At 72.3% G+C, this 56,298-nt stretch carries 51 protein-coding genes and 1 riboswitch (2 of these 52 cut by a window edge); of the genes, 33 read left to right on the plus strand and 18 right to left on the minus strand.

What is annotated here, in order from left to right; translation table 11 throughout:
- The 8 genes from ACQP17_RS22260 to ACQP17_RS22295 all read left to right on the plus strand — a co-directional run.
- A protein-coding gene (locus ACQP17_RS22260; protein WP_433857853.1) for an aldehyde dehydrogenase family protein crosses the window boundary here: on the plus strand, positions 1 to 910 show its 3' portion. The gene continues 593 nt to the left of window position 1, outside the view; 910 of the gene's 1,503 nt are visible here — the last part of the coding sequence; its start codon lies beyond the left edge, outside the window; its stop codon occupies positions 908 to 910.
- A gap of 56 nt (positions 911 to 966) precedes the next feature.
- Positions 967 to 2,517, plus strand: a complete 1,551-nt coding sequence (locus ACQP17_RS22265; RefSeq protein WP_433857854.1) for a GMC family oxidoreductase — start codon at positions 967 to 969, stop codon at positions 2,515 to 2,517.
- A complete protein-coding gene (locus ACQP17_RS22270; protein ID WP_433857855.1) occupies positions 2,517 to 3,650 on the plus strand; it encodes a quaternary amine ABC transporter ATP-binding protein in 1,134 nt (377 codons plus the stop codon). The genes ACQP17_RS22265 and ACQP17_RS22270 overlap by 1 nt, the downstream gene beginning before the upstream one ends.
- Positions 3,650 to 3,820 (plus strand): hypothetical protein, encoded by a 171-nt coding sequence (locus tag ACQP17_RS22275; protein ID WP_364874714.1) that lies wholly within the window; start codon positions 3,650 to 3,652, stop codon positions 3,818 to 3,820. The genes ACQP17_RS22270 and ACQP17_RS22275 overlap by 1 nt, the downstream gene beginning before the upstream one ends.
- Positions 3,817 to 5,817, plus strand: a complete 2,001-nt coding sequence (locus ACQP17_RS22280) for an ABC transporter permease (protein ID WP_433857856.1) — start codon at positions 3,817 to 3,819, stop codon at positions 5,815 to 5,817. The genes ACQP17_RS22275 and ACQP17_RS22280 overlap by 4 nt, the downstream gene beginning before the upstream one ends.
- A 2-nt stretch (positions 5,818 to 5,819) precedes the next feature.
- A complete protein-coding gene (locus ACQP17_RS22285; protein ID WP_433857857.1) occupies positions 5,820 to 6,812 on the plus strand; it encodes an ABC transporter substrate-binding protein in 993 nt (330 codons plus the stop codon).
- 207 nt (positions 6,813 to 7,019) lie between these two features.
- Positions 7,020 to 7,244 carry a hypothetical protein gene (locus tag ACQP17_RS22290; RefSeq protein WP_329147494.1) on the plus strand — a complete coding sequence of 75 codons (225 nt, stop codon included), beginning with the start codon at positions 7,020 to 7,022 and terminating at the stop codon, positions 7,242 to 7,244.
- A gap of 210 nt (positions 7,245 to 7,454) precedes the next feature.
- Positions 7,455 to 8,606, plus strand: coding sequence for a trypsin-like serine peptidase (locus ACQP17_RS22295; protein WP_433857858.1), 1,152 nt, complete (start codon positions 7,455 to 7,457; stop codon positions 8,604 to 8,606).
- 39 nt (positions 8,607 to 8,645) lie between these two features.
- Here the strand turns inward: ACQP17_RS22295 and ACQP17_RS22300 are convergent, their stop codons facing one another.
- The 3 genes from ACQP17_RS22300 to ACQP17_RS22310 are packed head-to-tail and all read right to left on the minus strand — an operon-like array spanning position 8,646 to position 10,389.
- Positions 8,646 to 9,428, minus strand: coding sequence for an isocitrate lyase/PEP mutase family protein (locus ACQP17_RS22300; protein ID WP_433857859.1), 783 nt, complete (start codon positions 9,426 to 9,428; stop codon positions 8,646 to 8,648).
- Positions 9,425 to 9,874, minus strand: a complete 450-nt coding sequence (locus ACQP17_RS22305) for a carboxymuconolactone decarboxylase family protein (RefSeq protein WP_433857860.1) — start codon at positions 9,872 to 9,874, stop codon at positions 9,425 to 9,427. The genes ACQP17_RS22300 and ACQP17_RS22305 overlap by 4 nt, the downstream gene beginning before the upstream one ends.
- 5 nt (positions 9,875 to 9,879) lie before the next feature.
- Positions 9,880 to 10,389, minus strand: a complete 510-nt coding sequence (locus tag ACQP17_RS22310; protein ID WP_433857861.1) for a carboxymuconolactone decarboxylase family protein — start codon at positions 10,387 to 10,389, stop codon at positions 9,880 to 9,882.
- 47 nt (positions 10,390 to 10,436) lie between these two features.
- Between ACQP17_RS22310 and ACQP17_RS22315 the strand changes: the two genes are divergently transcribed.
- Together ACQP17_RS22315 and ACQP17_RS22320 are read left to right on the plus strand one after the other, a co-directional pair.
- Positions 10,437 to 11,876, plus strand: a complete 1,440-nt coding sequence (locus tag ACQP17_RS22315) for a PLP-dependent aminotransferase family protein (RefSeq protein WP_433857862.1) — start codon at positions 10,437 to 10,439, stop codon at positions 11,874 to 11,876.
- Positions 11,877 to 12,374: 498 nt separating this feature from the next.
- On the plus strand, positions 12,375 to 17,978 hold the full coding sequence (locus tag ACQP17_RS22320) for an Ig-like domain repeat protein (protein ID WP_433857863.1): 5,604 nt from the start codon (positions 12,375 to 12,377) through the stop codon (positions 17,976 to 17,978).
- 80 nt (positions 17,979 to 18,058) lie between these two features.
- Here the strand turns inward: ACQP17_RS22320 and rocD are convergent, their stop codons facing one another.
- Entirely contained in the window at positions 18,059 to 19,264 is a 1,206-nt protein-coding gene (gene rocD, locus ACQP17_RS22325) for an ornithine--oxo-acid transaminase (RefSeq protein WP_433857864.1), read from the minus strand.
- A gap of 131 nt (positions 19,265 to 19,395) precedes the next feature.
- Positions 19,396 to 19,487, plus strand: a riboswitch (ZMP/ZTP riboswitch).
- 41 nt (positions 19,488 to 19,528) lie between these two features.
- Between rocD and glyA the strand changes: the two genes are divergently transcribed.
- Complete coding sequence (gene glyA, locus ACQP17_RS22330) at positions 19,529 to 20,812, plus strand: serine hydroxymethyltransferase (RefSeq protein ID WP_433857865.1); 1,284 nt, start codon at positions 19,529 to 19,531, stop codon at positions 20,810 to 20,812.
- A gap of 42 nt (positions 20,813 to 20,854) precedes the next feature.
- Here the strand turns inward: glyA and ACQP17_RS22335 are convergent, their stop codons facing one another.
- Positions 20,855 to 22,132 carry a cytochrome P450 family protein gene (locus ACQP17_RS22335; RefSeq protein WP_433857866.1) on the minus strand — a complete coding sequence of 426 codons (1,278 nt, stop codon included), beginning with the start codon at positions 22,130 to 22,132 and terminating at the stop codon, positions 20,855 to 20,857.
- Positions 22,133 to 22,418: 286 nt separating this feature from the next.
- Here ACQP17_RS22335 and trpS point away from each other — a divergent pair, with 286 nt between their 5' ends.
- Together trpS and ACQP17_RS22345 are read left to right on the plus strand one after the other, a co-directional pair.
- Positions 22,419 to 23,429, plus strand: coding sequence for a tryptophan--tRNA ligase (gene trpS, locus ACQP17_RS22340; protein ID WP_433857867.1), 1,011 nt, complete (start codon positions 22,419 to 22,421; stop codon positions 23,427 to 23,429).
- A 185-nt stretch (positions 23,430 to 23,614) separates the two neighbouring features.
- Complete coding sequence (locus ACQP17_RS22345) at positions 23,615 to 24,199, plus strand: 2'-5' RNA ligase family protein (protein ID WP_433857868.1); 585 nt, start codon at positions 23,615 to 23,617, stop codon at positions 24,197 to 24,199.
- A gap of 15 nt (positions 24,200 to 24,214) precedes the next feature.
- On the opposite strand, the gene ACQP17_RS22350 is transcribed toward ACQP17_RS22345, so the two are convergent.
- Positions 24,215 to 24,970: a decaprenylphospho-beta-D-erythro-pentofuranosid-2-ulose 2-reductase gene (locus tag ACQP17_RS22350; protein ID WP_433857869.1), complete on the minus strand. Its 756-nt coding sequence runs from the start codon at positions 24,968 to 24,970 to the stop codon at positions 24,215 to 24,217.
- 378 nt (positions 24,971 to 25,348) lie between these two features.
- Between ACQP17_RS22350 and ACQP17_RS22355 the strand changes: the two genes are divergently transcribed.
- Complete coding sequence (locus ACQP17_RS22355; protein ID WP_433857870.1) at positions 25,349 to 26,329, plus strand: YihY/virulence factor BrkB family protein; 981 nt, start codon at positions 25,349 to 25,351, stop codon at positions 26,327 to 26,329.
- Positions 26,330 to 26,429: 100 nt separating this feature from the next.
- Here ACQP17_RS22355 and ACQP17_RS22360 read toward each other — a convergent pair whose 3' ends face one another.
- Positions 26,430 to 27,848 (minus strand): D-alanyl-D-alanine carboxypeptidase, encoded by a 1,419-nt coding sequence (locus tag ACQP17_RS22360; protein ID WP_433857871.1) that lies wholly within the window; start codon positions 27,846 to 27,848, stop codon positions 26,430 to 26,432.
- Between the two features lie 10 nt (positions 27,849 to 27,858).
- Between ACQP17_RS22360 and ACQP17_RS22365 the strand changes: the two genes are divergently transcribed.
- The 7 genes from ACQP17_RS22365 (at position 27,859) to ACQP17_RS22395 (ending at position 34,423) form a co-directional block, all read left to right on the plus strand.
- A complete protein-coding gene (locus ACQP17_RS22365) occupies positions 27,859 to 28,149 on the plus strand; it encodes an SCO4848 family membrane protein (RefSeq protein ID WP_433857872.1) in 291 nt (96 codons plus the stop codon).
- Positions 28,150 to 28,170: 21 nt separating this feature from the next.
- Positions 28,171 to 29,406, plus strand: a complete 1,236-nt coding sequence (locus ACQP17_RS22370) for a metallophosphoesterase (RefSeq protein ID WP_433857873.1) — start codon at positions 28,171 to 28,173, stop codon at positions 29,404 to 29,406.
- Positions 29,407 to 29,624: 218 nt separating this feature from the next.
- Complete coding sequence (locus tag ACQP17_RS22375) at positions 29,625 to 29,936, plus strand: hypothetical protein (RefSeq protein WP_364874754.1); 312 nt, start codon at positions 29,625 to 29,627, stop codon at positions 29,934 to 29,936.
- Positions 29,937 to 29,990: 54 nt separating this feature from the next.
- Positions 29,991 to 31,397, plus strand: a complete 1,407-nt coding sequence (locus tag ACQP17_RS22380) for a hypothetical protein (RefSeq protein ID WP_433857874.1) — start codon at positions 29,991 to 29,993, stop codon at positions 31,395 to 31,397.
- A gap of 113 nt (positions 31,398 to 31,510) precedes the next feature.
- Positions 31,511 to 32,692 (plus strand): S8 family peptidase, encoded by a 1,182-nt coding sequence (locus ACQP17_RS22385; RefSeq protein ID WP_433857875.1) that lies wholly within the window; start codon positions 31,511 to 31,513, stop codon positions 32,690 to 32,692.
- Between the two features lie 215 nt (positions 32,693 to 32,907).
- The gene (locus ACQP17_RS22390; protein ID WP_433857876.1) at positions 32,908 to 33,423 is read left to right on the plus strand and encodes an FBP domain-containing protein; all 516 of its coding nucleotides are present in this window, start codon (positions 32,908 to 32,910) and stop codon (positions 33,421 to 33,423) included.
- Positions 33,424 to 33,595: 172 nt separating this feature from the next.
- The gene (locus tag ACQP17_RS22395; RefSeq protein ID WP_433857877.1) at positions 33,596 to 34,423 is read left to right on the plus strand and encodes a DUF5937 family protein; all 828 of its coding nucleotides are present in this window, start codon (positions 33,596 to 33,598) and stop codon (positions 34,421 to 34,423) included.
- Here the strand turns inward: ACQP17_RS22395 and ACQP17_RS22400 are convergent.
- The 5 genes from ACQP17_RS22400 to ACQP17_RS22420 all read right to left on the minus strand — a co-directional run bounded on the left by ACQP17_RS22400 (position 34,407) and on the right by ACQP17_RS22420 (position 38,836).
- Positions 34,407 to 35,180 (minus strand): succinate dehydrogenase iron-sulfur subunit, encoded by a 774-nt coding sequence (locus tag ACQP17_RS22400; RefSeq protein WP_433857878.1) that lies wholly within the window; start codon positions 35,178 to 35,180, stop codon positions 34,407 to 34,409. The two genes, ACQP17_RS22395 and ACQP17_RS22400, sit on opposite strands and share 17 nt — an antisense overlap.
- Entirely contained in the window at positions 35,180 to 36,934 is a 1,755-nt protein-coding gene (sdhA, locus tag ACQP17_RS22405; protein WP_433857879.1) for a succinate dehydrogenase flavoprotein subunit, read from the minus strand. The genes ACQP17_RS22400 and sdhA overlap by 1 nt, the downstream gene beginning before the upstream one ends.
- Positions 36,935 to 36,954: 20 nt before the next feature.
- Positions 36,955 to 37,443 carry a succinate dehydrogenase hydrophobic membrane anchor subunit gene (locus ACQP17_RS22410; RefSeq protein WP_189097173.1) on the minus strand — a complete coding sequence of 163 codons (489 nt, stop codon included), beginning with the start codon at positions 37,441 to 37,443 and terminating at the stop codon, positions 36,955 to 36,957.
- A 6-nt stretch (positions 37,444 to 37,449) separates the two neighbouring features.
- A complete protein-coding gene (gene sdhC, locus ACQP17_RS22415; protein WP_030066793.1) occupies positions 37,450 to 37,830 on the minus strand; it encodes a succinate dehydrogenase, cytochrome b556 subunit in 381 nt (126 codons plus the stop codon).
- A gap of 208 nt (positions 37,831 to 38,038) precedes the next feature.
- The gene (locus ACQP17_RS22420; RefSeq protein WP_433857880.1) at positions 38,039 to 38,836 is read right to left on the minus strand and encodes a 2-oxo-4-hydroxy-4-carboxy-5-ureidoimidazoline decarboxylase; all 798 of its coding nucleotides are present in this window, start codon (positions 38,834 to 38,836) and stop codon (positions 38,039 to 38,041) included.
- Positions 38,837 to 38,970: 134 nt separating this feature from the next.
- Between ACQP17_RS22420 and ACQP17_RS22425 the strand changes: the two genes are divergently transcribed.
- The 3 genes from ACQP17_RS22425 to ACQP17_RS22435 all read left to right on the plus strand — a co-directional run bounded on the left by ACQP17_RS22425 (position 38,971) and on the right by ACQP17_RS22435 (position 43,027).
- Complete coding sequence (locus ACQP17_RS22425) at positions 38,971 to 40,686, plus strand: beta-N-acetylhexosaminidase (RefSeq protein ID WP_433857881.1); 1,716 nt, start codon at positions 38,971 to 38,973, stop codon at positions 40,684 to 40,686.
- A gap of 542 nt (positions 40,687 to 41,228) precedes the next feature.
- A complete protein-coding gene (locus ACQP17_RS22430) occupies positions 41,229 to 42,032 on the plus strand; it encodes an RNA polymerase sigma factor (protein ID WP_433857882.1) in 804 nt (267 codons plus the stop codon).
- Complete coding sequence (locus ACQP17_RS22435) at positions 42,032 to 43,027, plus strand: hypothetical protein (protein ID WP_433857883.1); 996 nt, start codon at positions 42,032 to 42,034, stop codon at positions 43,025 to 43,027. Before ACQP17_RS22430 ends, ACQP17_RS22435 begins: the two co-directional genes overlap by 1 nt.
- Before the next feature lie 270 nt (positions 43,028 to 43,297).
- Here the strand turns inward: ACQP17_RS22435 and ACQP17_RS22440 are convergent, their stop codons facing one another.
- Positions 43,298 to 44,176 carry a L,D-transpeptidase family protein gene (locus ACQP17_RS22440; protein ID WP_433857884.1) on the minus strand — a complete coding sequence of 293 codons (879 nt, stop codon included), beginning with the start codon at positions 44,174 to 44,176 and terminating at the stop codon, positions 43,298 to 43,300.
- 136 nt (positions 44,177 to 44,312) lie between these two features.
- Between ACQP17_RS22440 and ACQP17_RS22445 the strand changes: the two genes are divergently transcribed.
- Positions 44,313 to 45,911: an acyl-CoA mutase large subunit family protein gene (locus ACQP17_RS22445; protein WP_433857885.1), complete on the plus strand. Its 1,599-nt coding sequence runs from the start codon at positions 44,313 to 44,315 to the stop codon at positions 45,909 to 45,911.
- 56 nt (positions 45,912 to 45,967) lie between these two features.
- On the opposite strand, the gene ACQP17_RS22450 is transcribed toward ACQP17_RS22445, so the two are convergent.
- Entirely contained in the window at positions 45,968 to 46,636 is a 669-nt protein-coding gene (locus ACQP17_RS22450) for a YdcF family protein (protein WP_433857886.1), read from the minus strand.
- Between the two features lie 16 nt (positions 46,637 to 46,652).
- On the minus strand, positions 46,653 to 47,753 hold the full coding sequence (locus tag ACQP17_RS22455; protein WP_433857887.1) for a helix-turn-helix domain-containing protein: 1,101 nt from the start codon (positions 47,751 to 47,753) through the stop codon (positions 46,653 to 46,655).
- Positions 47,754 to 48,035: 282 nt separating this feature from the next.
- Between ACQP17_RS22455 and ACQP17_RS22460 the strand changes: the two genes are divergently transcribed.
- Together ACQP17_RS22460 and ACQP17_RS22465 are read left to right on the plus strand one after the other, a co-directional pair.
- Positions 48,036 to 48,443: an ATP-binding protein gene (locus ACQP17_RS22460; RefSeq protein WP_433857888.1), complete on the plus strand. Its 408-nt coding sequence runs from the start codon at positions 48,036 to 48,038 to the stop codon at positions 48,441 to 48,443.
- Positions 48,444 to 48,512: 69 nt separating this feature from the next.
- On the plus strand, positions 48,513 to 48,725 hold the full coding sequence (locus ACQP17_RS22465; RefSeq protein WP_030981280.1) for a hypothetical protein: 213 nt from the start codon (positions 48,513 to 48,515) through the stop codon (positions 48,723 to 48,725).
- Between the two features lie 25 nt (positions 48,726 to 48,750).
- On the opposite strand, the gene ACQP17_RS22470 is transcribed toward ACQP17_RS22465, so the two are convergent.
- Positions 48,751 to 49,452, minus strand: coding sequence for a FadR/GntR family transcriptional regulator (locus tag ACQP17_RS22470; RefSeq protein ID WP_433857889.1), 702 nt, complete (start codon positions 49,450 to 49,452; stop codon positions 48,751 to 48,753).
- Between the two features lie 132 nt (positions 49,453 to 49,584).
- On the opposite strand from ACQP17_RS22470, the gene ACQP17_RS22475 reads away from it, so the two are divergent.
- The 5 genes from ACQP17_RS22475 (at position 49,585) to ACQP17_RS22495 (ending at position 53,393) form a co-directional block, all read left to right on the plus strand.
- Positions 49,585 to 50,103, plus strand: a complete 519-nt coding sequence (locus tag ACQP17_RS22475; protein ID WP_433857890.1) for a gluconokinase — start codon at positions 49,585 to 49,587, stop codon at positions 50,101 to 50,103.
- Between the two features lie 68 nt (positions 50,104 to 50,171).
- Positions 50,172 to 51,569 (plus strand): gluconate:H+ symporter, encoded by a 1,398-nt coding sequence (locus ACQP17_RS22480; RefSeq protein ID WP_433857891.1) that lies wholly within the window; start codon positions 50,172 to 50,174, stop codon positions 51,567 to 51,569.
- Between the two features lie 282 nt (positions 51,570 to 51,851).
- Complete coding sequence (locus ACQP17_RS22485; protein WP_433857892.1) at positions 51,852 to 52,889, plus strand: amidohydrolase family protein; 1,038 nt, start codon at positions 51,852 to 51,854, stop codon at positions 52,887 to 52,889.
- A 100-nt stretch (positions 52,890 to 52,989) separates the two neighbouring features.
- Positions 52,990 to 53,139, plus strand: coding sequence for a DUF1427 family protein (locus ACQP17_RS22490; protein WP_433857893.1), 150 nt, complete (start codon positions 52,990 to 52,992; stop codon positions 53,137 to 53,139).
- Positions 53,136 to 53,393 carry a DUF1427 family protein gene (locus ACQP17_RS22495; RefSeq protein ID WP_433857894.1) on the plus strand — a complete coding sequence of 86 codons (258 nt, stop codon included), beginning with the start codon at positions 53,136 to 53,138 and terminating at the stop codon, positions 53,391 to 53,393. The genes ACQP17_RS22490 and ACQP17_RS22495 overlap by 4 nt, the downstream gene beginning before the upstream one ends.
- Before the next feature lie 99 nt (positions 53,394 to 53,492).
- Here the strand turns inward: ACQP17_RS22495 and ACQP17_RS22500 are convergent, their stop codons facing one another.
- Positions 53,493 to 55,058 carry an FAD-dependent monooxygenase gene (locus ACQP17_RS22500; protein ID WP_433857895.1) on the minus strand — a complete coding sequence of 522 codons (1,566 nt, stop codon included), beginning with the start codon at positions 55,056 to 55,058 and terminating at the stop codon, positions 53,493 to 53,495.
- A 37-nt stretch (positions 55,059 to 55,095) separates the two neighbouring features.
- Here ACQP17_RS22500 and ACQP17_RS22505 point away from each other — a divergent pair, with 37 nt between their 5' ends.
- The gene (locus ACQP17_RS22505; protein ID WP_433857896.1) at positions 55,096 to 55,776 is read left to right on the plus strand and encodes a TetR/AcrR family transcriptional regulator C-terminal domain-containing protein; all 681 of its coding nucleotides are present in this window, start codon (positions 55,096 to 55,098) and stop codon (positions 55,774 to 55,776) included.
- Positions 55,777 to 55,857: 81 nt separating this feature from the next.
- Here the strand turns inward: ACQP17_RS22505 and ACQP17_RS22510 are convergent, their stop codons facing one another.
- Positions 55,858 to 56,298, minus strand: partial view of an acyltransferase family protein gene (locus tag ACQP17_RS22510; RefSeq protein ID WP_433857897.1) — the 3' end only. It continues 768 nt past the right edge of the window; only the last 441 of its 1,209 coding nucleotides appear in the window; the start codon falls outside the window, past its right edge; the stop codon is at positions 55,858 to 55,860.

Raw genomic sequence — 56,298 nt, forward strand, 5'->3', positions numbered from 1 at the left:
GCCGGCCGGGGTCGCCAACATCGTCACCGGCGCGGGCCTGCCGGTCGGCCAGCGGCTGGCCGAGCACCCCGACGTCGACCTGTTCTCCTTCACCGGCGGCCTGGTCAGCGGCACGAAGGCGGGCGCGGCCGCGGTCTCCGACGCCAAGAAGATCGCGCTGGAGCTCGGCGGCAAGAACCCCAACGTGGTCTTCGCCGACGCCTGCGCCACCGACGAGGGCTTCGACACCGCCGTGGACCAGGCGCTCAACGCCGCCTTCATCCACAGCGGCCAGGTCTGCTCGGCCGGTGCCCGGCTGATCATCGAGGAGTCGGTGCGCGACCGCTTCGTCGCCGAACTCGCCCGCCGCGCCGAGAAGATCAAGCTCGGCCGGGGCACCGAGGACGGCGTCGAGTGCGGCCCGCTGGTCTCCCAGCAGCAGCTCGACAAGGTCGAGGCGTACGTCGCCTCCGCGCTGGCCGAGGGTGCCCAGCTGCGCTGCGGCGGCAAGCGCCCCGAGCCCAGTGACGTCCGCCCGGCGAGCGGCTACTTCTACGCGCCGACCGTGCTCGACGGCTGCCACCGCGAGATGAAGGTCGTCCGTGAGGAGACCTTCGGCCCGATCCTGACGGTGGAGACCTTCACCACCGAGGACGAGGCCGTCGCGCTCGCCAACGACACCGAGTACGGCCTGGCCGGCGCGGTCTTCTCCGGCGACACCGCCCGCGCCCGGCGCATCGCCGCCCGGCTGCGGCACGGCACGGTCTGGATCAACGACTACCACCCCTACCTCCCGCAGGCGGAGTGGGGCGGCTTCGGCAAGTCCGGCATCGGACGGGAACTCGGGCCCACGGGTCTGGACGAGTACCGCGAGAGCAAGCACATTTACGAGAACCTCCGGCCGGAGCCGGTGCGCTGGTTCGCGGGCTGACGCCCGGAAGCACCTGGCACCACCCGCACCACGCACTTTGCAAGAAGGAGCACCCCATGCCCGTGTATGACTATGTCGTGGTCGGCGGCGGCACCGCCGGCTCCGTCATCGCCTCGCGCCTCACAGAGGACCCGGACGTCACCGTCGCCGTCATCGAGGGCGGCCCCTCCGACCTCGACCGCGACGAGGTGCTGACGCTGCGCCGCTGGCTCGGCCTGCTCGGCGGCGAGCTGGACTACGAGTACACGACCACCGAGCAGCCCCGCGGCAACTCGCACATCCTGCACAGCCGCGCCAAGGTTCTCGGCGGCTGCTCCTCCCACAACACCCTGATCTCCTTCAAGCCGCTGCCGTCCGACTGGGACGAGTGGGAGGCGGCGGGCGCGGCCGGCTGGGGCGCCAAGGAGATGGACCCCTACTTCGGCAAGCTGCGCAACAACATCGTGCGGGTGGCGAAGAAGGACCAGAACCAGATCGCCACGGACTGGATCGAGGCGACGAAGACCGCCCTCGGCGTCCCCGAGGTCGTCGGCTTCAACGACAAGCCCTTCGACGAGGGCGTCGGCTTCTTCGACCTCTCCTACCACCCGGAGAACAACAAGCGCTCCTCCGCGTCCGTCGCCTACCTCCACCCGCACATGGAGGCCGGCGACCGCCCGAACCTCACGCTGATGCTGGAGACCTGGGCGCACAAGCTGGAGCTGGACGGCAGCGCCGCCAAGGGCGTCCACGTCCGCACCAAGGACGGCGAAGAGGTCTACGTCGAGGCCGCCCGTGAGGTGCTGGTGTGCGCCGGCGCCGTCGACACCCCGCGGCTGCTGATGCACTCCGGCATCGGCCCCAAGCAGGACCTGGAGGCGCTGGGTCTGCCCTGCGTGCTCGACCTGCCGGGTGTCGGGGAGAACCTCATCGACCACCCGGAGTCGGTGATCGTCTGGGAGACCGACGGGCCGATCCCGGACAACTCCGCAATGGACTCCGACGCGGGTCTGTTCGTCAAGCGGGACCCGGCGCACAAGGGCCCCGACCTGATGTTCCACTTCTACCAGATCCCCTTCACCGACAACCCCGAGCGACTGGGCTACGAGCGCCCCGAGCACGGGGTCTCGATGACCCCCAACATCCCCAAGTCCCGCTCCCGCGGCCGTCTCTACCTCACCTCCGCGGACCCCGAGGTCAAGCCCGCGCTCGACTTCCGGTACTTCGCCAAGGACGCGAACGGGGTCGACTACGACGGCGACACCCTCGTCGACGGCATCAAGCTGGCCCGCAAGATCGCGCAGGCCGAGCCGTTCGCCAAGTGGCTCAAGCGGGAGGTCTTCCCCGGCCCCGACGTCACCGACGACGCGGAGATCAGCGAGCTGGTGCGCAAGGCGGCCCACACCGTCTACCACCCGGCCGGCACCTGCAAGATGGGCGCCGCCGACGACCGGCTCGCGGTCGTCGACCCGGAGCTGCGCATCCGCGGGCTGTCCGGCATCCGCATCGCCGACGCCTCCGTCTTCCCGACGATGCCGGCCGTCAACCCGATGCTGGGCGTGCTGATGGTGGGGGAGAAGTGCGCCGACCTGCTCCATAAGGCTCCGACCCAAGGAGGTGATGCGTGATGGCTACCACCTCCGCCGGCGCATCCGAGATACCCAACGCCCGCACGACCGAGGACGCCTCCGCCACCACGGCGTCCGACGGCCGTGAGGTCGTGTTCTCCGTCCGCAACCTCTGGAAGGTCTTCGGCCCCAAGGCCGAGCGCATACCCGACGACCCGTCCGTCACCGGGCTGAGCGCCCAGGAACTGCGCGAGAAGACCGGCTGTGTGGCCGCCGTCCGCGATGTCTCCTTCGACGTCCACAAGGGCGAGGTCTTCGTCGTCATGGGCCTGTCCGGCTCCGGCAAGTCCACCCTCGTGCGCTGCCTGACCCGGCTGATCGAGCCGACCAGCGGCGCGCTGGAGATGGACGGCGAGGACGTCCGCGCCATGGACCGCGGCGCGCTGCGCGAACTGCGCCGCCGCCGGGCCGCCATGGTCTTCCAGCACTTCGGCCTGCTGCCGCACCGCTCCGTCGTCGACAACGTCGCCTACGGCCTGGAGATCCAGGGTGTCGGCAAGACCGAGCGCCGCGAGCGGGCCGGCGAGATCGTCGACAAGGTCGGCCTGGCCGGCATGGAGAAGCGCCGCCCCGGCCAGCTCTCCGGCGGCCAGCAGCAGCGCGTCGGCCTGGCCCGCGCGCTCGCCGTCGACCCCGAGGTCCTGCTCTTCGACGAGCCCTTCAGCGCCCTCGACCCGCTCATCCGCCGCGACATGCAGGAAGAGGTCGTCCGCCTGCACCGCGAGGAGGGCCGGACGATGGTCTTCATCACCCACGACCTCTCCGAGGCGCTGCGGGTCGGCGACCGGATCGCCCTGATGCGCGACGGACAGATCGTGCAGCTGGGCACCCCCGAGGAGATCGTCGGCTCCCCGGCCGACGACTACGTCCGTGACTTCGTCCGCGACGTCCCGCGCGAGCAGGTCCTCACCGTGCGCCGCGCGATGCGCCCCGCCGAGGACGGCGAGGCCGACCAGGGCCCCGCGCTGGGCCCCGACACCCTGATCTCCGAGGCCATCGAGGCGGTCGCCCGCACCGGCGGCGCGGTCCGCGTCGTCGACGACGGCCGCTGCCTGGGCATCGTCGACCACGCCTGCCTGCTGAACGTGGTCGCCCGGGTCGACACCCCGCAGCACGGTGAGGTGGCAGCCTGATGTACGCCGCCACCACCCACGGCGGCGCCCTGCGCGCCGTCGGCTCCAGAGCTCCCGCGGCGACCCCGCGGGCCCGGCTGCGCGCCGGCCTGCTGCGCCACTGGCGCGAGGCCCAGCGCTGCGCCGCCCTGAACATCCCCGTCGGCACCGTGAAGCGGGGGCGCGCATGAGCACCGCCGCACCCACCACCACCCCCGGCGCGCTCGGCACCGACACCGACGCCCGACCCGGACCGCTCCAGGCGCTGCTGCGCCACCGCGGCCCGGCCAAGCTGCTGCTGCTCGCCGTCGCCGCGGCCGTCCTCGTCCCGCTGCTGGCCGCCAAGTACGGCGCCGCCTGGCCGCACTCGCTGACCGTCGACGTCTCCGGCCCGCTCGGCAAGACCAGCGACTGGATCATCGACAACCGTGACAGCCACTGGCTGTTCGTCTACTTCCTCGGTCACCTCAGCAACGCCGTGGTGATCTCCGTCCGCGGCGTCTACCTGCTGCTGCTCGCCCTCGGCTGGACGGGTGTGACGGCCGGTGTGACGCTGCTCGCCTGGCGCGTCGCCGGACTGCGCATCGCCGCCACGGCGCTGATCTCCTTCCTGGTCAGCGGCCTGCTGGGGATGTGGGTCCCGACCATGCAGACGCTCGCCCTGATGGTCGTGGCGGTGGTCTTCTCGGTCGTCGTCGGCGCCCTGCTGGGCCTGGCCGGCGGCCTGTCCGAGCGGCTGTTCCGCATCCTGCGCCCGGTGCTCGACACCATGCAGGTGCTGCCCGCCTTCGCCTATCTGCTGCCCGTGGTGCTGGTCTTCGGCATCGGCGTCCCCGCCGCGCTGCTGGCCACCGTCATCTACGCGGCCCCGCCGATGGCCCGGCTGACCGCGCTCGGTCTGCGCGGCGCCGACCCCGGCGTCCTGGAGGCCGTCTCCTCGCTCGGCGCCACCGGCCGCCAGCGGCTGGTGACCGCGCGGCTCCCGCTGGCCCGCAAGGAGCTGCTGCTCGGCGTCAACCAGACGATCATGATGGCGCTGTCCATGGTCGTCATCGCCTCGATGATCGGCGCGGCCGGTCTCGGTGACCGCGTCTACCAGGCCCTCGCCTCGGTCGACGTCGGCGCCGCGCTCGCCGCCGCCGTCCCGATCGTGCTGCTGGCCATCGTCATGGACCGCACCACCGCGGCGGCCGGCGAACGGCTCGGCGCGGACACCTCCGCCACCGGCCCGGCGTGGCTGCGCGGCTGGCGGGTCTGGGCCGGCGCCGCCGTGCTCACCGCCCTGTTCGCCGGTCTCGGCCGGCTGAGCGGCTCGCTGGTCTGGCCGGACGCCTGGGCGGTGGACATCGCCCACCCCGTCAACCACTTCAAGGAGTGGATGGTCGACCACCTCTACTCCGGCGTCCCCGTCATCGGCGGCACCGCCGACTGGGCCGCGCACTTCACCAACTGGGTGCTCAACCCGATGCGGGACGGCCTGACCGCGCTGCCCTGGTACGGCACGCTGCTCATCGTCGCCGCGCTGGCCTGGCTCATCGGCACCTGGCGCACCGCCCTGACCGCCGTCCTCGCGATGGCCGCCATCGGTGTGCTGGGCGTGTGGAGCCCGTCGATGAACACCCTCTCGCAGGTGCTCGCCGCCCTGGTGGTGACCCTGGTGCTGGGCTTCGGCATCGGCATCCTCGCGGCCGGCAGCAAGCGGCTGGAGGCGATCCTGCGTCCGGTCCTGGACGTCATGCAGACCATGCCGCAGTTCGTCTACCTCATCCCGGTGGTCGCGCTGTTCGCCGTCGGCCGCGCCCCGGCCGTCGCCGCGGCCGTGGTCTACGCGCTGCCCGCCGTCATCCGCATCACGACCCAGGGCCTGCGCCAGGTGGACCCGGCGGCCGTCGAGTCGGCCCGCTCGCTGGGCGCCACCCGCTGGCAGATGCTGCGCCAGGTCCAGCTCCCGCTGGCCCGGCCCGCCCTGCTGCTGGCCGTCAACCAGGGCGTGGTCCTGGTCCTCGCCGTCGTCATCATCGGCGGTCTGGTCGGCGGCGGTGCCCTCGGCTACGACGTGGTCACCGGCCTCGCCACCGGCGACCTGGGCCTCGGCCTGGTCGCGGGTGTGGCCATCGTGTGCCTGGGCCTGATGCTCGACCGGGTCACTCAGCCCACCGAACGCCGCACGACGGGGAAGGGAGCCTGACCATGTCCCGTAAGCGCACCATGATCATCGGGACGGCCGCGCTGGCCGGCACGGCGGTCCTCTCGTTCTCCCTGTCCGCCTGCGGCAAGGCCGACATGACCAAGCAGACCTCGCCGTTCGCGGCGGCCAAGGGCTCGAAGTCGGTCACCCTGTCCGTCCAGACCTGGGTCGGCGCCCAGTCCAACGTCGCGGTGGCGAAGTACCTGCTCGAACACGAGCTGGGCTACCACGTCGACACCGTCCAGGTGGACGAGATCCCCGCCTGGGACGCCCTCAGCCAGGGGCGGGTCGACGCGATCCTGGAGGACTGGGGCCACCCGGACCAGGAGAAGCGGTACGTCAAGGACAAGAAGACGATCACGGCCGGCGGCGGCAACGGCGTCACCGGTCACATCGGCTGGTTCGTCCCCAAGTACTGGGCCGACAAGCACCCCGAGGTCACCAACTGGAAGAACCTCAACAAGTTCGCCAAGCAGCTCCGCACGTCGGAGAGCGGCAACAAGGGCCAGCTGATGGACGGTTCGCCGTCCTATGTCACCAATGACAAGGCGCTGGTGAAGAACCTCGGGCTCGACTACGAGGTCGTCTTCGCGGGCTCCGAGGCGGCGCAGATCACCCAGATCCAGCAGTTCGCCAAGGAGAAGAAGCCCTTCCTGACGTACTGGTACGAGCCGCAGTGGCTCTTCAACCAGGTGCCGATGGTGGAGGTCAAGCTCCCGAAGTACACCGACGCCTGTGCGGCGAAGGGCGCGAAGGATCCCAAGTCGATCGACTGCGCGTACCCGACCACTCCGCTCCAGAAGTTCTTCAACACCGAGTTCGCCAAGAAGGGCGGCAGCGCCGCGTCCTTCCTGAAGAACTTCAAGTGGACCAAGGACGACCAGAACGAGGTCTCCGAGTCCATCGCCTCGAAGGGGCTGACCGCCGACGAGGCGGCCAAGCAGTGGGTGGACAAGCACCCGGAGGTCTGGAAGAAGTGGCTTCCCAAGAAGTAGCCGCACGGTAAGAGCCGCACGGTAAGAGCAGCGGACCGCGGGCGGTCGCACCCAGGGTGCGACCGCCCGCGGGCGCGTTCCGGGCCGGTGACCGCCGGGCGTCCACCGCCGCCGCCCTGCTCCCTCGTTCGGGTGGCGGCGCCGTGTTGCCGCACCGCGTCACGGCGGGGGCAGCACGCTGGGGCCGTTGCCGAGGGAAGGCCCGCGATGCCCCTGCCGCCGAAGTGCCCCACCGCCGACTGCCATGACTGGCTGTGGAAGGACACCGCCACCACCGACACCGACTGGGACAACTGGCGCTGGTGGTGCTGCCGCTGCGACAAGAAGTGGTACCCGACGGCGGAGCAGCTCGCGGACTTCCGCGACGGGGCGTCGGCGGGCGCGCCGCACTCCTCCTACCGCGACCCCCGGGCCGGGGCGGGCCGGCAGTAGGACGGCGCCGGGGTCACCCGGCCGAACGGCTCCCCTCCCGGAGCCGGCCCGGGACCGCGTCCGGGTGCGTTCCCGTCGTCCTCCTGACCGCTTCTCGCCCCCGGCCGCCCGCAGGCCCCCGCGGGACGGCATAGTGGGGCGCACCCGATGAGGGGACATACACACCGCGGCGCGCCGTTCGCCGGGACGTATCAGGGGGACTCACGCGTCATGCCAGCCATCCGCCGTTCCGCCGCCGCGGCCGCCGCTCTGCTCGTTCTGCTCGGGGGGACCGCCACGGCCTGCGGCCCCGGCGGGGACCGGGCCGCGGCCGCCGATCACGACGGTGCGGCCGGCGGCGGACTCGGGCTCCCCAAGGGCATACCCACCAGCCTGGACGACCTCAAGCAGTGGAAGGACGGCGGCTGGAAGAACTGGCACGCGTGGGCCCGCCGGGCCTCGGACTTCGCCAACCCGGTCATCAAGGACCACTGGCGCACGGACCGGCTGGCGCAGGCGAAGGCCGCTCCCGAGATCGGGGTGCGCGCCACCGGCGCGGGCAGCGGGTCCGAGGCCACCGACCCCGTGCCGGCCCCGGTCGGTGCCGCCCAGGTCGCCCGGCCCTACCACCGGCACATGGCGCCGGTCGGCAAGATCTTCTTCGACAGCCCGAAGGGGCCGATGGTCTGCTCCGGGACCATCGTCGAGGACCCGTCGCACCCGGGGAAGTCCAACCTGGTGTGGACGGCCGGGCATTGTGTGCACTCCGGCAAGCGGGGCGGCTGGATGCGCAACATCGTCTTCGTGCCGTCCTACAACGACGACGGGGTGCCGATGGACGAGGTCGGGCGCACGCCCGCCCGGCAGGTCACGCCCTACGGCCGCTTCTGGGCCGACTGGATCACCACCTCCGGTGAGTGGATCGACATGGGCAGCGAGGACACCGGCAACGGCGGCTCCGCCTACGACTTCGCGGTGCTGCACGTCAAGCCGGAGAACGGCGGGGACAAGTCCCTCCAGGAGACCGTGGGGGCCGCCGCCGAGGTCTGGTTCAACGCCCCCGCCGCCAACGGCATCGGCCCCCTCGACGCGTTCGGCTACCCGGCCGCGGCCCCGTACGACGGCGCCCGGATGATGAACTGCCCCGCCCGCCCCGGCCGTCTCGTCATCCAGCAGGGCACGCCCGCCATGCACCGCATCGGCTGCACGATGACCGGCGGCACCTCGGGCGGCGGCTGGTTCGTCAACCGTGGCGGCCGGCTGACCCTGGTGTCCAACACCTCGATCAGTTCCAGCGCCCACACCTGGCTGGCCGGCCCGCACCTGGGCCCCGAGGCGCAGCGCGTCTTCACCGACATCAGCCGGAAGTTCGCGAACCGGTAGTGGGGGAGCGGCGGGCGGTGGCCGACGGCCCGCCGTCGCCTACCCTTCCGCCCGCAGGTCCTCCGCCATCTCCCGCACCGCCGCCATCGCCCGCCGCTGGAGGCCCGGGCCGAAGGTGACGCGGGTGGCTCCCAGGGTGCCGAGGGCACGGGGGGAGGGCCCGTCCGGCAGGGCGAGCGCGTTGACGGGGAGGCCGACGGCGGCGGCCAGTTCGCCGAGCAGGGACGGCGGTGCGGTGATGGGGTAGACGCAGTCGGCGCCCGCCCCGGCGTAGAGGCGGCCACGGCGGACGGCGTCGGCCTTTTGGGCCGCCGGGTCGCCGCCCGCCCCGTCGTGCCCGGCCGCCGTGCCCCCGTCCGGGACGTCGTGCTGGTAGGTGTCGATCCGGGCGTTGATCACCAGGTCGTCACCCGCCGCGGCACGTACCCGCGCCAGCCACTCCGCCTGTTCCTCCGGGTCGCGCAGGGCGCCGGTGGCGTGGTCGGTGTCCTCCAGGTTGCAGCCGGCCGCGCCGGCCGCCAGGAGCCGTTCCACCAACTCCGCCGCGCCGAGCCCGTATCCGGCCTCCACGTCCGCCGTGACCGGGATGTCCACCGTCCGGGTGATCCGTGCGACGGCCGCGAACATCTCGTCGGCCGGGGTCCACCCGTCGGCATGGCCGAGGCAGGCGGCGATGCCGGCGCTCGGGGTGGCCAGCGCCGGGAAGCCCGCGTCGGCGAACACCCGGGCGCTCGCGGCGTCCCACGGGCCGGGCAGGACCAGCGGATCGCCCGGCGTCCGGCCGTGGTGCAGGTCCCGCAGCACCGCCGCGGTGGCGCTCACCGCTCTTCCCCAGGGGGCTGGCGGACCGTGACGTTGACGCGGTTCCAGTTGTTGATCGCGATGATCACCGCGATCAGGTGGGCGAGTTCGGTCTCGTCGAAGTGGGCGGCGGCCGTCGCGTAGACGTCGTCGGGGACGGAGCCGTCGGTCAGGACGGTGACGGCCTCGGTCAGCGCGAGGGCGGCCCGCTCCTTCGCGGTGTAGAGGTCGCCGGCCTCCTCCCACGCGGGCAGCAGATCGATCCGCCGCGGCTCGACGCCCGCCTCGTGCAGATTCCTCACGTGCATGTCGATGCAGAAGGCGCACCGGTTGACCTGGGAGGCGCGCAGCACGACCAGTTCGGCCAGCACCGGATCGCCCAGCCCCTTCTTGGCGGCCGTGGTCAGCCGCAGCTGGGCCCGGCCGAACGCGGACATCCGTCCCCAGAACTCCATGCGACGACTCATCGTGGTCACGCCTTTCCCGGGGTCATGCGGGTGCTCACGGCGAACCGGTTCCACGCGTTGATGGTGGTGATCAGGGCGATCAGCTGGGCGAGTTCGGTCTCGTCGAAGTGGGCGGCGGCCGTCGCGTAGACGTCGTCGGGGACGAAGCCGTCGGTCAGGACGGTGATCGCCTCGGTCAGTGCGAGGGCGGCGCGCTCCCTCGCGGTGTAGTGGTCCGGTGCCTCGGCCCAGGCGACGAGGAGCTGGAGCCGCTCCTCGGACTCGCCGGCCTTGCGGGCGTCGTTCAGGTGCATGTCGAGGCAGAAGGCGCACTTGTTGAGCTGCGAGGCGCGGATCTTGAGCAGTTCGGCCAGACCCGGGTCGACGTCCTTCCTGGCCGCCGCGTCCAGCGCGATCATGGCCTGATAGACCTCGGGAGCCTGCTTCACCCAGCGCATCCGGGGGCCGTGGTGGTGCGCCGGGGCGCCTTCGGAGCCGGCGGGAACAGGTGTGTGTGCCGTGGTCGGTGTCGTCATGGGTACGACGCTACGGCGGTAGTGGCGCAGCTGTATGGTCCACTTTCATGCCACCTTCCTGGGCCACTTTCGGCCGTGATCTGCATCTGGACCTCAGCGGCCCCGGCGGGCGGCGGGCCGGGCTGATCCGTGCGCTGCGGGACGCCGTTCGCTCCGGGCGGCTCGCCCCCGACACCCGGCTGCCCTCCTCCCGCTCGCTGGCCGCCGACCTCGGCCTGGCCCGCAACACCGTCGCCGACGCCTACGCCGAACTCGTCGCGGAGGGCTGGCTGACCGCCCGGCAGGGCTCCGGCACCCGGGTCGCCTGGCGGCCCCTCCCGGACGGCGACCGGGCGAGCACGCCGCCGCGCACCGGGCCCGCCGCCCGCCGCACCCCCGTCCGGGCCGGCCGCCCCGACCGGCCGCGCTTCGACCTCACCGCCGGCACCGCCGACGTCTCGGCCTTCCCGCGCACCGCCTGGCTGGCCGCCGCCCGCCGCGCCCTGACCGCCGCCCCCAGCGAGGCCTTCGGCTACAACACCCCCGCCGGGCGCCCCGAACTGCGCGCCGCCCTCGCCGACTACCTGGCCCGCGCCCGGGGCGTACGCGCCGACCCCGCGCGCATCGTGTTGTGCGCCGGCTTCCCGCAGGGGCTGTCCCTGCTGAGCCGGGCGCTGGGCCCGGGACGGATCGCCGTCGAGTCCTACGGCCTTGACTTCCACCGCGCGGTGCTCACCCGCGCCGGCCTGGACACCGTCCCGCTGCCGGTCGACGCACACGGCGCCGACACCCGGCAACTGGCCGGGCTCGACGACGTCCGCGCGGCCCTGCTCACCCCCGCCCACCAGTTCCCCACCGGCGTCCCGCTGCACCCCGACCGCCGCGCCGCCGCCGTCAACTGGGCCCGGACCACCGGGGGTTACGTCCTGGACGACGACTACGACGGCGAGTTCCGCTACGACCGCCAGCCGGTCGGCGCCCTCCAGGGCCTGGACCCCGACCACGTCGTCCACTTCGGCACCGCCAGCAAGAGCCTGGCTCCCGCACTGCGGATCGCCTGGATGGTGCTGCCGGACCGGCTGGTCGACCCGGTGCTGGCGCTCAAGGGCACCGGCGAGTGGCAGTCCGGCGCACTGGACCAGCTCACCCTCGCCGACTTCCTGGCCTCGGGCGCCTACGACCGGCACCTGCGCGGCATGCGGCTGCGCTACCGGCGCCGCCGCGACCAGTTGGTGGCCGCCCTGGCCGAGCGCGCGCCCCACGTCCGGGCCTCCGGCATCGCCGCCGGCCTGCACGCCGTCCTGGAACTCCCGCCCGGCACCGAACAGGCCGTCGTCGAGGCCGCCCGCTGGCAGGGCCTCGCCCTGGAGGGCCTCAGCCGCTTCCGCGACCCCACCGCCCCCCAACCCACCCGCGACGCCCTGGTCGTGGCCTACGGCACCCCACCCGACCACTCCTTCACCGGCGTCCTGGACGCGCTGCTCAGGGCACTGCCGCCGGCGCCGTAGGCGAGCCGCGCCGTCCGCCGGTCGCCCCGGCGCGCGCAACCGGCGCACACGCCTTTCACCTGCCGCGACGGCGATCGGGAAGGCCTCGGCGGGGTGCGGCCCCCACGCCAACCGCGCGGTGGTGCAACCGCGTCGAGGGTGGTGAAGGAGTGGCTCGCGGCGGGGGTGGGTCATGCTCCCGCTTCCTTTGCGGCGGTGCGGGGGTGAGGTGCGCTGTGTGGCGCCTTTTCGTGGGTGCCGGGTGCGCCGCCCCGCGCTGCGCCATTCAGGGTAAAACTGCGCACGGGCTATGGCGTGGTGGCCGGAAAGACGCGCCTACTGATGCCATCGACCGGCGGGGCCGACCCCACCTGTTGGAGGACCGCAATGCAGGTGCACATGATCCTCGGCTGCCCACAACGCTCCTCCTTCCGCAGGTAGTTGCCGCGTTTCTCACGGAAGCCGGCACGTCGCGGGGCCCTGCGGCCCGCCATCCTCACTGCCCTCGGAGGGCCCTCCATGCCAACGCCCACGTTCACGCTGACCTCTGCCGCCCCCAATCCGTCGGTCTTCGGCCAGACCGTCACGCTGACGGCCACCGTCATCCCGTTCGGGCTCGGCCCGCCCACCGGCACCGTCACCTTCGTCATCCCCGGCGGGCCGACCCTGACCGGAACCCTCGTCGGCGGCACCGCCACCGTCACCACCAACAGCCTGAGCGTCGGATTCCACACCTACACCGCGAACTACAACGGCAACGCGCAGTTCGGCCCGTCCAGTTCGACGGGCTCCGCCACGGTGGTCAAGGCCGCCACCGCCACCACGGTCACCTCTTCGCCGGACCCGTCGAACTCCGGGCAGACGGTCACCATCACCGCCCAGGTCACCGCGGTCGCGCCCGGCGCCGGGACCCCGACCGGCACCGTCACCTTCGTCATCGCGGGCGGCGGGGGCGGGACCCTGACCGGCACCCTGTCGGGCGGCACGGCGACCGTCACCACCAGCAGCCTGGCCGTCGGCTCGCATCTGATCACCGCCACCTACAACGGCGACACCCGCTTCAACGCCTCCTCCGGCACCGATACCCAGACGGTGGTGGCCGCGCCCGCGGCGACGACCACCACGGTCACCTCGTCCCCCGACCCCTCGGTCGTCGGGCAGTCCGTGACCTTCACGGCCGTCGTCGCACCCGTCCCGCCCGCCTCGGGGACACCGACCGGCACGGTCACGTTCGTCATCGCCGGCGGCCCCACGCTGACGGCGACGCTCTCGGGTGGCACGGCGAGCGTCTCCACCAGCAGCCTGAGCGTGGGCAGCCACGCGGTCACCGCCACCTACAGCGGCAGCGGCAGTTTCGCGCCATCGAGCGGTACGGACACCCAGACCGTCAACAAGGCCGCGACGACCACGACGGTGACCTCGGCACCGGACCCGTCGGCGGTCGGGCAGTCGGTGACGTTCACGGCGACGGTGGCGCCGGTCGCGCCGGGTGCGGGGACCCCGACGGGTACGGTCACGTTCGTCATCAGCGGCGGTCCGACGCTGACCGGCACGCTGTCGGGTGGCACGGCGAGTGTCAGTACCGGTGCGCTGGCGGCCGGTGTGCACACCGTCACCGCGACGTACAGCGGGGACGCCAACTTCACGACCTCCACCGGGACGGACACCCAGACCGTCGGCCAGGGGGCCACGACCACGACGGTCACCTCGTCGCCGGATCCGTCCGTCGTCGGGCAGCCGGTGACCTTCACGGCCGTCGTCGCGCCCGTCCCACCCGCTTCCGGGACGCCGACCGGCACGGTCACCTTCGTCATCAGCGGCGGCCCGACGCTGACCGGCACCCTGTCCGGGGGCACCGCGAGCGTCACGACCGGCGCGCTGTCCGCCGGGACGCACACGGTCACGGCGACCTACAGCGGCAGCGCCGCCTTCACCGGCTCCACCGGGACCGACACCCAGACCGTGGGGCAGGCGTCGACGACCACCACGGTCAGCTCGGCGCCGGACCCCTCCGTGGTCGGGCAGTCGGTGACGTTCACGGCGACCGTGGCGCCGGTCGCGCCGGGCGCGGGCACTCCGACGGGCACGGTCACGTTCGTCATCAGCGGCGGCCCGACCCTCACCGGCACGCTGTCCGGGGGCACGGCGAGCGTCAGCACCGGCGCGCTGGCGGCCGGTGTGCACACCGTCACCGCGACCTACAGCGGTGACGCCAACTTCACCGGCTCCAGCGGGACCGACACCCAGACCGTCGGCCAGGCCTCGACCATGACCACGGTCACCTCGTTCCCCGACCCCTCGGTGACCGGCCAGACCGTCACCTTCACCGCGTTCGTGGGGCCGGTGTTCCCCGGCGGCGGGGTCCCGACCGGCACCGTGGCCTTCGTCGTCACCAACGGCACGACCACGGTCAGCCTCAGCGGCACCCTCGACGGCTCCGGCGTGGCCACCGTCAGCACCAACGGGCTGGTCACCGCCGGCTTGTACACCGTCACCGCGACCTACGGCGGCGACGCCAACTACAGCGGCTCCAGCGACACCGACACCCAGACCGTGGCCCCGGCGCTGACGACGACGACCGTCACCTCGTCGCCCGACCCCTCGGTGGTCGGGCAGCCGGTGACGTTCACGGCGACCGTGGCGCCGGTCGCGCCCGGCGCGGGCACCCCGGGCGGCACGGTCACCTTCGTGGCCACCAACGGGGTCACCACGGTGACACTGACCGGCACGCTCAGCGGCGGCACCACCGGCGTCACGACCAACGGGCTGGTGACGGCCGGCGTTTACACCGTCACCGCGACCTACAACGGCAACGCCAACTTCGCCGGCTCGTTCGGCACGGACACCCAGACGGTCGGCCTGGCGTCGACGACCACGGCGGTCACCTCGGCGCCGGATCCGTCGGTGGTGGGGCAGTCGGTGACGTTCACGGCCACGGTGGCCCCCGTCGCCCCGGGCGCGGGGACCCCGACGGGCACGGTCACGTTCGTGATCACGGGCGGTCCGACGCTGACCGGCACGCTCTCGGGTGGGACGGCGACCGTCACCACCAGCGCCCTGGGCGTCGGCACGCACACCGTCACCGCGACCTACGGCGGGGACGGCAACTTCACCGGCTCCACCGGGACGGACATCCAGACGGTGGGGCAGGCGTCGACGACCACGACGGTCAGTTCGTCGCCGGATCCGTCGGTGGTCGGGCAACCGGTGACGTTCACGGCCACAGTGGCGCCGGTGGCCCCGGGCGCGGGGACCCCGACGGGCACGGTCACCTTCGTGGCCACGGACGGGGTGACCACGGTGACGCTGACCGGGACGCTCGTCGGCGGCACGACCAGTGTGACCACCAACGGGCTGGTGACGGCGGGCAGTTACACCGTCACCGCGACCTACAGCGGTGATGCCGGCTTCACCGGCTCCACCGGGACCGACACCCAGACGGTCGGCCCCGCGTCGACGACCACGGCGGTGACGTCGTCGCCGGATCCGTCGGTCTTCGGTGAGCCGGTGACGTTCACGGCCACGGTGGCGCCCGTCGCGCCGGGGGCCGGTACGCCCACCGGCACGGTCACGTTCGTGATCACGGGCGGTCCGACGCTGACCGGCACGCTCTCGGGTGGGACGGCGACCGTCACCACCAGCGCCCTGAGCGTCGGCACGCACACCGTCACCGCGACCTACGGCGGGGACGCCAACTTCAGTACCTCCAGCGGGACGGACACCCAGATGGTCGGCCTGGCGTCGACGACGACGGCGGTCAGTTCGTCGCCGGATCCGTCGGTGGTGGGGCAGGCGGTGACGTTCACGGCGACCGTCGCACCGGTGGCGCCGGGTGCGGGTACCCCGACGGGCACGGTCACCTTCGTGGCCACGGACGGGGTGACCACGGTGACGTTGACCGGGACGCTCAGCGGCGGCACCACGAGCGTCACGACCAACGGGCTGGTGACGGCGGGCAGTTACACCGTCACCGCGACCTACGGCGGGGACGGCAGCTTCAACACCTCCACCGGGACCGACACGCAGACGGTCGGCCTGGCGTCGACGACGACGGCGGTCAGTTCGTCGCCGGATCCGTCGGTGGTGGGGCAAGCGGTGACCTTCACGGCCACGGTGGCCCCGGTGGCGCCGGGTGCGGGTACCCCGACGGGCACGGTCACCTTCGTGGCCACGGACGGGGTGACCACGGTGACGTTGACCGGGACGCTCAGCGGCGGCACCACGAGCGTCACGACCAACGGGCTGGCGACGGCGGGAAGTTACACCGTCACCGCGACCTACGGCGGTGATGCCGACTTCACCGGCTCCAGCGGGACCGACACCCAGACCGTGGGGCAGGCGTCGACGACCACGGCGGTCAGCTCGGCGCCGGATCCGTCGGTGGTGGGGCAGCCGGTGACGTTCACGGCGACCGTCGCCCCGGTGGCGCCGGGTGCGGGCACCCCGACGGGCACGGTGGTGTTCGTGGCCACTGATGGGGTCACCACGGTGACGCTGACGGGCACACTCATCGGCGGCACCACGAGTGTGACCACCAACGGGCTGGTGACGGCGGGCAGTTACACGGTCACCGCGACCTACAGCGGGGACGCCGACTTCACCGGCTCCACCGGGACCGACACGCAGACGGTCGGCCTCGCGTCGACGACGACGGCGGTCACCTCGTCGCCCGATCCGTCCGTCGTCGGGGAGTCGGTGACGTTCACGGCCACCGTCGCCCCGGTCGCGCCGGGGGCGGGTGTGCCGACCGGCACGGTCGTCTTCGTGGCCACCGACGGGCCCACCACGGTGACGCTGACCGGCACGCTCAGCGGCGGCACCACCAGCGTCACCACCAACGGGCTGGTGACGGCGGGAACGTACACCGTGACCGCGAGCTACTCCGGGGACGCCGACTTCACCGGCTCCACGGGGACCGACACCCAGACCGTGGGGCAGGCGGCAACGACCACGACGGTCAGCTCGGCGCCGGATCCGTCCGTGGTGGGGCAGCCGGTGACGTTCACCGCCACCGTCGCCCCGGTCGCACCCGGCGCGGGCACCCCGACGGGGTCGGTGACATTCGTGATCACCGACGGGGCCACCACGGTGACGCTGACCGGCACGCTCAGCGGCGGCACCACCAGCGTGAGCACCAACGGGCTGGTGACCGCCGGGGTCTACAGCGTGACCGCGACCTACAGCGGGGACGCCGACTTCGCCGGCTCCGGCGGCACGGACAGCCAGACGGTGAACCAGGCGAGCACGACCACCGCGGTCAGCTCGTCGCCCGATCCGTCGGTGGTCGGGCAGCCGGTGACGTTCACGGCCACGGTGGCGCCGGTCGCGCCGGGTGCGGGGACGCCGACCGGTACCGTCACGTTCGTCCTCACGGGCGGCCCGACGCTGGTCGGGACGCTCTCCGGGGGCGTCGCGACCGCCTCGACCAGCGCGCTGGGCGCCGGTACGTACCCCGTCACCGCGACGTACAGCGGGGACGCCGACTTCGCCGGCTCCAGCGGCACGGGCAGCCAGACGGTGAACCAGGCGAGCACGACCACCGCGGTCAGCTCGTCGCCCGACCCGTCGCTGTTCGGCCAGCCGGTGACCTTCACGGCCACCGTCGCGCCGGTCGCGCCGGGCGCGGGCACGCCGACCGGCACGGTCACCTTCGTCATCGACGGCGGCGGAGGCGGCACGCTGGTCGGCACCGTCGCCGGGGGGACGGCCGGCGTCACCACCGCCACCCTCGACGCCGGTGTCCACCACGTCACCGCGACGTACAACGGCGACGCCGACTTCGCCGGCTCCAGCGGCACCGACACCCAGACCGTGAACCAGACGGCCACGACCATGACGGCCACCTCGTTCCCCGACCCGTCCACGGCCGGTCAATCCGTGGCGTTCCTCGCCTTCGTGGGGCCGGTGGCGCCGGGCAGCGGCGTCCCGACCGGGACGGTCGCCTTCACCGTCACCGACGGCATCACGACGCTGAACCTCACCGGAACCCTCGACGGCGCCGGAGTCGCCGCGGTGAGCAGCCCGCTGCTCCTCGCCGGCCTCTACACGATCACGGCCGTCTACGGAGGTGACACCAACTTCACCGGCTCCAGCGACACGGACACCCAGACGGTGCTCCCCTGACCCCCTCACCCACCGTGAACACGGCGCCGGGCCGTCCTCTTCCGAGGGCGGCCCGGCGCCCGCACGTACCGCGACACCCCCTACGCCCCCAGCACGTCCCGCAGCCGGTCGAGCCCCCAGTCCAGATCCTCCTTGCCGATCATCAGCGGCGGGGCGAGCCGGAGGGTGCTGCCGTGGGTGTCCTTGACCAGCACCCCGCGGGCCATCAGCCGCTCGGACAGCTCCCGTCCGGTGCCGCGCGACGGGTCGATGTCGAGACCCGCCCACAGCCCGCGGCCGCGCACCGCGGCCACCGCGCCGCCGGCCGCCAGCTGCGCCAGCTCGCTGTGCAGATGCTCGCCCAACTCCGCTGCCCGCTGCTGGAATTCGCCGGTCCGCAGCATCGCCACGACCTCCAGGGCCACCGCGCAGGCCAGCGGGTTCCCGCCGAACGTCGACCCGTGCTCGCCCGGCGCGAAGACGCCCAGCACCTCGCGGGAGGACACCACCGCCGACACCGGCACCACCCCGCCGCCCAGCGCCTTGCCCAGCACATACACATCGGGCACCACGCCCTCGTGCTCACAGGCGAAGGTCCGCCCGGTGCGGCCCAGCCCGGACTGGATCTCATCGGCGACGAACAGCACGTTCCGGCTGCGGGTCAGCTCCCGCACGCGTGCCAAATATCCAGGTGGCGGCACCCGGACACCCGCCTCGCCCTGAATCGGCTCCAGCAGCACCGCGACCGTGTCCGCGTCGAGCGCGGCCTCCAGCGCGGCCGCGTCACCGTAGGGGACGACCTCGAAGCCTGGGGTGTAGGGGCCGAAGCCGGCGCGGGCCTCGGGGTCGGTGGAGAAGGAGACGAGGGTGGTCGTCCGGCCGTGGAAGTTGCCGTCCGCGACGATGATCTTCGCCCGGCCCGCGGGGACGCCCTTGACCTGATAGCCCCACTTCCGGGCCGTCTTGACGGCCGTCTCGACGGCCTCGGCACCGGTGTTCATCGGCAGCACCAGCTCCATCCCGCACAGCTCCGCGAGCTGGGCGCAGAAGTCGCCGTACCGGTCGTGGTGGAAGGCGCGGGAGGTGAGCGTGACCCGCTCCAGCTGGGCCCGGGCCGCATCCAGCAGCCGGCGGTTGCCGTGCCCGAAGTTCAGCGCGGAGTACCCGGCGAGCAGGTCCAGATAGCGCCGGCCCGCCACATCCGTCACCCAGGCACCCTCGGCGGTCGCCACCACGACGGGCAGCGGGTGGTAGTGGTGCGCGCTGTGGGCCTCGGCGGCGGCGAGGAAGCGTTCCGTGGACGTCACCGGTGTCTCCGTTCGGTAGACCCTGCGGGGGCGCGGGCGCCGCCGCGTCCCCCTCCATTGTTGCTCCGGCCGGGCCGGGCGGACCTGCGCGGATCCGCCGCACCGGCGGCCGGGGGTGTCCTACACTCGGCGGTGCACACGGCGACTGGCGTACGGGGAAGCAACCTCGAGGAAGCGGTGTGCGGGAACCCTCACGAGGTGCCGCCCCGCCTGGGCACCCCGGGACCACGACCGGACCACCGATCGACCGCCCCGGAGGACACCATGTCACTTCCCACGCCGCATTCCCTTCCGCATCCCGCGCTGAGCGCCACCGACCCCGAACTGGCCGCGCTGGTCGGCGCCGAGGAGCAGCTCCAGGCCGACACCCTGCGGCTGATCCCCAGCGAGAACTACGTCTCCGCCGCCGTCCTGGAAGCCACCGGCACCGTCCTGCAGAACAAGTACAGCGAGGGGTACGCGGGCCGTCGCTACTACGAAGGCCAGCAGAACATCGACCGCGTCGAGACGCTGGCCGTCGAGCGCGCCAAGGCCGTCTTCGGTGTCGAGCACGCCAACGTCCAGCCCTACTCCGGCTCGCCCGCCAACCTCGCCGCCTACCTCGCCTTCGCCGAGCCCGGCGACACCGTGCTGGGCATGGCGCTGCCGATGGGCGGCCACCTCACCCACGGCTGGGGCGTCTCGGCGACCGGCCGGTGGTTCCGCGGGGTGCAGTACGGCGTCCGGGCCGACAGCGCGCTGATCGACTTCGACGAGGTGCGCGACCTCGCCCGCAAGGAACGCCCGAAGATCATCTTCTGTGGTGGTACCGCCGTGCCGCGCACCATCGACTTCGCCGCCTTCGGGGAGATCGCCCGCGAGGTCGGTGCGGTGCTCGTCGCCGACATCGCCCACATCGCCGGTCTGGTCGCCGGCGGCGCGCACCCCTCGCCGGTGCCGCACGCCGACGTCATCTCCACCACCACGCACAAGACCCTGCGCGGGCCGCGCGGCGCGATGCTGATGTCCCGGGCGAGCCACGCCAAGGCCGTCGACAAGGCCGTCTTCCCCGGCCTCCAGGGCGGCCCGCACAACCACACCACCGCCGCCATCGCCGTCGCCCTGCGCGAGGCGGCCGCCCCCTCCTTCCGGGACTACGCCCACGCCGTCGTCGCGAACGCCAAGGCGCTCGCCGAGGCGCTGCTGGCCCGCGGCTACGACCTGGTCTCCGGCGGCACCGACAACCACCTGGTGCTGATCGACCTGACCTCCCAGGGCGTCCCCGGCAAGGTCGCCGCCAAGGCGCTGGACCGGGCCGGCATCGTGGTCAACTACAACACCGTCCCCTTCGACACCCGCAAGCCCTTCGACCCCTCCGGCATCCGCATCGGCACCCCGTCCCTCACCTCCCGCGGACTGGGCACGGACCGGATGCCGCTGGTCGCCGAGTGGATCGACCGGAGCGTCCGGGCCGCGGCCAAGGGCGACGAGGAGGCACTGACGGTGATCCGCGGCGAGGTCGCGGAGCTGATGGCGGCCTACCCCGCGCCGGGCCTGGCGACGGACTGACGCCGCGCCTCCACGGCACCCCGCCCGGCTCACCGGCCGCGCTCAGCCGGTGAGCCGGACCGGCAGCACGTGGGTGCTGTTGCCGACGAAGCTCGCGTGCGCCGGCAGCTCCGCGTCCGGGACGGCGAGGTCCAGCGCCGGATAGCGGGTGAACAGCGCCCGGAGGGCCACGGTCGCCTCCAGCCGGGCCAGCGGGGCCCCCAGGCAGTAGTGCGGGCCGTGGCCGAAGGAGAGGTGCCGGGCGGCGGGCCGCCGGGTGACGTCGAACCGGTCCGCGTCCGCCCCGTAGGCGTCCGGGTCGCGGCCGGCCGCCGCATAGGAGGCCAGCATCGGGGTGCCGCGCGGAACGAGGGTGCCGCCGATCTCCAGGTCCCGGACCGGGTAGCGGAACGGGAAGTGGGCCACGGGGCTGTCGTAGCGCAGGGTCTCCTCGACCACGTCGTCCCAGCTCGCCCGCCCGGTCAGGACCAGCTCCAGCTGCCCGCGGTCGGTGCACAGCGCCCGGACCGCGTTGGTGATCAGGTTCAGCGTGGTCTCGTGCCCGGCGACGATCATCAGCAGCAGGGTGCCGACCAGTTCCCCCGCGCCGAGCCGGTCGCCGTCCTCCTCCCGGGCGGCGAGCAGCGCGCTGGTCAGATCGTCACCGGGCGCCGCCCGCCGGGCCTCGGCCACCTCCGTCAGGAGGGCGGTGATCTCCCGGTTGGCGGCCAGCACCTCGGCCGGGGTGCCGGCCGTGCCCACGATCAGGTTGGACAGCTCGTGCAGCCGGTCGCGTAACGCGGCCGCCACCCCCAGCAGTTCGCAGATCACGCTCATCGGCAGCGGATAGGCGAAGTGCCGGCGCAGCTCCACCGTGCCGTCGGCCTCCACGGCTCCCGGCAGCGCGTCGAGCAGCCCGGCCGTCAGCTCCGTGATCCGCGGCCGCAGCGCCGCCACCCGCCGCCCGGTGAACACCTGCGTCACCAGGCCGCGCAGCCGCCGGTGGTCCGCCCCGTCGGCGGTCGTCATCCCCTCGATGGCGGCGAAGAGGGTCAGCGGCCAGCCGGGCGGCACCGTGCCGTCGTGCAGGGCCGTGAAGTGCCGGGCGTTCTTGGCGACTTCGGGGTGCGCCAGCATCTCGCGCAGCGCCTCGTGACGGGTGACGGCGACCGCGGGCACCTCCCCGGGCAGCAGCACCGGCACCACCGCCCCGTCCGCGCGCAGCCGCGCGTCGGCCGTGGCCCGGCCGGCGCCCCCGGGCGCGAGCCGGTGCGGCTCCCGGCCGCCGTGTGCGGGGCAGGCGGCGGCGGTCGGGGGCACGGGGCGGTCGGCGTCGGTCATCGGCGGTCCTCACAGATCGGGGCGGAGATCCGGGGCGGAGCACGGGCCCGCGCGGGCGCGGACCACGACTGCGCGGCCCACGATCCCAGCTCCGGCCCGCCCCGAACAGGCCGCCGCCGCCCCGCCGCAGGGCCGCCGGCGTCCGGCCCCCGCGGGCGCGACCACGGCCGCGCCGCCGGCGGGCGCCACCGTGCGCCCCGGCCCCCTCGCGGACCTGAGACAATCGACGGCATGGCTCTCGATCGGCCGCCCGCCCACCACCGCTCCCAGGGGGAATGACTCCGCCATGCAGCATCGTCCGCGTGTGCTCTCCGGCATCCAGCCCACCGCCGGCTCCTTCCACCTCGGTAACTACCTCGGTGCGGTACGCCAGTGGGTGGCCCTGCAGGAGTCCCACGACGCCTTCTACATGGTGGTCGACCTGCACGCGATCACCGTCCCGCAGGACCCGGCGGAGCTGCGCCGCAACACCCGCGTCGCCGCCGCCCAGCTGCTGGCCGCCGGTCTCGACCCGGAGCGCTGCACCCTCTTCGTCCAGAGCCATGTGCCCGAGCACGCCCAGCTCGGGTGGGTCATGAACTGCGTCACCGGCTTCGGTGAGGCCTCGCGGATGACCCAGTTCAAGGACAAGTCCGCCAAGCAGGGCGCGGACCGTACGACGGTGGGCCTGTTCACCTACCCCGTGCTGATGGTCGCCGACATCCTCCTCTACCAGGCCGACCAGGTCCCGGTCGGTGAGGACCAGCGCCAGCACCTGGAGCTGACCCGCGACCTCGCGGACCGCTTCAACACCCGCTACGGCGACACCTTCACCATCCCCAACCCGTACATCGTCAAGGAGACGGCGAAGATCTTCGATCTTCAGGACCCGTCGATCAAGATGAGCAAGTCCGCCTCCTCGCCCAAGGGCATCGTCGACCTCCTCGACGACCCCAAGGTCACCGCGAAGAAGGTCAAGAGCGCGGTGACCGACACCGACACGGTCATCCGCTTCGACCGCGAGGCCAAGCCGGGCGTCAGCAACCTCCTGACGATCCTCTCCACCCTCACCGGCACCTCCGTGCCGGACCTGGAGCGGTCCTACGAGGGCAAGATGTACGGCGCACTCAAGACGGATCTGGCCGAGGTGATGGTCGATTTCGTCACACCGTTCCGCGACCGCACCCAGGAATACCTCGACGATCCCGAGACCCTGGACGCGATCCTGGCCAAGGGTGCGGACAAGGCCCGCTCGGTCGCCGCCGAGACCCTCGCCACCACCTATGACCGGCTCGGACTGCTGTCGGCCAAGCACTGAACGGACCGTCCGCGAGACGGGACGGCTCCGGCCGCGCGGGCCGGCCGGAGCCCCGCGCACCCACCCCCGCGGGGGCCGGGGCCCGCTTGTCACAGGAGCCGGACACGCTCCCCGGGAAGGGCACGCACCCGGCACACTGAGAGGGTGCGCGAGCGCGCCGCACACACGCCAGGAGGGAGAACGCAGTGGGGACCGTAACGCTGGGCGTTTCGATCGCGGTCCCGGAGCCCTACGGCAGCTTCCTGCAGAGGCAGCGCGAGGGCTTCGGGGACCCTGCCGCACCGGGAATCCCCACGCATATCACCCTCCTCCCGCCGACGGAGGTCGCCGCCGAGGCGCTGCCCGGCATCGAACGCCACCTCGCCGAGGTCGCGGCCGGCTTCCGCCCCTTCCCGCTCCGCCTGGAGGGCACCGGCACCTTCCGTCCGCTCTCCCCGGTCGTCTACGTCAAGGTCGCCGAGGGCGAGGCGGGCTGCACCGCGCTGCAGGCCCGCATCCGCGCCGCCTCCGGCCCGTGCGCCCGCGAGCTGCAATTCCCCTACCACCCGCACGTCACCATCGCCCACGGCATCGCCGACGAGGCCATGGACCGCGCCCAGAGCGGCCTCGCGGACTTCTGCGCGACCTGGACCATCGGCGGCTTCGCGCTCTACGAGCAGGGCGCGGACGCGGTGTGGCGGCTGGACCGGGAGTTCCCCTTCCCGCCGCAGACGGCCGGAGTGCCGCGCCAGGCCGCCGATCTCTCCCGGCCGCCCGCGCCGTCCTGCTGACGCCGCGGCCCGCGCTCAGCGCGTCAGCCGGCGGAACACCGCCCGCGGCAGCAGCCGCACCACCGCCATCACCCAGCGCAGCACGCCCGGCACCCACACCACTTCGGCCCGGCGCCGCAGCCCGTTCTCGATCGCCTCGGCGACCGCCTCCGGGCTGGTCGCCAGCGGCGCGGCGGGCAGACCCGCGGTCATCTTGGTGCGGACGAAACCGGGCCGGACGACCATGACATGGACCCCGGTGCCGTGCAGGGCGTCCCCCAGCCCCTGGGCGAAGGCGTCCAGCCCCGCCTTGCTCGACCCGTAGAGGAAGTCCGCGCGGCGGGCGCGCTCGCCGGCCACCGCGGACAGCACCACCAGCGAGCCGTGGCCCTGCCGGCGCAGCGCCTGGCCGCAGAGCAGCGCGGCGGAGACGGCGCCGGTGTAGTTGGTCTGGGCGACCCGGAGGGCCTGGGCCGCGGTCTGCTCGTCGCGCCGCTGGTCGCCGCGGACACCGAAGGCCAGCAGCACCATGTCGAGATCGCCCTCGGCGAAGATCTTGCCGAGGGTCTCCTCGTGGCGGCCGGTGTCCAGCGCGTCGAAGGGCACCGTACGGACCTGGGTGCCCAGCGCGCGCAGCCGGTCGGCGGACTCCTCCAGCGCCGGGGTCGGACGGCCGGCCAGCCAGACCGTGCGGGTGCGGTGGACGGCGAAGCGGGCCGCGGTGGCCAGGGCGATGTCGGAGGTGCCGCCTAGGACGAGCAGGGACTGCGGAATGCCGGAGGCGTCTTTCACGGGCGGGTTCCTTTACGGGCCGAGGCGGCGGGGTACCGGCCGGGTGGCGGGCGCCGGGCGGGTCCGGGGGCGGGATCCGCCGAGGGGGACAGGACAGCACGGCAGTGACGCCGGTGCCGGGTATCTGGCGTTTCGCGGCGATCCGCCGCCCGTCCCGCCGCTCCTCGCCGCAACGGGTGGGGAACGGTGCGGCCGGGCCCACTGCGGGCCGCGGCGGCCCGATGGCGGCCCGGGCGGGCGGTGTCGGGTCCGGGCCCCGGCCCGGACGTAGCGTCACGGCAGTTCCTGGGTACCCGGACGCTAGTGTTCCGGTCAGCCGGGGCACCGGCCGGAAGATCCAGCCCGGGCCGGCGGGCGCAGGGGCACGAGGGGAATGCCATGGACTGGTTGCGCACACTGCCGGTGATCGGCCCGGTCGTCGACCGCCTGATGACCACTCATCTCTGGCACGCCTGGACGCGGATGCTCCGGGTGCACTGGACCCGGCTCGCCGCCGCGATCACCTTCACCAGCTTCGTCGCGCTCTTCCCGCTGCTCACCGTCGCCGCCGCGATCGGCGCCGCCCTGCTCAGCGACAGCCGGCTGCACACCCTCGAAGGCAAGCTCGCCGCACAGCTCCCCGGCCTCGCCGACCGGCTCGACATCGCCGGACTCGTCGCCAACGCCACCACCATCGGCCTGGTCGCCGGTGCCGCGCTGCTGCTCACCGGCATCGGCTGGGTCGATTCACTGCGCGACTGCCTGCGCGCCGTCTGGGAGAAGCCCGACGAGGAGATCAACTTCTTCCTCGGCAAGCTCCGGGACGGCGCGCTGCTGCTCGGGGTCGGCGGCGTGGCCGTGCTCTCCCTCGCCTGCTCGACCTTCGCGTCCGCCGCGGTGGGCAAGGTGGCCGAGGTGATCGGCCTGCCGGAGGGCGGGGTCGGCAGCGTCCTGCTCTCGGCCGCCGGCTTCGTCATCGCCGTCCTCGCCGACTTCCTGCTGCTGGCCTACATACTCACCAGGCTCGCCGGCGTCCATCCGCCCCGGCGCTCCGTCGTCGTCGCCGGACTCCTCGGCGCGATCGGCTTCGAAGCGCTCAAGCTGCTGCTCAGCGGCTACCTCCAGGGCGTCGCCGCGCGCAGCATGTACGGCGCCTTCGGCACCCCGATCGCGCTGCTGCTGTGGATCAACTTCACCGCGAAGCTGCTGGTGTACTGCGCCTCCTGGACGGCCACCGAGGCGGCGAAGCACACCGTCGGCGAGGAACTCAAGGTCCCGGACGGGCCGGACGGGCCCCGGGAACAGGAACGCCCGGAGGGGACCCCGGGGCGGGAACGCCCGGACGGGCCGGAGGGCGAGCCGGGCCCCCGGGCGGCCTGACCCGGCCCGCCGCTCCCGCTCCCCGGCCCGCCGCTCCCGCTACCCGGCCCGCTCCCGCTACCCGGCCCGGTCCGTCCGCGCTACCCGGCCCGGCGCCCGTTCACCTGCGGGGACGGCGTCCCCGGCTGCCCTCCGGCAGCGGCCGGCGGCGGTGCACGAAGAACGCCAGCGCGCCCAGCAGCGCCAGGGCCCCGCCGGCGATGCCCACCGCGGTCCAGGCGCCACCCGCCCCGCCCGAGCTGTTCAGCGCGGCCTGGGTGCTGTTGTCCGCGCCCTTCTTCCGGTCCTTGGTGCCCACGGCGCCCGTGCCGTCGTCCTCGCTGCGGGGACCGACCAGCCGGCCGACCGGCTCCACCTTGTCGGCCGACGCGAAGCCCCAGTCGAGCAGCTTGGCGGCCTCCCGGTAGCCCTCGTTGTGCTCGCGCTTCTCCGGGTGCATGACCGTCACGAGCAGCTTGCGGTCACCGCGCTGGGCGACCCCCGTGAAGGTGGATCCGGCGTTGGTCGTGGAGCCGTTCTTCACCCCCGCGATGCCCGGGTACGGCTTGATGTCGAAGTCGCCGCTGAGCAGCCGGTTGGTGTTCTGGATGCCGAACGAGGCCCGCTTGCCGTTCTTGCCCTTGTCGCCGGGGAACTGCGCGCTGGCCGTCGAGCAGTACTCGCGGAAGTCGGCGTTCTGCAGACCCGCCCGGGCGAACAGGCTCAGGTCGTACGCGCTGGAGACCTGGCCCGGCGCGTCGTAGCCGTCCGGCGTCACCACGTGCGTGTCGGCGGCGTTCAGCTCCTTCGCCCGCTGCTGCATCTGCGCGACGGTGGCCTTCGTGCCGCCGTTCATCGCCGACAGGGTGTGCACCGCGTCGTTGCCGGACCGCAGGAAGACGCCCAGCCACAGGTCGTGGACCGTGTAGCTCAGGTTCTCCTTTATCCCCACCAGGCTGCTGCCGACGCCCATGCCCGCCAGGTCGGCCGGCTTGACCGTGTGCTTCTGGTCCTTGGGGAACTTCGGGAGCACCGTGTCGGCGAACAGCATCTTCAGCGTGCTGGCCGGCGCGAGCCGCCAGTGCGGGTTCTTGGCGGCCAGCACCTTGCCGGTCTCCGCGTCGGAGACGATCCAGGAACGGGCCGTCAGCGTGTCCGGCCCCGGCAGCTTGGGGGCACCGGGCTTCGGCGCCACCTGGACGCCGGCCGTCCCCATCCGGTCCCCGCCGACCTTCGACATCTTCGCCGGCGGCGCGGGCGCCTTCGGATCCGCGTACGCGGTGCCGGCCAGCAGCGGCGAGGCCACCAGTCCGGAGACGGCCAGCGCGGCGGCGGTACGCAGGGGGAAGCCGTGACGCGCCGTGCGCCCCGCGCGGCCGGACGCGGCGGCCGAAGGGGACGGGGCGGTGGGTCCGGTGGAAGCCGTGGAAGCAGAGAAGGTCGTCGGCACGTCGGTGAACGTACCCGGCTTTGCCCGCGACGCCGACAGCGCCCCACGGAAGAGTGCCCCTGCCGACCGCCGGATGGAGCCGCTGCCCATACTGGGATCTATGAAGCTCTCTCGCCCCGTGTCCTGGTTCCTGCTCGCCTTCGGGGTGTGGAGCTGGTTCATCTGGATCACTTTCGTCAAAAACCTCTGGCAGGACGGGAGCGGTCTCGCCTTCGACGACGCGGGTGACCCGACCGCCTACTTCTACGTCCATCTGCTGCTCGCGGTGGTGTCCTTTCTCTTGGGGACGGGGATTGGGGTGATCGGGTTCCGCGGAGTCCGCGCACTGCGCCGCGAGACCCCCGACCACGCCGCTGACCAGCCCGCCCCCTCTTCCCCACCCGCCTCCTGAGCCACCGCGACGGGAGCCGCCGTGATCTTCGCGCTGATCGTGGTACCGGTGCTCGGACTGTTCTTCGGCGTGCACCGCTATCTGTGGTGCCGACTTGTCCGTGACACCACGAAACCGGGCGGCCTGCCCCGCCGCGCGGGCACCGTCGCCGCCTTCGTCCTCCCGCTGACGGCCCTGGCCGCCCTGCTCGCCGGCCGCGTCGGCGCCCCGTTCCCCGTCCAGCAGGCCCTGGCCTGGCCCGGCTACCTGTGGCTGGCCATGGTGCTCTATCTCACACTGGCCCTGCTGGCCGGCGAGGCCGTCCGGGCCCTGGTCCGGTGGGCCCTGCGCCGCCGCGAACGCACCGAGCCCGACCCCCCGGCCACCCCCACGGCCGAGGCACCCCCCGCCCCCGCCCCGGCCCCCGCTCCCACCTTCCCGGCCGCCCCGGCCCCGCCCCGCCGGCTCTTCCTCGCCCGGACGGTCGCCGCCGGCGCCACCCTGGCCGCCACGGCCGCCGTCGGATACGGCACCGCGACGACCCTGCGCGGCCCGGTGGTGAAACGCGTGACGATCCCGCTGGCCAAACTCCCGCGCGCCGCCCACGGCTACCGCATCGCCGTCGTCAGCGACATCCACCTCGGCCCGATCCTCGGCCGCGCCCACACCCGCCGCGTCGTCGACGCCGTCAACAGCACCCACCCCGACCTGGTGGCCATCGTCGGCGACCTGGTCGACGGCAGCGTCGCCGACCTCGGCCCGGCCGCCGAACCCCTGCGCGACCTGCGCTCCCGGCACGGCGCCTACTTCGTTTCCGGCAACCACGAGTACTACTCCGGCGCCGACCAATGGATCGACCACGTACGCGAACTGGGCATCCACCCGCTGGAGAACGCCCGCACCGAACTCCCCGGCTTCGACCTGGCCGGCGTCAACGACATCGCCGGCCAGGCAGAACAGGCGGGCCCGGACTACGACCGTGCCCTCAGCGGTCGGGACGAGACCCGCCCCGTCGTCCTGATGGCCCATCAGCCGGTCACCATCCACGACACCGTCCGCTTCGGGGTGGACCTCCAGCTCTCCGGCCACACCCACGGCGGCCAGATGTGGCCCCTCACCTACCTCGCCGCCGCCACCAACCCCACCGTCGCCGGCCTCCAGCGCTACGGCGACACCCAGCTCTACGTCACCCGCGGCGCCGGCACCTGGGGCCCACCGGTCCGCCTGGGCGCCCCACCGGACATCGCGGTCGTCGAACTCGCCTCACTGCACGCGTGATCGCCCCAGTGATCACGAAGCGGATCGGTTGCGCCTGGGAGGTAACAACCGGTCTACAAAGTGAGGCGTCATCCCGCGTCAATCCGGACAGATGCCGACATTCGATCTTGCAGTGACCGGGCTCAACTCCCTAGTATTTATTGACTTCATATGGTCCTTGGCGTGACGGCTTTGCGGGGCGGTGCGAGCGGGACGAACGGGGAACGGGGAGAGCGGTAATGAGCGAGCGGTTCAAGGTCGACCTCGACGAACTGGACGGCGTGGTACGCCAGCTCCGGCGCCTCCGGGCCGATATGGATGAACCCAGCCAGAAGGTGAAATACAGCACCACCATCCCGAAGTCGGCATTCGGCGTCGATTTCCTGGAGGCGGGGAAACTCGCCAAGGCCCATGACGGCATGCAGGAGTACATGTCGCAGATCATCAACGCGCTCCAGGACCTCATCCACCAGTTCGGCGAGAAGACGGAAGCCAGCCGTGGTGCGTACGAGGACCAGGAACACGAGACCAAGACGTCGATGAACGGCTGAGCGGCCGCGGGATGCACGCACGAAAGACGGAGCCGCAGAGGAAGGGGGGCCTGCATGGTTGACGCCAAGCAGGAGTACGACAACGCCAAGGCGATGGAGCAGCAGCGCAAGAACCACGAGCGGGAAGAACGGCTGAAGTCGTTCAAGGGACAGCACTTGACCCCCCGTTCACCCTCGGACTTCCATCACCACGGCATCGACGCACTCCGCGCGATGATCGCCAATGCCCACCCCGAGGCGATCGAGACCTCCGGACAGCACTGGCGCGCCTCCGCCGACCGCCTCGCCGGCGAGGACGGCCAGGGCGGCATCCGCAAGGGCTTCATGGACGCCGTCGACCACGCCACGGCGCACTGGGAGGGCTCGGCGGCCGAGGCCTTCCGCCGGCAGGCCGGCAAGGTCCTGGAGAAGATCGACCGGACCTACCAGCACTCCCGCAACGTCGAGTCCACGCTCATCGGTTCGCGCGCCTCGGGACCGGAGGTCGGCGTCGCGCACAACCTGCGCGCGGCCAAGGAGACCATGTCCAAGATCCACGACCCGGGCATGGTCGACCGGGCCACGGACGAAAAGGGCGACGACAGCCAGTTCAAGCAGGACATGCAGAACCCGAAGATGGACACCCGCATGGCGCTGGAGCTCAACCGGGACAACCTGTCCCTGAGCAAGGAGCGCCAGGTCGAGGCGGTCATCGTGATGGATGAGCTGGCGGCGCATTACGAGGGGCAGGGCAAGCGGCTCAACGAGGGGGTCGAGCCGGGCGGCCCCGGGGATGACTGGCCGAAGCCCGCGTCCTCCTCCCCGCCGCCGCCTCCGGTGCGGATGCCCGTGATCGGCGGCAGTCACCCGAAGACATCGACGTCGGACTCCGCCTCGCACAACGGTGCGGCGGGCCATGCCGTCCCGAAGGGCTTCGACAGCCCGCACCACCTGGTGCGGCCCGAAGTGCCGGTGACGACCGGGCTGGACAGCGTGCAGGGCGGCACCCTCGCTCCGCCGTCGGCCGGCGGCGGTATCAGCGGTGGCACGGCGGGCGCGGGGCACGGCTTGCCCGGCGGCGGCTCGGGCGGCGGCTTCTCCGGCGGTGCGCTGGCGCCCGGCGCGATCGGCGCGGCGGGCGCCATCGGGGCCGGCGGTATGCGCGGTGGCGGTATGCCGGGCGGCGGCCTCGGCGCGGGCAAGGCGGGCGCGGCCGGTGCGGCCGGGCGCGGCGGCCCGCAGGCACGAACCCGCGGCGGCCTGGTCGGCAAGCCGGGCGGCCCGGCGGGCGGCGCCAAGCAGGGCGGCTCCGGGCTGCACCGCAGCCGTGGCGGCAACCAGGCGGCCATGGGCGCCGCCGGCGCCAAGGGCAAGGACAAGAAGGGCAAGGAGCGCACCACCGGGCAGCGTCCCGACTACCTCGTCGAGGACGAGGAGACCTGGACGTCCGACCGTAAGGTGGCCCCTCGCGTCATCGAGTAGGCCGACGTAACGTCGCATGCGGCCGATGAGGCATGGCCCCGCACCCCCCGGGTGTGCGGGGCCTTTTCTCAGGCGGAACAATGCCGCCCGGAGCACAGCAAGAAGGAGCGAGGATGAGGGTCACCCGAACACTGCGCGCGACGGCGGGTGCTGCGCTGACCGGAGCGCTGCTGCTGGCTGCGGGCGGTACCGCCTCCGCGGATCAAGTACGCAAGGATCTGTGGCCGTTGGAGGCGTTCGGGGCCCAGCAGCTCTGGCAGGAGGCCACCGGCAAGGGCGTGACCGTGGCCGTGCTCGACAGCGGCTTCCGGGAGACCCACCAGGACCTCAAGGGCCAGTTCCTGCCCGGCCCGGACTTCGGGAAGGCCACGGAGGCCGAGGGCGCCAAGCACCTTTCCGCCCACGAGGACATCCGGGACCACGGCACCGCCATGGCCGGAATCATCGCGGGGCACGGCCACGGCCCGAGCGGATCCCAGGGCGTGAAGGGGCTCGCACCGGACGCCAAGATCCTGCCCGTGCCGGAGTACAAGAACAGCGGCCAGGCCACCCGATGGGCCGTCGACCACGGCGCGGACGTCATCAACATGTCCTATGGCGGGGACATGGAGGGTGACATGTGTGAGTCCATCCAGTACGCCCTGAAGAAGGGCGCCGTGGTCGTGGCCGCCGTGGGCAACGACGGCTGGTCGCAGAAGAGCTATCCGGTGGGTTGCAAGGGTGCGATCGGCGTCGGGTCGGTCGACGAGTACGGCGAGGCCTCCGACGACAACAACTACAACTCGGACATGGATCTGCTCGCGCCCGGAGTGAAGGTTCCCGTGGCGATGGGCAAGAGCGACTCCGACTACCGCACGTCGGCCGACGGCAGCTCGGCAGCCTCCGCATACGTCTCCGCCGCCGCGGCCCTCCTCAAGCAGAAGTTCCCCGACCTCACTCCCGGCCAGATCGCCAACCGACTGGTGAAGACCGCGGGATTGGCACAGGCCGAGAAGGACAAGCACCTCAAGCTCCCGGACGCCCACTACGGCTACGGCTTCATCCAGCCCGGCCCGGCCCTCCGGCGCACCATCTCGGCCGGCCCGGCACAGGGCCCGCTGCCGATGCCGGACCCCAAGGCGTCCTCCCAGAACGCCGCCGGCAAGGGCTTCGACCCCAACCCGCCCATGGCCGGCAAGAAGGCGATCATGCTCTACGGAGGAATCGGACTCGGCGTCCTCCTCCTCGCCGGCATCATCATCGCCATCGTCGTCTCCGTCCGCCGCCGCAACAGCAGCCACCAGGCCTGGGGCTGAACCGCAGCCGCACCGCTGCCGCCACGGAGCGGCAGCGGCAGCGGCACACGCTTCAGCCCGCCCAGTGGACGTCCCCGAGGCCCGGCAGGCGCAGCTCACGCACCGGACGAGGCGCGCGGTCATGATGCGGCCGGGTGTCTGACGGTCCTGCGTCCCGTGGGCGTCCGGGAAATTCACGCGACGTCACCCCCACCGCCCGGCTAAGTTCCCAGGTCATGGACCCCGTAGGTGACAAAGCGATACGTGCCTCCTTCGTCAACTGTTCGAAGGGGGAGGCGAGTCGGATGCATCTGCCGCCGGGGCTGGCCGGGTTGCCCTGGGAGGACCTGGACTTTCTGGGGTGGCGTGATCCGGGGGCGCCGGACCGGAGTTATCTGGTCGCGCCGCGGGGGGACAAGCTCGTCGGGGTGACGCTGCGGGTGCCGCAGGGGGTGCGGCGGAGCTTCACGAAGACGACGGTGTGTTCGGTCTGTGTGACCGGGCACCCGGGATCCGGTGTCAGCCTGCTGGCCGCGCGGCGGGCCGGCGTCCTGGGGCGGCAGGGAAACACCGTCGGTACGTATCTCTGCGCCGACCTCGCCTGTTCCCTCTACGTCCGGGGGCGCAAGCGGTCCCAGCTCGCCGGCCGGCACGAGGAGACGCTCCCGCTGGAGGACCGGATCGCCCGCACCGTGCGCAACCTGGACGCCTTTCTGGACAAGGTGCTGGAGGTGAGGGGCGGGCAGGCGTAGGTCACCGCTTCGTGGGCCCGACTCCGGCGCGAAGGAGCCGAGTTGGCGCGGCCGCCGCAAGCTACCCGCCGGTTCTGGTTGCGGCCGCCCGGTCGGCCGACAGATCCTCGTCCCGGCGCCGTCCGGGGAGGGGTGACGCCGTCCGGGACGTGGCGCAGAAGCAGGGGGACGTGTGCTCAGGGTGCATTTCACGGCGCAGGATCTGGCGCGTACGCGGCTGGCCGACGGGGCCGACCCGCTGTGGGAGACGGTGCTGAGCCTGCACAGCCTGCGGCTGCGACGGCCCGACCCGGCGCTGGCGGCCTGGCGGCAGCACGCCGTGCGGCACGGGCCGGGGCCGCTGCGGACGCTGTGCGAACTGGTCCCGCCCTACGGGTACTTCCCCGACTTCCTCACCCCGTCCGCGTCCCGGTACGGGGTCGAGCCCGGGCTGGAGGCCGTGATGAGCACCCCGCGGCAGCGGCTGCGGACCGAGCTGACGCGGCTGTCGGGGCACCGGGCACTGCCGGGATGGGCCCGCGGGATCGGCGAGGGCGAGCCGGCCGCCCTGCGCCGGCTGGCGCGCAGCCTGCGGACCTACCACCATCTGGCCCTGGCGCCGGCCTGGTCGCGGATCGCCCAACGAGTCGGCGCGGACCGGGAGGTGCGCCGGCACGCCCTGGACGGACCCGGGACCGAGGCGATGCTGGGCACGTTCGGCCCGCTGATGCGCTGGCGCCCGCCGGTGCTGGAGGTCGACTACCCGGTGGAGCGGGAGCTGCATCTCCAGGGGCGGGGCCTGGTGTTCGTCCCCTCGTACTTCTCCTGCGGGCACCCGCTGGCGCTGGTGGACGACGCGCTGCCGCCGGTGCTCGTGTACCCGGCGCGGGAGCCGGCGGACGAACAGGCCGAAGGGCCCCGCCCCCGGTGGTACGGAGGCGAGGCCCTTCGGGAGGTGCCGGTGCTGTTCGGCGGCCGGGGCGGGGCCCGGAGCGCCGGGGGAGTCAGAAGCGGCGGGTGATCAGTGCGCGCTTGACTTCCTGGATGGCCTTGGTGACCTCGATACCGCGCGGGCAGGCGTCCGTGCAGTTGAAGGTCGTCCGGCAGCGCCAGACGCCGTCCTTGTCGTTGAGGATCTCCAGGCGCTGCTCGCCGCCCTCGTCACGCGAGTCGAAGATGAAGCGGTGCGCGTTGACGATCGCCGCCGGGCCGAAGTACTGGCCGTCGTTCCAGAACACCGGGCAGGAGCTGGTGCAGGCGGCGCAGAGGATGCACTTCGTCGTGTCGTCGAAGCGCTCGCGGTCCTCGGCGGACTGCCGGCGCTCACGGGTCGGCTCGTTGCCGGTCGTGATGAGGAAGGGCATCACATCGCGGTAGGCCTGGAAGAAGGGCTCCATGTCGACGACAAGGTCCTTCATCACGGTGAGGCCCTTGATGGCCTCGACCGTGATCGGCTTCTCCGGGTTGATGTCCTTGATCAGCGTCTTGCAGGCGAGGCGGTTGCGGCCGTTGATGCGCATGGCGTCCGAGCCGCAGATGCCGTGGGCGCAGGAACGCCGGAAGGTCAGCGTCCCGTCCTGCTCCCACTTGATCTTGTGGAGGGCGTCCAGGACGCGCTCCTTCGGGTCGATCTCCAGCTGGAAGTCCTCCCAGCTGGCGTCCTCCGAGACCTCCGGGTTGAACCGGCGGATCCGGAAGGTGACCGTGATCATGTGCGAAGCGCCGTCCTCGGCCGCGTCCAGTGCCTCGGAGTGCTTGTCGAGAGTCGGGGTGCTCATCAGTACTTACGCTCCATCGGCTGGTAGCGGGTCTGCACGACCGGCTTGTAGTCGAGGCGGATCGACTCGGCGCCGTCTGCGCCCACCTCGCGGTACGCCATGGTGTGCCGCATGAAGTTGACGTCGTCGCGGTTGGGGAAGTCCTCGCGGTAGTGACCGCCGCGGGACTCCTTGCGGGCCAGCGCGGAGACCGCCATGACCTCGGCCAGGTCGAGGAGGTTGCCCAGCTCGATGGCCTCCAGCAGGTCGGTGTTGAACCGCTTGCCCTTGTCCTGGACGGACACGTTCAGGTAGCGCTCGCGCAGCTCGCCGATCTTCTCGACCGCGGTCTTGATCGTCTGCTCGGTGCGGAACACCATCACGTTGGCGTCCATGGTCTCCTGGAGCTCCTTGCGGATCTCGGTGACCCGCTCGCTGCCCGTGGAGTTGCGCAGCCGCTCGACCTGGTCGATGACCTGCTGCGCCGGGTCCTCGGGCAGCTCGACGAACTCGGCGGTGGCCGAGTACTCCGCCGCGGAGATGCCGGCCCGGCGCCCGAAGACGTTGATGTCCAGCAGCGAGTTGGTGCCCAGGCGGTTGGCGCCGTGCACGGAGACACAGGCCACCTCGCCGGCCGCGTACAGGCCCGGCACGACGGTGGTGTTGTCCGCCAGGACCTCACCCTCGACGTTGGTGGGGATGCCGCCCATGGCGTAGTGCGCGGTCGGCTGGATCGGGATCGGGTCCGTGTAGGGCTCGATGCCGAGGTAGGTCCGCGCGAACTCGGTGATGTCCGGGAGCTTGGCGTCCAGCTGCTCGGGCGGCAGGTGGGTCAGGTCCAGGTAGACGTGGTCGCCGTCGGGACCGCAGCCGCGGCCCTCGCGGATCTCCGTGTAGATGGAGCGCGAGACGACGTCACGCGAGGCGAGGTCCTTCATGACGGGCGCGTACTTCTCCATGAAGCGCTCGCCGTCCTTGTTGCGGAGGATGCCGCCCTCACCACGGGCGCCCTCCGTCAGCAGGATGCCCATGCGCCAGATGCCCGTCGGGTGGAACTGGAAGAACTCCATGTCCTCCAGCGGCAGCCCGCGGCGGTAGGCGGCGGCCTGGCCGTCACCGGTCAGGGTGTGCGCGTTGGAGGTCACCTTGAAGAACTTGCCGGTGCCGCCGGAAGCAAAGATGATCGACTTCGCCTGGAAGACGTGGATCTCGCCGGTGGCCAGCTCGTACGCGACGACGCCCGCGGACTTCTTGACGCCGTCGACGTCCTGGAGCAGCAGGTCGAGCACGTAGAACTCGTTGAAGAACTCCACGCCCTCCTTGACGCAGTTCTGGTACAGCGTCTGGAGGATCATGTGGCCGGTGCGGTCCGAGGCGTAGCAGGACCGGCGGACCGGGGCCTCACCGTGGTTACGGGAGTGACCGCCGAAGCGGCGCTGGTCGATCGTGCCGTCCGGCGTGCGGTTGAACGGCAGGCCCATCTTCTCCAGGTCGAGGACCGAGTCGATGGCCTCCTTCGCCAGGATCTCGGCGGCGTCCTGGTCGACCAGGTAGTCGCCACCCTTGATCGTGTCGAAGGTGTGCCACTCCCAGTTGTCCTCCTCGACGTTCGCGAGGGCGGCGGCCATACCGCCCTGGGCGGCGCCGGTGTGGGAGCGGGTCGGGTAGAGCTTCGTCAGGACCGCGGTGCGGCTGCGCTTGGTCGACTCGATGGCCGCACGCATGCCCGCGCCGCCGGCGCCGACGATGACGGTGTCGTACTTGTGGATCTTCATGGTTCCAGTCAGCCCCGGCTTCAGGAGATGTTCGGGTCGAAGGTGAAGATCACCAGCGTGCCCAGAAGGACGGTGAACACCGTCGCGGTGTACAGCAGCATCTTCAGCCAGAAGCGGGTGTTGTCCCGCTGCGCGTAGTCGTTGATGACCGTACGCAGGCCGTTGGCGCCGTGCAGCATGGCCAGCCACAGCATCAGCAGGTCCCAGACCTGCCAGAACGGCGAGGCCCAGCGGCCGGCGACGAACGCGAAGCCGATCTTGGAGACGCCGCCGTCGAGGACCAGCTGGATCAGCAGATGACCCAGGACCAGGACGACCAGCACGATGCCGGACAGCCGCATGAACAGCCAGGCCTGCATCTCGAAGTTGCCACGGGACGCGCTCCCGGTCTTCTTGGTGCGCTTGCGCGGCGCCTCGATGACCGGGGCGGGGTTGTCCACGTCGTAGAGCGTGACGCCGTCGGACGCGCCCGCTGCGGTGGCCTCAGCGGAGGTGGTTTCAGCAGACATCTCGCGTCAGCTCCCGAACAGCGTGCGCAGGGTGTGCTGCAGCACGGGGTAGAAGGCACCGGCCATCAGCACGACCCAGACACCGACAACGGTCCACAGCATCTGCTTCTGGTACTTCGGGCCCTTCGACCAGAAGTCCACCGCGATGACCCGCAGGCCGTTGAGTGCGTGGAAGAGGATGGCGGCCACCAGGCCGTACTCCATCACGTTGACGATCGGCGTCTTGTAGGTCGCAACGACGTTGTCGTAGGCCTCGGGGGAGACGCGTACGAGAGCGGTGTCGAGGACGTGGACGAACAGGAAGAAGAAGATGAGGACGCCGGTGACTCGATGAGCCACCCAGGACCACATGCCTTCCCGGCCGCGGTACAGCGTTCCAGCCGGCACGGAAAAACCCTCCGGGAGCGGGGATTGGGGCGCCAGCCGGCTTCTCTGTCGGTCGGGCCCGGCCGGGTACGGTCCTCCGGCCGCTCGTCATCGTATCGACGAGCTGTCGGTTCCTCGCGCGGGGGTCCTTAGGTGTGATCAAACAGGCACCCAACGGGCTATCACAGCAGCGAGAACCGGGGCATTCCCGGACAAGGCGGATGATCCGCTACGTCACGGCCCCCAGCAGCCGCCACAGCCGGCCGCGGGCCAGCCGGCGCAGCTCGTCCGCGGTGACCGCCCGCTCCTCGTCCGCCTCGTTGCCCAGCCGGGTGCGCAGGGCGGACAGCACCTGGTCGAGCAGCTCCTCGTCGCGGTAGCCGTCCAGACAGATGACGAAGACATGGCGAAAGCGCCGCTCGTACTCGGCGTGCGCGGCGCGCAGTGCGGTGTGGGCGGCGAGCGTGCCGGGGCCGCGGGCGCCGACGAGGGGCTGCGGGGAGAGCGACTCCTCGGCGAGCGCCTCGCCCAGCTCGGCCCCGTTCAGGTCGTAGCAGGCCTCGTCCGAGGCGGCGAGCAGCGACTCCACATCCGGGTAGGGACGGTGCGCGGCGACCCGCTCGGCCCAACGGCGGCTGCCGCAGCAGCGCAGGAGCACGGCGAGGTTGTCGTCCAGGGGCAGCGCGTTGAAGCGGGCGAGTCCGAGTGCCTCGGGACGGGGGCGCGGCAGCGCGGTGCCGCGGACCCACGACGATATGCCGCCCCAGGGCGTGTGCGGCGGGGGCAGCGTCGGCGGCCGGGCGGCCGGGGTGTCACCGGACAGCGTGGGCTCCTCGGACGGATGCGAATGGAGGGTTTCGGCGGGTGCGGGGCGGGCTGCTGAAGGAAGCTGGGGGGAAGCGGACCGAAGCCGGGACGCGGACGAAGCGGCGGAGGGTGTGACGGTGGTGCGTGGGACACGGCACCCCGGCGGTATCCGGCGGTTCCTGGTGAGCCCTGTGAAGGGGGTGACCACTGGAGACGCCACGCTAACGACGCTTGTCGACCACTGTCCGACGGATGCGCGAATTTCACCCGGATGAGAGAGCTTTCGCGCGTTCAGTGGACGACCGGCTCCGCACACCTGGCAATGCCTTCGCCCGGAAAAGTGAGGATTGCACGATGCCGAACCCGATGTGGCCGCCGCGCACCCCGCGGCCCTCGGCCTCCCGCCGCCCCCGGAAGGCCCTCCGCGGCGGCCCCGCCCGGTCCGCCCTGCCGGCCGCCGCGCTCACCGGCGCGCTGCTGCTCGCCGGCTGCTCCGGCGGCGGCGACACCGAGCCGCCCGGCAGCACCAGCGCCAAGATGAACCCCTCCGCGGCGGCCACCCCCACCTGGGCGCCGGTGACCGGAACTCCGCAGGTCATCCCCGCCGTCCGCAGCTTCCGCCGGGCCGATGGACGCGGCTGGCGCCCCTCCGACGGGGCCCGCGTCGTGGTGCCGGCCGGCGCGAAGAGCAATGTCGCCGACGAGGCCCAGCGACTGGCCAAGGACCTCGGCGGGCTGACCGTCGTCTACGGCGACCAGACGGTGCAGCCGGGTGACATCGAGGTGAAGCTGAGCGGAAAGAACACCGCGGACCAGCCGGACAACGTGCCCGTCCGCAGCACCGCCGACGAGGCCTACACCCTCACCGCCGCCGGGACCCGGCTCACCCTCACGGCCCCCACCGACGCCGGCATCTTCTACGGCACCCGCACCGTCAAGCAGGCCGTACGCGCCGCCGGCGGTCTCCCCGAGGGCACCATCGAGGACCGGCCCGACCGCCCACAGCGCGGCATGTCGCTGGACAACGCCCGCAAGCCCTTCACCCAGGACTGGATCGACGCGCGGCTGCGGGAGATCGCCGACCTCAAGCTCAACCAGTTCCAGCTGCACTTCTCCGACGACCAGGGCTTCCGCATCCAGAGCGACACCCACCCCGAGATCGTCTCCGCCGACCATCTGACCAAGGCCCAGGTCCGCCAGATCATCGCGCTGGCCCGCAGTCTGCACATCTCCGTCGTCCCGGAGCTGGACTCACCCGGCCACCTGGGCGCGGTGCTGGACCACTATCCCGATCTGCGGCTGCGCAACGCCCAGGGCCGGGTGATCCCCGGCGCCATCGACATCTCCAACCCCAAGGCCGCCCCGCTGATCGACTCGCTGCTGAAGGAAATGAGCGAGCTGTTCACCAATCCCAAGGGCGCCCCGGCCTACTGGCACCTGGGCGGTGACGAGTACCAGGCGCTGATGTCGTCCTCCCCGTCCACCTCGTATCCGCAGCTGGCCCGGGCCGCCCGGCAGAAGTACGGCTCGGCCGGCACCGTCGAGGACCTGACGACCGGCTGGCTCAACGACCGGCAGAAGACCGTCGAGGCCAAGGGCAAGAACCGCATCGAGGCCTGGAACGACGGCTTCTTCTCCAGCCCGGCGGTGTCCGCCGACAAGAACCGGATGGTCGACTACTGGACCGGCAAGGAAGCCGGCAAGCGGGATCCCGCGTCGTTCCTGCGTGAGGGCCGCAACGTCATGAACTTCAACGACGAGTACCTCTACTACGTCCTCGGCGAGCCCAACCAGTTCACGTACCCGACCGGCCAGCGGATCTACCAGAGCTGGACCCCGATGGTCATCCGCGGCACCCAGCCGGTGGCGGTGCCCGCGAGCATGACCGGCCCGGACCGGATCCCCGGGGCGCGCTTCGCGATCTGGTGCGACCTCTCCCAGGCCCAGACACCGCAGCAGGTGGCCGCCGGCATCCGGCTGCCGCTGGCGGCGCTGGCACAGAAGACCTGGGACCCGCGGACGCCCGCGCTGTCCTGGACGCAGTTCCAGGCGCTGGCCAACCGGGTGTGAATCAGGTGAGAGTCCGCGGAACGCGGAGAGAGCGAGGACGGCCGGGGCCGCCACCCCCCACAGGAGAGGCCCCGGCCGTCGTTCGCGAAGGGCCGTGACGGCCCCTACCCGGTACAGCGCCGGACGGCCCGAAAGCGTCACACGGGGTGTGGGCCACCGAACCGCCAGTGGTCTGGACGGGGCCCGGGGCGGCGCCGTAATCTGCCCGTCCGTGCAGGTGAGGGCGGTGTTCGCGGGGCTTTCCGGCCGCGGTGGACCAGCGGTACGCCCCGGGGGTTCCCCGCGTGCGCGGGCGCGCTCCCGGGCCGTCGGCCGCCGGCCGGTGTGCGGTGCCGTCCGGCGGGCGGTGCGGCCCCTCCCGGGTTCGGCACCGGGCGGCGCACGCGTTACGGTCTGCGGGAACATCCCGGTTACCGGGGGTTCCCGGCCGGCGGCGGAAGCAGCCGGCAGTGCAGCCACGGTGCCCGGTGGTTGTGGCCGGGCGGAGCGACAATGCAGCAAGGACCGGGCGGCGGACATTCCGCGTGCGACAGGATGGACCCGTGCGAGGGGACGACATTCAGCCGGACGACCGTCGGCTGACGGTGGCCGTGCAGGCGGCACAGGCCGGCGACGAGGCGGCGTTCCGTACCGTCTACCGCGCCGTACATCCCCGACTACTGGGGTATGTGCGGACTTTGGTGAGCGAACCGGACGTCGAGGACGTCACCTCGGAAGCCTGGCTGCAGATCACCCGCGACCTCGCGCGCTTCAGCGGCGACGCCGACCGCTTCCGCGGCTGGGCCGCGCGCATCGCCCGCAACCGCGCCCTGGACCACATCCGGATGCGCGGCCGCCGCCCGGCGACCGGCGGCGACGAGAGCGAACTCGCCGACACCCCCGCCGCGTCCGACACCGCCGGCGAGGCGATGGAAGCCCTCGGCACCGGCCGCACCTTGCGGCTGATAGCCAGGCTGCCGCAGGACCAGGCCGAGGCCGTGGTGCTGCGGGTGGTGGTCGGACTCGACGCCAAGAGCGCCGCGCAGGTGCTCGGCAAACGGCCCGGAGCGGTGCGCACCGCCGCACACCGCGGGCTGCGACGGCTGGCCGAACTCCTCGGCGAGACGTCCGACAGCGGCCGGGACACACCGCAGGACAGCATGAGGGACGAGCGTCACGACGGCGGCGAAGAGGGCGCCGAGCACGACGGAGGTGCCCCCACCGGCCGGGCCGCACGGCGGCCGCGGGGAGGGGGCGGGACGGTGAGTGGGGTGCCCGTACAAGGGCGAAGACGCCGCGACGGCGTGGCGGAATCGTACGTACCAGGTGTGACGGAAACGGCCGCACGAACGCAGAAGGACATGTGATGGCCGACGACCGCTACAACTGGCTCGACAAGGACGCCGCGGAGCGATTGCTGCGCGGTGAACGGGTCGGTGCCCGGCACGGCGACGGCGCACGCGAACTCGAACAGCTCCTCCAGGCCGCCGCCGCGGTCGGCGCCAAGGCGCCGGAGGCGGCCGAGCTGCCCGGCGAGGAGGCCGCCGTCGCCGCCTTCCGCCGGACCGCCGGCCGCGGCACCGCGGCCCACGCCCGCGGCGCCGACGAGGCCTTCCCGGCCGGCCGCGGCACCGCCGTCGCCGAACGCACCCGCCTCGGGCGCCCCGTGCGGCGCGGCTTCGCGGTCGCCCTCGCTGCCTGCGCCATCGGCGGCGTCGCCGTCGCGGCCGGCACCGGCGTGCTGCCCACCCCCTTCCGCGGGGGCGAGCCCCAGCCCGCCTCCAGCGTCTCGGCCGCCGAATCGCCCGGCCCGCTCGACACCCCCGAGCCCGGCGCCCAGACCGACGGCACCACCGAAAGCACCCCCGACCCCACCCCGCACGGGAAGACGGCCGGCCCCGGCGACAGCCCCACACCCAGCCGCCCCGGCGACACCACGCCCCCCAGCAGCACCCCCGACCCCGGACACCGGGGCAACGGCGGCACCGGCGCGAGCCCCGGGCACGGCGACAAGAAGAACCTCCTCCTCGCGCTGTGCCAGAGCTACGCCTCCGGCAAGCGGGACGGCATGGACCGCGACGCGCTGCACCGCCTCGAACAGAAGGCCGGCGGCGCGGAGCAGGTACTCGCCTTCTGCCGCGCCTACCTGGCCCGGTACCAGCACCCGGGCAGCAGCTCCGGCGGCGGCACCGGCCTCGGCGGCACCACCGGCTCGAACAGCGGTCTCACCGGCGGCGACGAGGACGACGAAGGCCACCCCTCCCATTCCCCCGGCGCCACCCCGAGCAGCGCTACGTCCACCCCCTCGCCGACAGCCACGGATCCCGCGAACGTGGCCCCCAGCGCGGCCCCCGCCACGTAGGTGTGACGTTTTTCGAACCGGTGACGCAGTAGTGAGTGAAGCCGACTGGTCATCGGCTGCGCGAGGAGCCGGGGTTCCCCCCCGTACCCACGGCTCAGCGCATCTGGCGCGGGCGGGGCACGTTCCCCCGGCCCTGCCCGCGCCCCATCTTTGCGCCTGAGCCGGCGCCGCTCTCGCGGGTGTGGATCCCCTCCGTGGGGGTTGCTCAATTTTCGCTTCGGTCACTGAGTTCGTGGGCTGGGGCAGTGGATTCCGGTGCGGGTGGTGGGGCTAGTGGGTGATCACGACCTTGGTGCCTTTTCCGGTGGCCTTGAAGAGGGCGGCCACTTTCCTTCTGTCGCGGACGTTGACGCAGCCGTGTGAGGCGCCGCGGTAGCCGCGGGCGGCGAAGTCCGCGGAGTAGTGGACGGCCTGGCCGCCGCTGAAGAACATCGCGTACGGCATGGCCGTGTGGTAGAGCGTCGAGACGTGGTGGCGGCTCTTGAACGTGAGGGCGAACGTGCCCTCACGGGTGGGCGTGTACTGCGAGCCGAAGCGGACGTCCATCGCCGAGACGACCCGGCCGTCGACCACCCACGCGAGAGTGTCGCTCCGCTTGCTGATGCAGATCACCCGGCCCCTCATGCAGCGCGGATCCAGGGCGCCGACCGGCCGGGCGGTGGGCGGATACAGCTCCGCACGCGTGGGCCGGCGGGTCTGCGAGCGCAGGGCGAGCCAGGCCGCGGGCTGCACGGCACCCGTACGGGGCAGGCCCTGCCGCCGCTGGAAACCCCGCACCGCGGACGCGGTGACCACCGCGTAGGAACCCGTCGGGGCGCGGCCGAAGAGACCCAGCTGGGCGAGTCGCGCCTGGAGTTCGCGGACCCGCGCGCCGTGCGAGCCGGGCGCCGGCAGCGGCGCGGCGGCCCGCGGCGCACGATGCGGGGCGCGCGCAGGCGCGGACGCGGCGTGCGAGGGGGCGGCGTGCCGGGGAGCGGGGGGACCGTGCCGGCCGAGCGGCGGGGGAGCGGGCGTGGTGGGGGCGTAACGGGCGAGCTTGCCGTCCGGCGCGCCGGTGACCGTCACCGGGCGGCAGCCCACCGCGAGCGCCGCCACCACCAGCACCGCCGCCATCGCGGGCGCCGTACGTCTTCCCCTGCTGCGCTGCATGCGCACCCCCGATCTCGGTGGGCCGACCGGCCACCGAGGACTCTGCCCAGTGCTGCGGCGCGGCGAACCTGCGGGCATGCTGTGGACAAAAGACCACCACTGCGGATATCCGTCACTCAGCGGGAGGCATGCATCCATGGCGCATGAGTCGGACACCGTCCGGTGCAGCGAGAGCGGCCTGCCCATCGAGCCGGTGTACGGGCCGCAGGCACTGGACGGCTGGGATCCCGAGCACCGGCTCGGCGCGCCCGGCGGCTACCCCTTCACCCGCGGGGTCTATCCGTCGATGTACACCGGACGGCCCTGGACGATGCGGCAGTACGCCGGCTTCGGTACCGCCCGCGAGTCCAACGCCCGCTACCGGCAGCTGATCGCCCACGGCACCACGGGACTGTCGGTCGCCTTCGACCTGCCGACCCAGATGGGGCACGACTCCGACACCCCGATCGCCTCGGGCGAGGTCGGCAAGGTCGGCGTGGCCATCGACTCCGTCGAGGACATGCGGGTGCTGTTCGGCGGCATCCCGCTGGACAAGGTCTCGACCTCGATGACGATCAACGCGCCCGCCGCGCTGCTGCTGCTGCTCTACCAACTGGTGGCGGAGGAGGAAGGGGTACCGGCCGGCCGGCTGAACGGGACCGTCCAGAACGACGTGCTCAAGGAGTACATCGCCCGCGGCACCTACATCTTCCCGCCGGAGCCCTCCCTGCGGCTGACCGCGGACATCTTCCGGTACTGCCGCGAGGAGATCCCCCGCTGGAACACCATCTCCATCTCCGGCTACCACATGGCCGAGGCCGGCGCCTCGCCCGCGCAGGAGATCGCTTTCACGCTCGCCAACGGCATCGCCTACGTGCGCACCGCCGTGGCCGCCGGCATGGACGTCGACGACTTCGCGCCCCGGCTGTCCTTCTTCTTCGTCTCCCGCACGACGCTGCTCGAAGAGGTCGCCAAGTTCCGTGCCGCGCGCCGGATCTGGGCCCGGGTGATGAGCGAGGAGTTCGGCGCGCGCAACCCCAGGTCGATGATGCTGCGCTTCCACACCCAGACCGCGGGCGTGCAGCTCACCGCCCAGCAGCCGGAGGTGAACCTCGCCCGGGTCACCGTCCAGGGACTCGCCGCCGTCCTCGGCGGCACCCAGTCGCTGCACACCAACTCCTTCGACGAGGCCATCGCCCTGCCCACGGACAAGGCGGCCCGCCTCGCGCTGCGCACCCAGCAGGTGCTGGCCCACGAGACCGATGTGACCGCCACCGTCGACCCGTTCGCGGGCTCCTACGCCGTCGAGTCGATGACCGACGACGTGGAGGAGGCGGCCCTCGCGCTGATGCGCAGGGTGGAGGACATGGGCGGCGCGGTGGCCGCCATCGAACGCGGCTTCCAGAAGGAGGAGATCGAGCGCAACGCCTACCGCCTGGCCCAGGAGACCGACGCCGGCGAGCGGATCGTCGTCGGCGTCAACCGCTTCCAGCTGGACGAGGAGGAGCCCTACGAACCCCTGCGGGTCGACCCCGAGATCGAGGCCCGCCAGATCGAACGGCTCGCCCGCCTCCGCGACCGCCGCACCACCCGCACCGTCACCACCGCCCTCGACACCCTCCGCAAGACCGCCGAGGGCACCGACAACGTCCTCCCCCCGATGCGCGAGGCCCTACGCGCCCGCGCCACGGTCGGCGAGGTGTGCGAGGCGCTGCGCGGGGTGTGGGGGACGTATGTGCCTACGGACGCGTTCTGAGGGAGGCGGACGGAGGGGGAGGGGTTCGTCGTGGACGGTGGTGACGAGCCCGCAGTTCAAGGAGTGAGGAGACGGCTGGTGAAGCCGTCGTGGATCAGCGAGGTGTAGGCGGCCAGCACGTCCTGCGGGACGTCCTGCTCGATGGCGAACCCGAGACGGGGGTACTCGATCACCCGCTGAAGGTCGCCGACGAGTTGATGGACCACGAGCTGCTCGTCGCCGATCGTCTTCAGGTAGTCATCGAACTCCAGCGGCGCCGAGGTGCAGAGCACGTCGACCTCGGGCCACACCTTGCGGGCGGTGGCGTAGGCGCGTCGTTCCATGTAGGGCATGGAGACCAGCAGCACGGTCTTCGGCGTGATCCCAGCCGCGGTCAGGACCTCACGGGAGAGGGAGATGTTCTGCCCGGTGTTCCTCGCGCCGGGCTCCAGCAGGACCGCGTCCGCGGGCACGCCGAGAGCGAGCGCGTGCTCACGGAAGTGCACCGCCTCCCCGCGCGGGAAGCGTGCGGGGGCCGTGGGGTTGGCGCCGCCGGAGAACACCAGGGTCGGGAACAGGCCGGCTCGGTACAGCTCGGCGCAGAAGGCCGGGACGCCGAGGTCGTGACTGCCCAGGCCGATGGCGGCGTCGGCGGGCCGCACCTCGTGGTGCATCCGGTGGTGGTCCCAGATCAGCTGTGCCTGTCGCCGCTGGCCCTCGGTGATGGCCCGCTCGTCGTCCGTCACTCGCGTCTCTCCCTGGTCACCGTTGCCGGGGGCGCAAGGCCCCTCCGGCCGTCATCCGGATGCCCTCGATGCTGCGGAGCTGGTGGCGCAGACCGAACAGGGCGGCCACCTTCGCGGCGTCGTCGAGGACGTGGAGTCCATCATCACGGGTGGCGGGGTCGGACAGCAGGATGTGACCGTGGGCGGTCTCCCACCGCACGCGCTGCATGGGTGAGTCGGCCTCTCCGGTGCTGCGTGCGATGCCGATGAAGTGCAGGGCCTGGGGAAGGTCGCCGACACCGCGGTGGGCGAGGGCGAGCTTCTGGTGGGCCACGGACCAGTCGTCGGGCTCGGCCAGGTCCTCGAACTCGCGCGTCGCCGCGAGCATGACCCGGGCGGCATGGCCGTGGGCACCGTCCTTGCTCAGCGCGGTGCCCACCCACAGCCGGGCGCGGGCCCGGTCGCGGCGGGAGAGCCTGTCGTCGACGGCCAGGTTCTCGTAGCGGCGGGCAGCCGTCTCCAGCTCGCCGGACATCTCGGCGACCACGGCGAGGGACAGGTCGAGCTGCGCGATGCGACGGGGGATGCCGAGCTGTGCGAACAGGGAGCGGGCAACGGCATAGGAGTGCTGGGCCGACAGCGGGCCGAGGACGGCACCCTGGTCCCGTTGGAGGTCACCCATCAGTGCCGTCGAGCGGGCGAACAAGTACCTGCCCCGGTCGTCCAGCTCGGCGGGCGGGAAGCGTGCCAGCCACCGGTTCAGCAGGTTGTCGGCGGAGGCGAAGTTCTGGCGGGAGAGGGCGACGATTGCCCGGTCCAGGTCGTCGGTCCACGTTTCGTACTCCCAGGCCCTGGGGCCACCGGGGATGCTGCGCCTGCCGCTGCCCAGGCCGGGCCGGCCGGCCTCGGACAGGAACGTCTCGAAGCGCAGGTGCACGGCGGCCTCCGAGCGGGCCAGGGCGGTGTCCAAAATGGCCTGGGTGACCTGCCGCGGTTCCGTTGCGGACAGCAGCTTCTCCCACTTGGAGACGGTACGGATGCCGACGCCCAGGTGCTGGGCGAACGCGCGGACGCTCAGCCGCAGCGCGCAACGTAACGCCCGGGCTTCCAGGCCGGTCCAGTGGTGCACCGTCGTCACGCGTCGCCCCCTTCCGTTCGCCATCGAAGCACGATGCGGGCGGGCGGGGGGACACAAGTGCAACGGAAGTGCCACAGCAGGCCATTGGCCGCTGAAGCGGGGCGGGCCACGCTTCATGTGGTGCCGCTTCCTGCGACGGCGGCGGTCATGGCGCCGGGGTACGGCTGCCGTGCCCTCGGCCGCCGTCTTCCGGCCACGGCCGACCAGCCCGCCTTCCGCCGACCGTCGCCACCGAAACCCGGTACCGGCCACCGCCCTGGACACCGAGACGTGAGGCTCGACATGCCCGACCCGACACAGAAGTTCTTCGACGCGAAGCCCGAATCGGTCGGCCTGGCCCGCAACTTCGCGGTGGCCACGCTGCAGGCGTGGGGACTGGAGGCGCCGGCGGACGACGTCCGGCTGTGCGTCTCCGAACTGGCCTCCAACGCCCTTCTCCACGGCACCGCACGCGGCCACGGCTTTCTGGTGCGGATGGCCGCCGACGACGACTTCGTACATCTGGAAGTGCACGACAGTCATGGCCGCTGCGGCTGCCGCGCATCTCTGCCGGTGGTCGGGCATCCGGCGCACACCGACATCACCGGACGGGGCCTGATGATCGTCGACATGCTCGCCGACTGCTGGGGTGTCGAGGACCGGGAGCCGCTGGGCAAGATCGTCTGGTCGCGCTTCAAGGCTGGGGCCTGAGACGGCCGGGCCACCCGTGCGGGGCGGCAGCCCGTGCTCCCTGCGTGGGGGCTGCGTCAGACTGGGGGTATGTCGTCACCCCGGCGGGCGTGCCCCGTCTGTACTCGTGAGATCGCCGTCGTCGGTGGGCGGTTCGCCCGTCATGATCCGCCGGGGCGGCGGACGGTGCTGGAGTTGATCTCTTGTCCGGGCTCGCGCCGGATCGCGCCGATGATGGCGCCGGCGGAGAAGCTGTTCGATCCGGAGGAGCCGCCGATCCCGGGCCAGCAGCCGCTGTTCTGAGGCGGGCCCGGGCGGCGGGTGACAACTAGGGGGCCAGGACGTCGAGTTCGGCCAGGGCGCCGGTGGTGATCTCGCGGGTGAGGGACTCGGCGCGGGCCGCGTCGCCGGTGCGTACCGCCTCCGCGACCTGGACGTGCAGGGTGACCGCGGCCGGGTCGGGGTCGGTGAACATCACCTGGTGGTGGGTGCGGCCGGTCAGGACGGCGGCGACCACGTCGCCCAGGCGCGCGAACATCTCGTTGCCGGAGGCGGTCAGCACGATCCGGTGGAAGGCCACGTCGTGGACCAGGTAGGCGTCGAGCTGCTGGCCGCGGGAGGTGGCGACCATCCCCATGGCGTGCTCGGTGAGTTCGGCGCAGTGCGCGGGGGAGGCGTGCCGGGCGGCCAGGCCCGCGGCGACCGGTTCGACGGCCGAGCGCAGCACGGTCAGTGAGCGCAGTTGCCGGGGGCGGTCCCGGCCGGCCAGCCGCCAGCCGATCACCCGCGGGTCGTAGACGTTCCACTCCTCGGTGGGGCGGACGGTCACGCCCACCCGGCGCCGGGAGGCGACCAGCTGCATGGATTCCAGTACCCGGACCGCCTCGCGGATGACCGTGCGGGAGACGTCGAAGCGCTGCTCCAGCTCGTCCGTGCGCAAGACCGTGCCCGGAGGGTAGTCGCCCGCGGTGATCGCGGGTCCGAGGGACTCCAGTACACGGGCGTGCAGTCCCTTCCCCTCGTTTGCCATGGGCCAAGCCTACGGTCCCGCACCCCGGCCAATTAAGTATGACGTTTGCATCACAGGCTCTTGAATACGTCGTACCTAATGGGTTTCAGTGGGGTCCGCACGGGGTCGATGAGGACAGCGAGGTACCACGGGATGAGCAGCCCCGACGTGATCGTCGTGATGGGTGTGGCCGGCACCGGCAAGACCACGATCGGCCCGCTGGTGGCCGCCGCACTGGGCGTCCCCTACGCCGAGGGTGACGACTTCCATCCGCCGGCGAACATCGCCAAGATGTCGGCCGGCATCCCGCTGGACGATCACGACCGCGGCCCCTGGCTGGACGCCATCGGCGCCTGGGCGCACGGGCGGGCCGGGCGGGGCGGGGTGGTCAGCAGCTCCGCGCTCAAGCGCGGCTACCGCGACCGGCTGCGCGCCGCCGCTCCGGGCCTGGTCTTCCTGCACCTGACCGGGGACCGCGCGCTGATCGGGGCGCGGATGGCCGGGCGCACCGGCCACTTCATGCCGGCCGCGCTGCTGGACTCCCAGTTCGCCACGCTCGAACCGCTCGGGCGCGACGAGGCGGGCGTCGCCGTGGACGTGACCGGCACCCCGGAGCAGATCGCCGGACGGGCCGTCAGCGCGCTGCGCGCGAGGACCGTACCGGCCGGGTAGCCCCCACACCCCCCCCCACCGCAGCACCGTCTCCCTGCTTCCCCCTCCGTCCAACCAAGGGAATCGCCGTGGCACATCTCAGCGTGGAGATGCTCGCAGCGGACGCGACCGAGCCGATCACCTCGGCCGGTCACGCGCAGCTGGGCATCGCCGTCCTGGCCGGCATAGCCGTCATCGTCCTGCTCATCACCAAGTTCAAGCTGCACGCCTTCCTGTCGCTGATCATCGGCTCGCTGGTGCTCGGCGCGGTGGCCGGAGCGCCGCTGGACAAGGCCATCACCAGCTTCACCACGGGGCTCGGTACGACGGTCGCCGGCACCGGGGTGCTGATCGCGTTGGGTGCCGTCCTCGGGCGGCTGCTGGCCGACTCCGGCGGTGCGGACCAGATCGTCGACACGATCCTGGCGAGGGCGGGCCGGGGCGCGATGCCCTGGGCGATGGTGCTGATCGCCGGGATCGTCGGGCTGCCGATCTTCTTCGAGGTCGGGATCGTGCTGCTGATCCCGGTGGTGCTGCTGGTCGCCCGGCGCGGCAACTTCTCCCTGATGCGGATCGGCATCCCGGCGCTGGCCGGACTGTCCGTCATGCACGGGCTGATCCCGCCGCACCCCGGGCCGCTGTCGGCGATCGACGCGGTCGGCGCGAACCTCGGTGTCACCCTCGCGCTCGGTGTGGTCGTCGCCGTCCCGACCGCGATCATCGCCGGTCCGGTCTTCTCCCGTTACGCGGCCCGCTGGGTGGACGTCCGCCCGCCCGAGAACCTGGTGCCCGAGCGCGGCACCGACGACCTGGCGAAGCGGCCCGGCTTCGGGATCACGGTGGCCACCGTGCTGCTGCCGGTGGTGATGATGCTGGCGAAGGCGCTGGTGGACATCGTCGTCGACGACCCCGCGGCCGGGGTGCAGCGGATCTTCGACGTGGTCGGCTCCCCGCTGATCGCGCTGCTGACCGCCGTCATCGTCGCGATGTTCACGCTGGGGCGGGCGGCCGGCTTCACCCGCGGCCGGATCGCCACGACCGTCGAGAAGTCGCTCGGGCCGATCGCCGGCGTGGTGCTGATCGTGGGCGCGGGCGGCGGCTTCAAGCAGACGCTGGTGGACGCCGGCGTGGGCCAGATGATCCTGGACCTCTCCAAGGGCTGGCACGTCTCCGCGCTGCTGCTGGCCTGGCTGATCGCGGTCGCCATCCGGCTCGCGACCGGCTCCGCGACGGTGGCCACCATCTCCGCCGCCGGGCTGGCCGCCCCGCTCGCCGCGGACATGAGCACCACCCACACCGCGCTGCTGGTGCTGGCCATCGGCGCCGGGTCGCTCTTCTTCAGCCATGTCAACGACGCCGGATTCTGGCTGGTCAAGGAGTACTTCGGGCTGAGCGTCGGGCAGACGCTGAAGACCTGGTCGGTGATGGAGACGCTGATCTCGGTCGTCGGGATCGTCTGCGTTCTGCTGCTGTCGCTGGTGCTGTAGCCCGCGGGCCGGATGGGCGCCCCATTCGAGGCGCCCGCCGACCCGGACGGCCATGAGGCAGATCGGGTGAAATTCACCTGCGTGGTCAGCGCTTCTCTCAGGCCGGGGAGACGTGCTTGAGACGATGAAGGGAACGGGTGTCGAGGGCGTCGGTCGCCCAGAGCGAAGGACGTTCTCTTTCCCTCGCCCGGCGCCTCCAGGGCTCCTCACATTCTCACGAACCGCGTGCCGCGGCGTCGTGACGTGAGAGCAGCGCCTCCGTCCGCCACTGAAGGGAAAGCGATGACTTCGGCCAACGGTCTGCCAAAGATCGCCATCGAAGAAGCCTACGAGCACCCGGATGTCGTGCGCTCCCACCTTTCTCAGGATGAGGCCAGCCTGCGGAAGCTGGCCGAAAGCCTGGGCCAGACACCGGAGTATTACCGGAAGGCTCAGGAGTTGCTGCCCGACTTCGACAAGCGGCTGGAGGTCATGGACGCGGCCGGCATCGAGCACCAGATCATCTCGCTGACTTCCCCCGGAATTCAGGGAGTTATCGATCCGGCCGAAGCCACGGCGGAGGCGCGCAGGCAGAACGACTTCCTGGCGAAGGAGGTCTCTCAGCACCCCGACCGCTTCTCCGGCTTCGCGGCCGTCGCGCTGCAGGAGCCCGACCAGGCAGTGGCGGAACTGCGGCGGTCCGTGAGGGACCTCGGATTCAAGGGTGTCCTGGTCAACGGCTACACGAACGAAGGGGATCCGGCTCACGGCCGCTACCTCGACGACCCGGTGTACTACCCGTTCTGGGAGGCGCTCTCGGAACTCGATGTGCCGCTTTACCTGCACCCGCGCCCTCCGCTGTCCGCGGTGTCCTCGCTGTACGACGGGCACAACGAGATGGTGGGTGCCGTATGGGGATTCGCCACCGAGACCGCATCCCACGCGGTGCGCCTGTTGCTCAGTGGGCATTTCGACCGCTTCCCCACCAGCAAGCTCATTCTCGGGCACATGGGGGAAGGGCTGCCGGGAATGCTGTGGCGGGTGCAGACCGAGTACGACATGACCACCCTGCGCAAGATCAAGAAGAGTCTCGCCGAATACTTCGCGGACAACATCTGGATCACGACCAGTGGCTACTTCTCCGACCAGGCACTGCACAACGTGTTGCTCACCGTGGGGGCGGACCACATCCTCTTTTCCGTCGACTACCCGTACATGGAACCGTCCCGTGACGCCACGTCCGCGGATGCCGTGAAGTGGATCGAGCGGACCGCGATCAGCGAGCTGGATCGCCGCAAAATCGCCTACGGCAACGCGCGGGCGCTCTTCGGCCTCGGCTGATTCCGGGAGACAGCGGCGGGGAGAGTTTCGTGCCGCTTCGCCGCCGCGTCGGCTCGTGGCCGGGGGCGGCACGGGGAGCTGAGGGAAGGTGGTGCGTGGCATGGCCTATCTGGAGGCGTTGGCGGCCGGTGCCGGGGTCGGTGTGATGTACGGCCTGGTGAGGTTCCCCTCGCCCGCTCCGCCGTTGCTCGGGCTCGTCGGCCTGGCCGGCATGCTGATCGGCTACGGAGTGCTCAGGGCCGTCGCGTGAGCTGGTCCGGTACGGCGGCCCGCGCAGGGGCCGCACTGGGGCTCGGCCTGGTGGCCGGCGCCCTGTACTGGCTGATGGGCGTGCCCACCCCCGCCCCGCCGTGGAATTCGCTGACGGGCCTGCTCGGCATCCTCGTCGGCGAGTACGCCGTCACCTTCGTCCGCAAGGCCCTGCGCCGCCGCACGGGCCGGGACGAACCACCCTCCCCGCCCTCCCGAACCGACGCTCCGCACGGCCCGCAGGGTGAAGGGTGACCGCACGGGCACGACAGCCCCATCCGCTCAAGGCGCCCGTACCCCGGTCACGAGGCCGCGCCGGCGTGGGTCCGCCGGTGCGGCCTCGTGCGGCCGAGGTCATCCGGCCGGCTGGAGGGCGGCCGTGCCGAGGAGGTCCGCCAGGGCGGCGGACACCTTGGCCGTGGCGTCCCCGTCCGGGGCGCCGAGCGCGAGATAGCCGTCGGGGCGGACCAGGAGGACGGCCGGGGCGCTGCCGTAGGCGTCGCGGACATGGCCGTCGGCGTCGCGCAGATCGGCGGCCGGGCCGTCGACGCGGACGATCCGCAGCAGGGTGGGGTCGGTGGGCAGCGCGGTCGCGTCCAGTGTGGCGCCGCCCAGGACGAGCAGGGTGAAGTGCGGGCCCCGGAAGGCGTCGAAGAGCCGGGTGGGCCTGCCGTCGGCGGTGCGGCAGGGGGCGTCGGGGGCCCGGTCGCCGGCCACCGGCACACCCACCGCGAGGTCCGTGCGCAGCTCCCGCGACAGCGGGCTGTCGGGGTAGCCGAGGCCGAGCTGGTGCAGATCCCGGCCGCGGCGCAGGCTGCGCGAGCGGTGCAGCCGGGTGCTGGTCTCCAGGATGTGGGCGGCGATCGGCCGGCGCTCGGTGCCGTAGCTGTCGAGCAGGGTGTCGGGGGCGCCGTGCCGCAGCACCAGGCCGAGCTTCCAGCCGAGGTTGTAGGCGTCCTGCACGCTGGTGTTCAGGCCCTGGCCGCCCGCCGGGGAGTGCACGTGCGCGGCGTCACCGGCCAGGAAGACCCGGCCCTCGCGGTAGGAGTCGGCCATGCCCGCGCGGGGGCGGAAGAGCGAGGTCCACACCACGTCGCGGATCTGCTCGGCCGTCAGATGGGTGTGCTCCGCGATCAGCGCGCGGATGGTCTCCGGCGAGGTGTCCGGCGTCCCGCCGGGGCCCGCGATCATGGTCTGGAAGAGGTCGGTGCCGGCGAGCGGGAGCAGGCCGAGGAAGCCGCCGGTCGGCAGCATCCAGCGGTGCCAGTGGTCCCGGTCGAGGCCGTCGATCCGCACATCGGCGAGGAGGGCGACGCCGGGCTCCAGGTCCGGGCCGCTCATCGCGGTGCCCAGCGCCCGGCGCACGGTGCTGCGCCCGCCGTCGGCGGCGACCAGATAGGCGGCCCGCACGGTGTGCTCGGTGCCGTCCGCCCGCCGCAGACGGGCCGTCACCTGGTCCGCGTCCTGGGAGAACTCGGTGAGTTCGGTGCCGAAGAGCACGCTGCCGCCCAGCTCCGTCAGCCGTGTGTGGAGCACCTGGAGGTTGCGGAACTGCGGGATCATCAGCGCGTTCGAGTGGGGTGCGTCGGGCGTGGGGGCGACCCGCTCGATCATCTCGTGGACCTCGGTGATCCGGCCGTTCTCCCACAGGGCGGTCGGCGGGTAGAGGCCGCCGACCTCGCGGGCCGCCGCCAGCAGGCCGAGGTCCTCGTAGACCTCCTGGCTGCGCGGCTGGAGACCCGTGCCGCGGGCGCCGGGGGAGAGGTGGTCCTGCCGCTCGACGATCAGGGCGCTTACGCCGCGCCGGGCGAGGTCGATGCCGAGGGCGATGCCGGTCGGGCCCCCGCCGGTGATCAGTACGTCGACGGTCGCGGGAAGGGTGTCCGCCGTGCGGCTGTCCTTAACGGTGTTAAGTTCCATGTGCCGAGCATGGCCTTAACGGTGTTAAGTTGTCAACATGGTTTCTCGCATCGACCGGAAATTGGTGGCGGACGCCGCCCTGCGGCTGCTGAACGAGGTGGGTCTCGAAGGGCTCACCCTGCGCCGCATCGCCAAGGAGCTGAACGTCCAGGCACCCGCCCTGTACTGGCACTTCAAGAACAAGCAGGAGCTGCTGGACGAGATGGCCACCGAGATGCTGCGGCGGATGACCGCGCCGCTGTCGGAGCCGGAGCCCGGCGGGAGGAGGCCCGACGAGACCTGGCAGGACGCGCTGTCCGACGCCTGCCGGACGCTGCGCCGCGGGCTGCTCGGCTATCGCGACGGCGGCAAGGTCTTCAGCGGCACCCGGATGACCGACGAGAGCTACGCCATGCCGCTGGACGCCCTGCTGCGCCTGCTCACGAAGGCGGGCTTCTCGGCGTACCAGGCCGCGCGGGCATGGTGGACCGCCTACAACTTCACCGTCGGCGTGGTGATCGAGGAGCAGTCGGTCTATCCCGAACCGGGGGATCCGGCGGAGCGCCGTCCGGAGAGCCGCGATCCGGCCTACGACCTGGCGAGCCGCTCGCAGCGGCTCGGCGAGGAGTATCCGCTGGCGGTGAGCGCGGGCGACGAGATGTTCGGCGACCTGGAGCGCAGCTTCGAGGAGGGGCTGCGGATCATCGTGGCCGGCGTCGCGGCGACGACCGGGAGGTAGGCCGGCGCCGAGGCGACGACCGGGAGGCGGCCGGGGGCGGGTGCGGTCCGCGCGCCCCCGGCCCCGCCGCCGGCCGCGGGGTCACACGGCGGGGCGCCGCGGATTGATCGCGCGCTTGAGCGCCGGCGTCAGCGGGCGCTCCAGGAAACGGTGCATCAGCCACGCCAGCAGCAGCATCAGCCCCACCGTCAGCGGCAGCGTGACGTACGCGGGCAGGCCGAGGGTCCGGTGCAGGGCGCCTACCACCACCCAGCCCAGGTGCTCGTGGACGAGGTAGAACGGGTACGTCAGCGCGCCCGCCACGGTCAGCCAGCGCCAGTTGACCCGCAGCAGGCCCAGCGCGACGGCCGCGACGAGGGCGAAGCCGAGCGTGACGACGGCGATGATGACGGCCGTCGAGCGGTAGGAGAACGCGGTGGCCGACGGTGCGTGCCAGAGCCCGGCGACCGCGTAATGCTGCCCGATCAGCCAGCTGACCAGCACGATCGCCCAGGCGATCGGGTCGCGGGCGCCGTAGCGGTG

The organism is Streptomyces kronopolitis (assembly GCF_050953795.1).
Classification (GTDB): domain Bacteria; phylum Actinomycetota; class Actinomycetes; order Streptomycetales; family Streptomycetaceae; genus Streptomyces; species Streptomyces kronopolitis_A.

Excerpts from the sequence above, each read along its gene's own strand:
- ACQP17_RS22265 (WP_433857854.1), top strand. The coding sequence starts at position 967 with ATGCCCGTGTATGACTATGTCGTGGTCGGCGGCGGCACCGCCGGCTCC.
- ACQP17_RS22270 (WP_433857855.1), top strand. The coding sequence starts at position 2,517 with ATGGCTACCACCTCCGCCGGCGCATCCGAGATACCCAACGCCCGCACG.
- ACQP17_RS22275 (WP_364874714.1), top strand. The coding sequence starts at position 3,650 with ATGTACGCCGCCACCACCCACGGCGGCGCCCTGCGCGCCGTCGGCTCC.
- ACQP17_RS22280 (WP_433857856.1), top strand. The coding sequence starts at position 3,817 with ATGAGCACCGCCGCACCCACCACCACCCCCGGCGCGCTCGGCACCGAC.
- ACQP17_RS22285 (WP_433857857.1), top strand. The coding sequence starts at position 5,820 with ATGTCCCGTAAGCGCACCATGATCATCGGGACGGCCGCGCTGGCCGGC.
- ACQP17_RS22290 (WP_329147494.1), top strand. The coding sequence starts at position 7,020 with ATGCCCCTGCCGCCGAAGTGCCCCACCGCCGACTGCCATGACTGGCTG.
- ACQP17_RS22295 (WP_433857858.1), top strand. The coding sequence starts at position 7,455 with ATGCCAGCCATCCGCCGTTCCGCCGCCGCGGCCGCCGCTCTGCTCGTT.
- ACQP17_RS22305 (WP_433857860.1), bottom strand. The coding sequence starts at position 9,874 with ATGAGTCGTCGCATGGAGTTCTGGGGACGGATGTCCGCGTTCGGCCGG.
- ACQP17_RS22310 (WP_433857861.1), bottom strand. The coding sequence starts at position 10,389 with ATGACGACACCGACCACGGCACACACACCTGTTCCCGCCGGCTCCGAA.
- ACQP17_RS22315 (WP_433857862.1), top strand. The coding sequence starts at position 10,437 with ATGCCACCTTCCTGGGCCACTTTCGGCCGTGATCTGCATCTGGACCTC.
- ACQP17_RS22320 (WP_433857863.1), top strand. The coding sequence starts at position 12,375 with ATGCCAACGCCCACGTTCACGCTGACCTCTGCCGCCCCCAATCCGTCG.
- glyA (WP_433857865.1), top strand. The coding sequence starts at position 19,529 with ATGTCACTTCCCACGCCGCATTCCCTTCCGCATCCCGCGCTGAGCGCC.
- ACQP17_RS22335 (WP_433857866.1), bottom strand. The coding sequence starts at position 22,132 with ATGACCGACGCCGACCGCCCCGTGCCCCCGACCGCCGCCGCCTGCCCC.
- trpS (WP_433857867.1), top strand. The coding sequence starts at position 22,419 with ATGCAGCATCGTCCGCGTGTGCTCTCCGGCATCCAGCCCACCGCCGGC.
- ACQP17_RS22355 (WP_433857870.1), top strand. The coding sequence starts at position 25,349 with ATGGACTGGTTGCGCACACTGCCGGTGATCGGCCCGGTCGTCGACCGC.
- ACQP17_RS22360 (WP_433857871.1), bottom strand. The coding sequence starts at position 27,848 with ATGGGCAGCGGCTCCATCCGGCGGTCGGCAGGGGCACTCTTCCGTGGG.
- ACQP17_RS22365 (WP_433857872.1), top strand. The coding sequence starts at position 27,859 with ATGAAGCTCTCTCGCCCCGTGTCCTGGTTCCTGCTCGCCTTCGGGGTG.
- ACQP17_RS22375 (WP_364874754.1), top strand. The coding sequence starts at position 29,625 with ATGAGCGAGCGGTTCAAGGTCGACCTCGACGAACTGGACGGCGTGGTA.
- ACQP17_RS22380 (WP_433857874.1), top strand. The coding sequence starts at position 29,991 with ATGGTTGACGCCAAGCAGGAGTACGACAACGCCAAGGCGATGGAGCAG.
- ACQP17_RS22385 (WP_433857875.1), top strand. The coding sequence starts at position 31,511 with ATGAGGGTCACCCGAACACTGCGCGCGACGGCGGGTGCTGCGCTGACC.
- ACQP17_RS22390 (WP_433857876.1), top strand. The coding sequence starts at position 32,908 with ATGGACCCCGTAGGTGACAAAGCGATACGTGCCTCCTTCGTCAACTGT.
- ACQP17_RS22400 (WP_433857878.1), bottom strand. The coding sequence starts at position 35,180 with ATGAGCACCCCGACTCTCGACAAGCACTCCGAGGCACTGGACGCGGCC.
- sdhA (WP_433857879.1), bottom strand. The coding sequence starts at position 36,934 with ATGAAGATCCACAAGTACGACACCGTCATCGTCGGCGCCGGCGGCGCG.
- ACQP17_RS22410 (WP_189097173.1), bottom strand. The coding sequence starts at position 37,443 with ATGTCTGCTGAAACCACCTCCGCTGAGGCCACCGCAGCGGGCGCGTCC.
- ACQP17_RS22425 (WP_433857881.1), top strand. The coding sequence starts at position 38,971 with ATGCCGAACCCGATGTGGCCGCCGCGCACCCCGCGGCCCTCGGCCTCC.
- ACQP17_RS22435 (WP_433857883.1), top strand. The coding sequence starts at position 42,032 with ATGGCCGACGACCGCTACAACTGGCTCGACAAGGACGCCGCGGAGCGA.
- ACQP17_RS22440 (WP_433857884.1), bottom strand. The coding sequence starts at position 44,176 with ATGCAGCGCAGCAGGGGAAGACGTACGGCGCCCGCGATGGCGGCGGTG.
- ACQP17_RS22445 (WP_433857885.1), top strand. The coding sequence starts at position 44,313 with ATGGCGCATGAGTCGGACACCGTCCGGTGCAGCGAGAGCGGCCTGCCC.
- ACQP17_RS22460 (WP_433857888.1), top strand. The coding sequence starts at position 48,036 with ATGCCCGACCCGACACAGAAGTTCTTCGACGCGAAGCCCGAATCGGTC.
- ACQP17_RS22465 (WP_030981280.1), top strand. The coding sequence starts at position 48,513 with ATGTCGTCACCCCGGCGGGCGTGCCCCGTCTGTACTCGTGAGATCGCC.
- ACQP17_RS22470 (WP_433857889.1), bottom strand. The coding sequence starts at position 49,452 with ATGGCAAACGAGGGGAAGGGACTGCACGCCCGTGTACTGGAGTCCCTC.
- ACQP17_RS22475 (WP_433857890.1), top strand. The coding sequence starts at position 49,585 with ATGAGCAGCCCCGACGTGATCGTCGTGATGGGTGTGGCCGGCACCGGC.
- ACQP17_RS22485 (WP_433857892.1), top strand. The coding sequence starts at position 51,852 with ATGACTTCGGCCAACGGTCTGCCAAAGATCGCCATCGAAGAAGCCTAC.
- ACQP17_RS22490 (WP_433857893.1), top strand. The coding sequence starts at position 52,990 with ATGGCCTATCTGGAGGCGTTGGCGGCCGGTGCCGGGGTCGGTGTGATG.
- ACQP17_RS22500 (WP_433857895.1), bottom strand. The coding sequence starts at position 55,058 with ATGGAACTTAACACCGTTAAGGACAGCCGCACGGCGGACACCCTTCCC.
- ACQP17_RS22505 (WP_433857896.1), top strand. The coding sequence starts at position 55,096 with ATGGTTTCTCGCATCGACCGGAAATTGGTGGCGGACGCCGCCCTGCGG.